Raw genomic sequence first — 57671 nt, forward strand, 5'->3', positions numbered from 1 at the left:
CACAGCCAGACCCACAAGTGCAACACCACTTGCTAAGTGTTCGGCATGAGAAACAGCAGCTTCTAAGCTTTCAGGAATCACAAAACTTGGGATATTTGCAGCCGTCAATAACTTGGCAACGGGTGCTTGCAAGAAGTAACCAATACCTGTTGACAATGCAGCAAGAATCGCAAGCGGACCCCAGTAAGTGACACCATGAATGGCATGTGCATGGGTTTTCTCTTCGCCGAAGAAGACCACCCAGATTAAGCGGAATGTATAAATAGACGTTAAGAATGCGCCCGCAACACCTACCCAGTACAAGGTATTATAAAGTGGAAGGTTAGCAATGGTCGATTGAGCATATACCGCACCCAAGATCGCATCTTTAGAGAAGAAGCCCACGGTTACGATTGGAAGTGCTGCCAATGCGCCACCACCAATGACGAAACACCAGAATACGAATGGGATCTTGTGACGCAAGCCACCCATTTTGAAAATGTTCTGTTCGTGATGACATGCAAGAATCACTGCACCTGAAGAAAGGAACAATAATGCTTTAAAGAAGGCGTGAGCCAGCATGTGGAATAAACCTGCCTGGTACGCTTCAGCACCCACCGCCATAAACATATAACCGAGCTGACTCATGGTTGAGTAAGCCAGAATACGTTTGATATCGGTTTGAACCAATGCGGCAAAACCAGCCACAAGCAAAGTTACTGCACCCGTAATCGAGATGAACTGCATTACTTCTGGTGCCATTTCCATCACAGAGAACATACGGCAGCATAAGTACACACCTGCTGTTACCATGGTCGCAGCGTGGATCAATGCAGATACTGGTGTAGGACCCGCCATCGCATCGGCTAACCAGGTTTGCAATGGGATTTGCGCAGATTTACCTGCTGCACCCAAGAACAACATCAATGCGGTCCAGATCGACAATGATGAGCTTTGCGTCATTACGGTCGCTGCATTTTCAACAATATACTGTGTATTCAAAGTACCAAACTGTTGATAAAGCAAGAACAATGCAATCAGTAAGAAAACGTCACCCACACGTGTTACGGTGAATGCTTTGATTGCTGCCCAGCCATTTGCAGGATTTGAGTAGTAGAAACCAATCAACAGGTATGAACACAGACCTACGCCTTCCCAACCCAGGAATAATAACGCCAGGTTATCACCGAGTACCAACAACAACATGCTGGCAACGAACAGGTTGAAATAAGAGAAGAAACGCGCATAGCCTTCTTCACCACGCATATACCATGATGCGAAGATGTGAATCAGGAAACCAACACCTGTGATCATGCCAGTCATCAATAATGACAAGCCGTCTAAATGTAAGCTAATGCCTGGCTCAAAACCGCCAACACTGAACCAGGTCCATAAGTGCTGAACAAAAACGGTTTGACCGCTGCTGGTAAATGCAAGACCAGCAATTAAAGCAAATAACGCAGATAAACCAACTGAACCGACACCAATAATGGCAGCGACATTTTCAGAAAGTTTGTCACGCCCTGCCGCTAAAAGGATAAAACCAATGAGCGGGAATAAAACGGTTAAATATAATGTACTCATCCGCGCATCTCACTAGCAGCATCCACATCCAGATGATGGAAGCGATGATAAAACTGAAGGACGATCGCAAGACCGATACATGCCTCTGCTGCAGCAAGGGTCAGAATCAGGATGAACATGACCTGTCCATCTGGCTGTGCCCAAACACTACCTGCCAAAACGAATGCCAACGCAGCAGCATTCATCATGATTTCAAGGCTCATTAGCATAAATAATAGGTTGCGTCGCACCATCACACCGTAAAAACCCAGTGCAAAAAGGATGGTTGCAACGATCAAACCATGTTCTAAAGGGATGTGTCCCATTATTCTTTATCCTCTTCTGCACCTGGTTCACGTTTGCCTAAGTGGAATGCTGCAACCAATGCTGCAAGCAATAACATCGCGGCAACTTCTACCAATAATAGATAGTGAGTAAATAGGGCTTGACCGACTGCTTTCGGGCCAACAACTTCTGTACCCATTGGCGCAGAAATTGTGGTGTATTCACCGCCTAGCATCCACACAAGGATTAAGCCCAACAAGAAGCTCATCAGTGCAGGATAGGCCCAGGCATCTGAGGTCAACCATTTGCTTTCCTGTTCAATCGTATCCTGGCCAAGATTCAGCATCATGACAACGAAGACGAACAAGACCATGATGGCACCTGCATACACGATGATCTCAAGCGCACCAGCAAACGGCGCGCCTACGATCATGAAAATGCCTGCAACAGCAAGAAGAGAAACGATCAAACTTAATAATGCATGCACAGGATTGGTGTTGGTTACAACACGTACTGTCGAAACAATGGCCACGAGTGCCATCAAATAAAATGGCCACATCATGGTAATAAGCTCCGTACATCAACTGGTGCACTTTCTTTTTGTGCCTGACCTTTGTCTTTACCGCTCACAGCCATACCGGTAACACGGTAGAAGTTGTAGTCAGGATATTTACCCGGTCCAGAGATGAGTAAGTTTTCTTTCTCATAGACCAAGTCTTGACGTACATATTCACCGAGTTCGAAATCTGGTGTCATCTGAATGGCAGTCGTTGGGCATGCTTCTTCACACATACCGCAGAAAATGCAGCGTGAGAAGTTAATACGGAAAAATTCCGGATACCAACGTCCATCTTCTTTTTCCGCTTTCTGCAATGAAATACAGCCAACCGGGCAAGCAACCGCACAAAGGTTACATGCCACACAACGCTCTTCACCATCCGGGTCACGTGTTAACACGATACGACCACGATAGCGTGGAGGTGCAATTTGTTCACCTGGTACTTCTGGATATAAGATCGTGTCACGTTTACGTGTTACATGGCTGAACACCATCCACAACGAACGTACAATCGATCCGAAGCCAGCTAGAATTTTATACATTTTGTACTCCCTGCTGTCCTAGGCCTGATTCATCAGAATCACAGCACCAGTCACTAACAAGTTGACCAACGCCAATGGCAAACAAACTTTCCAACCAAAGTTCATCACTTGGTCATAACGCGGACGCATTAACGAACCACGTGCCAAGACAAACATCATTACAAAGAATGCTGTTTTGATAATGAACCAGAATAATGGTGGAACAAATGGAATTTCCAGGTTAAATGGTGCAAGCCATCCGCCGAAGAATAAAGTTACGATCAAGGCAGAGATCAAGACCACGTTGACGTATTCCGCAACGAAGAACATCCCCCACTTCATCCCACCGTATTCTACGTGGTAACCTTCGGCCAATTCTTGCTCAGCTTCCGGTTGGTCAAATGGATGACGATGCGTAACCGCAACACCCGCAACCACAAAGATCAGGAAGCCTAAGAATTGCGGAATGATGAACCACATATCACGTTGTGCTTCAACAATCTCACGCATGTTGAATGAGCCTGCAATCGCAACCACACCCATTAACGAGATACCCAAGAACACTTCATAAGAAATGGTTTGAGCAGCAGAACGCAGACCACCGAGTAATGAGTATTTGTTGTTAGATGCCCAACCACCAAATAGCACTGCATAAACTGCGATACCCGCCATTGCCATAAAGAACAACAGGCCGATACTCATGTCCGCAACGCCCAGTGTAGGACTTACTGGAATCACCATGAACGAAAGTACCGCAGTTGCCATCGCAACTGCTGGTGCTAAACGGAAAGTCAGCTTATCCGCAAACTTTGGTGTCCAGTCTTCTTTGAACATGATCTTGAGCATGTCGGCAACGATCTGGAACATACCACCCGGACCAACACGGTTTGGACCATAACGGTCTTGCCATAATGCCAAGAGACGACGCTCAATAAATGACATTAACGCAGCAACCAAAACCACCACCAGCAAGATCACAATGGCTTGAATCACTGAATAAGCGATTGGCCAGTTCTCAGCCCAAAGTGGCGTTTGACGTATAATTTCTTGATTCATGAATTACACTCCTACCGCCACAGACACTGGCTCTGCCAATGAAACTGTTGGTGCCAGACCAATTGGATAACCGATATAACCTGTTGGTAAATATTCAATCACTTGTACAGGTAAGCTGATGCTGGTCTCGCCCGCTTGCACGGTAATACGTTGACCATCCTGAACATTTAAACGGGTCGCATCTTGCTCGCCCACCGCAAACATCGCTTCAGGAATACGAGATTCCATTGCAGGTGTTTTAATGGTGAATTCGCCAGAACCAAAAATATGGTGCATTGGTACAAGACGGAAGCTTTCAGGATTCACAACAACTGCTGATGGCGCCACATAGCTACGTGCAGGACGTTTTGCTAAACGATCGAATAAACGCACACCCGAATCACCACCTTTTAAGTGACCGCCCACTTCATCCTGGTATTTGTTCCAAGCTTGTGGTGAGTTCCAGCCCGCAGACCATGCGAATGGGACCAGTGACGATGCAGTCTGATTCCCCACATAACCTTCCATTGAGAAGGTTAATGCCGAATCAGGATCAGTCGGTTGTTTCGGTTCGTGAACCGATAATGGCGCACGCATTGCAGTACGGCCAGAATAACGACGTGGTTCACGTGCAATTTTCAAACCGTGAATACGATAGCCTGCATCCGGTGCAACATCTTGAATCGCTTCAAGCACAGGAACATTCTTCACGATGTCATCAATCACATCATCAAGAAGTGTCCAGTCTACCGCTTTGCCTTTAAGACCAGTCTCAATGGCATGTAACCAGCGCCAAGATTCTTTGATCGCATATTCAGGCTTGTAGTAGCTTGGGTCATACACTTGATAGAAACGTTGTGCACGGCCTTCTTGACTCACGACAGTACCATCACCCTCAGCAAAGCTTGCTGCTGAAAGTACGATATCTGCAAGTTTCAAGGTTTCAGTTTCGCTATGATCGAGTACGATCACAGTTTCAGCCTTGTCAAATGCAGCTTTCACTTGCGCTACAGGTAAACGACGAGTCAAGTCATTTTCAATCACAACCACTGCATCATAATCTTGTGCAAATGCTTGCTCCAAGCTTAATCCGCCAAACAGTGCCAAGCCCATTGAGTTCACTTCAGGAACGGTCAATGACAAGCCTGCATGTTCACCAAGGTTTTGTGCAACTTGAGCTGCAGCTTCCATGATGGCAGGATCTTGTAAGCTGGTACCCGAGATAATCAATGGCTTTTTCGCTGCTTTCAAGGTATCCGCAATGGTTTGCGCAAATGCTTTGGCATCATCTGCCAAACCAGAAAGCGCTTCGCCTTTAACAGCAGCAGCAACCGCGAAACCTAAACGTGCGATGTCATTTGGAGATGCAACCACTTCACCTGTTGCCACATCCGCTAAACGGGTTTGTGTTGCAGCAAGGATATAGATTGGTGATTTCGCATCTTGACCGATACGTTGAACAGGTTCAGCTAACCAGTCTGGGGTACGTGTTGCAGCAGCCATTTCTTTGGCTTTGTTTTTCGCAGCTTGACGAACCGATAAAGCCATACGTGGCGCAGTTTGGGTTAAGTCTTCACCCAGAATCAACACGGCATCATAGCTTTCAATTTCACGCATGTTCGGGTTATAGATCCCCTGTGTTTGCATGATTGATGCTGCTAACTCCACCAGATTCTGGTCTTTTTGCGACATACCGGTTGAATAGTTATCTTGTCCAACCAATTCACGCAGTGCATAGTTTGATTCCAGGCTTGCGCGTGGTGAACCAATACCTAACACTTTCTTGCCTTGCAATTGGGCAATTACCTGATCCAGTGCCTGATCCACACTCACAGTTGCAACCGTTTCAGCATTACGGAATTGCGGTTGACGTGGACGGTCTGCACGGTTCACATAGCCCACACCGAAACGGCCTTTATCGCAAAGGAAGTATTGGTTAACTGAGCCGTTGAAACGGTTTTCAACACGACGGATTTCGCCATAACGCTCACCCGGAGAGATGTTACAACCTGAAGAACAGCCATGACATACGCTTGGCGCATACTGCATATCCCATTTACGGTTGTAGCGTGCTGAGTGGGTTTTATCGGTGAACACACCGGTTGGACACACTTCAGTCAGGTTACCCGAGAATTCAGATTCTAAAGTGCCTGATTCTGGACGACCGAAATACACACGTGAAGCGTTGGCATAAACACCAAAGTCAGTACCGCCAGCATAGTCTTTGTAGTAACGCACACAACGGTAGCACGCGATACAACGGTTCATCTCATGCGCAATAAACGAACCTAACTCTTGGTTATAGTGGGTACGTTTGGTAAAGCGGTAGCGACGACGGTCGTGCTGGGTCATCACCGTCATATCTTGTAAATGACAGTGTCCACCCTCTTCACAGACTGGACAGTCGTGCGGGTGATTGGTCATCAAGAATTCAACGATCGACGCACGGAAATCCGTTGCTTCTTTGTCTTCAATCGAGATATAGGTATTGTCGGCAGCAGGTGTCATACATGACATCACCAAGCGTCCACGTGTGTCCTCAGGATTTGCATACTGAGTCACCGCACATTGACGACATGAACCAACAGAACCTAAGGATGGGTGCCAACAAAAATACGGGATGTCGATGCCAAGGCTGAGACATGCTTGTAGCAAGTTTTCTGAGCCGTTAACTTCATACGATTTTCCATCGACATGAATTGTAGCCATAGTCGAATTCCTTAAGCTTGTTCTACGTCTAGAGCTGGAGCATGGGTTTTAACCTTTGCTTCAAACTCGCTACGGAAATATTTAAGTGCGCCCATAAGCGGCTCCATCGCACCTGGTGCGTGAGCACAGAAAGTTTTACCGATCCACAATTTACGCGTCAGTTCTTGTAAATGGTCGATATCTTCTTTCTTACCTTCGCCTGTTTCCAGTGCTTTAAGCGCTTTCACTGCCCAAGGTAAACCATCACGGCATGGTGTACAGAAACCACATGATTCACGCGCAAAGAATTCTTCTAAATTACGTGTCGCAGAGACCATACATTGAGTTTCATCCACCACCATCAACAGACAGGTACCTAAACGTGAACCTGCTTTCATAATGCTTTCAGAATCCATTGGTAGATCAATGTGTTCAGCGGCCAGGAAGTCCGTTGATGCACCACCCGGTAACCAGGCTTTCAAGGTCAAACCGTCACGCATACCGCCCGCATGTTCTTCAATCACTTCACGCGCAGTGGTACCGAATGGCAGTTCCCAAAGACCCGGGAATTTGACTTTACCTGATGCACCATAAATCTTGGTGCCTGGATCTTTCGACTTACCTGCTGAAAGGTTGATATACCACTCAGGACCACGCAACATGATGGCTGGCAAGTTATTGTAGGTTTCAACGTTGTTGACAATCGTTGGACGGCCCCATGCTCCTGCAACTTGCGGGAATGGTGGCTTGGTACGCGGATTGGCACGACGGCCTTCAAGCGAGTTAATCAATGCAGTTTCTTCACCGCAAATATAACGACCTGCACCGGTATGAACGTGTAAATCAAAGTTCCAGCCAGTTCCGAGGATATTTTCACCTAGGTAACCTTTAGCACGGATTTGCTCTAATGCTTCATTTAAGTATTGAGCTGCTTCGATATATTCGCCACGGATGAAGATATAACCTTGAGTTGCCTCTAGGGTATAACCTGCAATCAGCATCCCTTCAATCAATTGATGTGGAAGTTTTTCCATCAACAAACGGTCTTTAAAGGTACCCGGTTCCATTTCATCGGCATTACAGATCAAATAACGTGGACCACCATCATTTGGCGCCATCAATGACCATTTAATCCCTGCCGGGAAACCTGCACCACCACGACCTTTAACCGTCGCAGCTTTAATCACTTCAAGTACATCTTTTGGTGGCATACCGAGTGCTTTTTTAAAGCCAGCATAGCCTTCTAGTGTTTCGTACTCGTCAGCATTACGTACTGCATCCTGTTTGCTCAAACGCCAGGTCAGCGGATGAGTTTCTGGATTACCGTCGCCATAAATTGGTTTTGGTTCAGTATTCATACATACTTCTCCAATAACTGTTTAACTGATGACACTTCCACTAAACCGTGAGTATCTTCATCAATCATTAAGGTTGGCCCTTTGTCGCAGTTGCCTAGACAGCAAATCGGGAGCAAGGTAAAACGACCATCTGCTGTGGTTTGTCCATACTGGATACCCAACTCGCGCTGGAACGCTTCTGCCAAAGTTTCCGCACCCATCAAGAAGCATGCAATCGAGTCACACAATAAAATCACGTGACGACCCACAGGTTGACGGTAGATACGGTTATAGAACGTTGCTACGCCTTCCAGATCCGCCACACTCATGCTGAGCAATTGTGCAATCGCATTCATTTGTGCGTCATCTACCCAGCCATTACGGCGCTGTACACACTTCAACGCATCCAGAGAGGCTGCACGTGGGTATGGGTAATGACCAATGTGATGTTCAATTTCATGGATTTCGTCCGCAGTCAAAATCCCTTCAACATTCACACGTGGTTTTTTATCAGTCAAAATCATCATAATCGTTTACCCCTAGCGATCCACGTCAGCCATAACCACGTCAATGGTCGCCAAATAAATGATCAAGTCAGACACCAGACTGCCGTTAATCACCGATGGCATTTGCTGTAAATGCGTGAACGTTGGCGTACGAATACGGGTACGGTAGCTCATGGTTGACTTGTCAGAAGTGAGGTAATAGGTACTCGCACCCTTCACCACTTCAGTCATGAATGAAGACTCGCCTGCCGGCATTACAGGACCCCAAGATACGCTTAGGAAGTGCGTAATCAAGGTTTCAATATCTTGTAATGTCTTGTCTTTTGGTGGTGGAACAGCCAATGGGTGATCCGCTTTATATGGACCAGATGGCATGTTATCCAAGCACTGTTGAATAATTTTCAATGATTCAGTGATTTCACGGAAGTGAACCAAGACACGTGCATATGCATCGCCTTCATATTCCACTGGAATATCAAAGTCGAAGTTTTCATAACCACTGTATGGACGATATTTACGAACGTCAAAATCAATACCTGTCGCACGTAAACCTGTACCGGTCACACCCCAAGCCAACGCAGATTTAGCATCGTATTGCGCAACGTTACGCGTACGACCAATAAATACCGAGTTTTTAAGTGCAGCTGTGTAGTACTCGTTCAGACGCTTCGGCATCCAATCCAGCAAATCTTTCACTAGTTTTTGCCAGTTGTTTGGAAGGTCGTGTGCTGTACCACCGATACGGAACCATGCTGGGTGCATACGGTAACCGGTAATCGCTTCAACGATGTCATAGACTTTTTGACGGTCTGCGAACATATAGAATACTGGTGTCATACCACCGGCATCCTGAATCGCGGTACCACAGAATAACAAGTGGTTATTGATACGGAATAATTCGTTCAACAACACACGAATGACTTGTGCACGCTCAGGAACTTTAATTCCTGCCATTTGCTCAACAGCCATGACGTAAGGCATGTTTTGCGCACAACCACCAAGGTAGTCAACACGATCGGTATACGGAATGAATGAATGCCAAGTTTGACGTTCAGCCATCTTTTCTACACCACGGTGGTGATAACCGATATCCGGCACACAGTCTTTGACTTCTTCACCGTCCAGCTGTAACACCACACGGAACGCACCATGCGCAGATGGATGGTTAGGACCCAAGTTCAGGAACATGAAGTCTTCGTCATCATTACCGCGTTTTAGACCCCAGTCTTCAGGGACAAAGCGTAAGTGTTCTTGTTCGAAATCCTGCTTTGCCTGGTCTTGCATATACGGCGTATATTCTGTCGCACGCGCAGAATATTCTTTACGTAACGGATGACCTTCCCAATAGGTTGGCAACAAGATACGACGAAGCATTGGATGCCCGGCGAAATCGATACCAAACATATCGTAAGCTTCACGCTCGTACCAGTTGGCATTTGGCCAGATATTGGTTGCGGTTGGAATGCTTAAATCATTTTCATTCAAGGCAACTTTGATACGGATGTCACTGTTACGCTCAAGCGATAACAAATGATAGAACACAGTAAAGTCAGATGCAGGCAAACCGTCACGGTGAACACGTAAACGCTCATCTACCGCAGACAAGTCAAACAGCATGACATAAGGACGTTCCACTTTACGGAGGAACATGAGGACTTCTTGCACGCGTGCGCGCTCAACCCAGACTGTTGGAAACTCTTCAAAAGTCGCCTGCACGTAAAAGTTCTCACCAAATTTGGTTTTGAGCTCTTCTACGATTGCAAATGCTGGGCGTGAATCAACTGGCGTTGATTCTGGCATAGCAATGTCAGTTTCAGCCATTGGCTTGGCTTCCTATTTAATACAAATTCTGGAAATTTTTCCGATGACCATACCCATCACGGGACATGTCAAAAACTCATCGTTAAAATTATTTAATTTCATCCATAGAGCGTAAATTTTTCACCGCAATACGTTCAGCATTTTTACGGTCACGTTCTGGCATCATCTTTGGCTTATACACAGGCTGAAGATCATCACCAATAACCGCTGAAAGTGGACGGCGCTCTAGTTGAATTTGGTCTTGAAGTAACATCAATGCTTGGATCAATGCTTCTGGACGAGGCGGACAACCTGGGATGTACACATCAACAGGAATAATTTTGTCTACACCCTGAACCACGGAATAGATGTCGTACATACCACCTGAGTTAGCACAAGCACCCATTGAGATGACCCATTTAGGCTCAAGCATCTGTTCATACAAACGTTGAATGACAGGTGCCATTTTGACAAAGCAGGTTCCTGCAACAATCATCAAGTCTGCCTGACGCGGTGAAGCACGAATTACTTCGGCACCAAAGCGTGACAAGTCATGAACGCCTGTTAATGTAGTTGCATATTCAACGTAGCAGCATGAAGTACCAAAGTTAAATGGCCACAAAGAGTTTTTACGCCCCCAGTTCACTGCGGTATGCAACACATCTTCTAGACGCGTCATCATCACACTTTTATTCACTTCTTCCTCAAGTGGATCAGTGACGATTTGACGATCTTGTAATGGATATTGATCGGCATCCGGATTCGCACGGGTTAAAGTATATTTCATCCCGACTTACTCCTGTTCAGATGTTGAGGTAGTCGGTGTTTTAGATTTAACACGACCAGAAGACTGTGCTGGAATATGACCAGTAGGATCGACAACCAACTCTTCAATGTTATTGAATCGGGTAATGTCAGCAATGTTCATATTTGGCGAACCGATATGGGTTTTGACACCGGCAGCTTTACGGCGATCAGAAGGTGCCCAGTTCAGTGCACCGGTTGAAAGTTCGTAAATCAAACCAATTAATAAAACCAGAATAAACACGGCAGCCGTTGCAAAACCCACCCAACCCACTTCACGAACTGAAGTTGACCAAGCGTAAAGATAGAGGGCTTCCAGATCGAAGACCACAAAGAAAATTGCAACTAAATAGAACTTGGCAGACAAGCGGATACGAGCACCGCCCGCACCAACTACACCTGACTCAAACTGCTCTTGCTTCGCACGTCCCCATGCTTTACCCCCTAGGAGTAAGGGAACAGTGAGCATAAAAACGCAAAGAAATGTAACGCCGATCACGAAGGCAATAATTGCCCAATCGTATGGAGTAATGGCACTCATGCGGGGATAACTCCTGGCAGGCCTATTTTTAACAAAGAATGTATGTATTGGCCTTCAAATACACCAAACACAAAATTAATCCCGCCAATTGTACCTGATTTCTAATTTCTCATGCTAGTTGAAGCGCTTTAGTCTTTCGGATGATTTTGTCCATAAAGTTACGGATATAGACGGGATCATGCTTAATTCACCCCTAGAAATCGAATTATCTAATCAAACACCCTATATTGATCATTTTTTTCTTTATTAACGCATCAAAGACATTCAGCATTTCTGCTCAATGCACAAAAATATGGCAGCATGAACCCTATGATTGCATTGCTGCAAATCTATGTTGAAAATTTAACCGCAAGCTGTATATATCCAGCGACGGATTATTTTTATCTGGCCAGAAAGTAGTATTTTAATGAATCATAATTTCAACTGGCAGATCAGACGATTGATCCAGCCAGATAACAATATCGAAACCGGGTTGCCATTTCGACATAATATGTTGCAATTCAGCTAAATACTTTAATTATCTTTATACACAGCTCTAGCAATAGATCGTTATTCTAATAGAAGCAAAGAAGGAGAAAAACATGCATCTAGAATACACACACGACTCGGATTATTTCTTTTTTTCACAACTACTGATGCGTCATATAGAAAGTTATGTTCGAAAACATCCAGATGCTGATAACGCGATTTTTGATTTAAGAGACATCTACCAGGTTTTTAGAGAGGATTTTGCCGCCACCACCACCAATTTAGACAGTATTCTCAATATTGCCGACAGCTATAAAGTCGAAACCTTAAATGGAGATCAGGCACTGATTCAGGGCTATAAAATCGACATCAAGAACAATTCACTCCTGATTGATTTCAATGCTGATGCATTACAGGCGCTTCGCTCAGGCAAATCCTTGATCGAACCCGACCCTTCGGTACATGAATAAATACAGATAGATGGATCAGTACTGTTCTGATCAATTGAGCCAAGGCATTTAACGCCTTGGCTTTTTTATGGGGCTAAAACAAAAAAAGGAATGGCACTTGCCATTCCTTTCTTAATTATTTCTTCAAGCCTTGCTTATAACGTTTTGCCGGCCAGGTCATGATAAACCGTGCACCGCCCAGATTTGGACTCTGATCCACCTGAATCGTGCCACCAAACCAGTAAGCAATACGACTGACAATCGACAAGCCCAGGCCATAACCACCCGAAGCACGGGTACGGCTATCATCCAGACGCGCAAAGGCTTCAAAGATACGGGCACGCTCTTGCTCAGGAATCCCCGGCCCATCATCTTCAACACAGACATAGGCATTACCATCGGCACGGATACCGCCACTAATGCGCACCTTATGATCACAGTAGCGTACCGCATTTCCGACCAGGTTCTGCACCACACGGTGTAGATAACGACGCTCTGCGTCAACCTGCAAGGCCAATGGCGGTGCAATCAGCTCGATTTCCTTTTGCGTCTTCAACGCTTCGGTTTCCATTGCCACCTGATCCAGAACTTCAACCAGTACAATTTCTTCGAAATCCAGCGAAGGAGTGCCCTGCTCCAGCTTGGCATAGGTCATGATTTCATCAATCAGGGTATTGAGTGCTTCAATATCCTTATCGATCATGTCGACTTGCTGGATACGGTAATTATAGTCATCTTCCTCTGCCAGCATTTCCATACCAAAACGAATCCGCGCGACAGGGGTTCTGAGCTCATGTGATACCGCACGCATCAACTCACGCTGCGCCTCAATCAGACGCTGAATATGATCCGACATGTTGTTATAACTGGAAGCCAGATTGGCCATCTCATCACTTCCCTCAATCGGGACACGCAATGACAAATCACCTGACTTCATCTTGTTCAAGGCATGGCGCACCTGACGGATTTTACGTTCCAGCGGCAGAATCAGACCATAAACGCCCAGACTCAGCAAGAACAGGCTGAACAAGGTAATCCCCGCAGAAAGCTGGAATGGCATCCAGTTAAACATCGGTACCGGACCCAGAATCAGCGCCTGCGCAGGATGGTTTGGCATTGGAGACACAATTGAAATGGTGGTGCCACGAACGGTTGCGCTGTCTTTATATAACAAGATGCTTTGATCCTGACGTAAACGACCAATTTGCTCCGAATCCAGATTGATATCTTTAATATCGGCAATTTCAATCGGGTAATAGAAATGCTTTTTGATTTTCTCTAAGTACTCACGCTCCTGTCCCGGATAAAAAATCAGGTAATCCAGTACAAAAATCGGCAGCGCTTTCATCTGGCGTTCGCCAATTTTATCTTTATCGACTTTAATATAGAGAAAATGTTCAGGATCGTCTTTCAGACCGATAATGATATAGCCAACGCCGTTATTGGCATCGTAACGAACTACTGACTTTTGCTCGGCAATGCGTTTTTTCTCGGTACGGGATAACTCGACCCGTTCTGAATCCACATAGTAGATCGGCAATTCCAGCAAATCAGAAGCATCGGAAATCCAGTCGAGTTTCTGCTGTTTTTCTGGCTGTCGAGATACCCCCTCACTAATGACATAGGAAATGCCATCGGTCAGAGATTCACGATATTCCTGCGCGCGTTGGTAGTTGATAATCTGGACCAGCAAATAACAAAATGCGGCAACCACAACCACCAAAACCACCAAGCCAGCATAAATACGCAAGAATATGCTGTTTTTCAGTACTCGACTTACCATAAGCTAAATAATTCCAAGCTCATTAAAACCCCCCTTGAGCAGCGCTACTACGCAAGTCCTTTGTGGAAAGGAAAAAATCCCCCTGAATGCAGGGGGATTCCAGGGATTTAAATCCCGTTGGTTTCTTTAACGAATAAATAACCTTTACTGCGGACGGTTTTAATACGTTTTGGATTTTCCGGATCATCACCGATTTTTGGACGGATACGGGAAATACGCACATCAATCGAACGGTCCTGACCGTCATATTCAATGCCGCGTAAACGCTCGAAGATATCTTCACGAGACAGGATGCGACCGGCATTTGAAGCAAGTAACCATAACAGGTCATATTCAGCGCTGGTGAAATCAACCAGATCACCATTTAAAGTCACTGAACGACCACCGTTATCAATTACCAGATCATCAAACTCGATACGTTGTGCGACTTCGTCTTCAACCGTTTTATCGGTACGACGTAATAAGGCACGAATACGCGCTAACAGGACGCGTGGCTGAACTGGCTTGGCAACATAATCATCTGCACCCATTTCCAGACCCAGTACCTGATCCATATCTTCGGTACGTGCAGTTAACATCAAGATCGGTTGATGGTAATGCGGACGTACTTCACGACAAACGGTTAAGCCATCTGCACCAGGTAACATCACATCGAGAACCACTAAATCTGGCTGCTCGCTGATAATACGACGAATGGCACGATTACCATCAGTTTCAACACCAACTTCTAAACCGTTACGAATCAAATACTCTTGTGTTAAACGTGCTAAACGCTCGTCATCTTCTACAATCAAAATCTTCGGTAACTTTTCTTCTTGGCTCATTTGTTGCCCCTAAAATCTGAGTGAATCTGTCTATGAAATCTGACAGATACATTGGTTTATGAATTGCAATATACACACGTTTACATTGTAAACAAGTAGCCGTTCACCAAACTGATACACGCTTACCCTGTTTTGTTATCTTTTTATTAAAATTATGAATTTTAATATATTTTTCAGAATTGTAAGCGTTTTTTCTTCAGGATGGATGTTTAGTATAGATTTTGTGCCAATCTTAAACAATTTGTTTCTTTCTTCGCCTATAACAATTTAAGTGTCTGTTTTTTGACTTATCCACAGAGTTATCTATAAGCCTTTTTTAACGGCTTTGTTATGCTATGTCCCTGTGAATTCAGCAGTTAAGACATGAAAAAAAATTTACTAAAATGTCAAGGATTGATCTACTGCTAAAAATCCCGTATCTTGTGTTGAAAATAAACTTTAACCACTAAGTATTGTGTTTATCCCTCAAACATCGTGGCATACTTTTTGCTCGATTCAAACGGTCCATGAACATAAAAATAGATGATAATGGAGCTATGCTGACATGAGCATCATCACTTCTACTCCTGGCCAACTTCAGGTCATTAAGCGCACCGGTGAGATTGCGCCATTTAATGCCGAGAAAATTTCTGTTGCGATTGGGAAAGCATTTCTGGCTGTTGAAGGTCAACAAGGTACCGACTCTAGTCGTATCCATGACCGCATCACCCAATTGACAGAAATGGTTATGAACACATTTAACCGTCGTTTACCTTCGGGTGGCACGATTCATATCGAAGAAATTCAGGATCAGGTTGAACTGGCCCTGATGCGTACTGGCGAGCAAAAAGTTGCCCGTGCCTATGTGATCTATCGTGACCAACGCGCAAGTGCCCGTCAGCAAACTGGTGCGAACCATCACCCTACCCTTCAGATTACCGACAACAATGGCCAGCTCCAGCCATTGGATCTTGATGCGTTGACTGCAACCATCCAGACGGCAAGTGAAGGTCTGGAAGGGATCGATGTTCAGGCGATCGTGGATGAGACCGTAAAGAATCTCTATAACGGCGTAAAAGAAAGCGACATCGCGACCACGATGATGATGGCGACTCGTACCCGTATCGAACAAGAGCCAAACTATACTTATGTGACTGCACGTTTATTATCAAATGAATTGGTCAGCACAGGTCTTGAATTCTTAGGTCTACCTTCAGATACACCAGAAGGCAATGCTTTAGAAACCTTCCTCAAGAAAGGTATTGAGCTTGATCTGCTTTCTGCTGACCTGCTTGACTTTGATCTTGAAAAATTGGCCGCAGCAATCAAGCCTGAGCGCTCAAACCAGTTTACTTATTTAGGTCTACAAACCTTATTTGACCGTTACTTCATTCACTCGAATGGCGTACGTTTCGAATTACCACAATTATTCTTTATGCGTGTGTCGATGGGTCTTGCGCTTAACGAAGAACATAAAGAAGATCGTGCGATCGAATTCTATGACTTATTGTCTAGCTTCGATTACATGGCGTCTACACCGACCCTGTTTAACTCAGGGACATTACGTCCACAGTTATCAAGCTGTTACTTAACCACCATCGGCGATGACCTGTATGACATTTATGGTGCAATGCGTGACAACGCCATGCTATCAAAATGGGCAGGCGGTTTAGGTAATGACTGGACTCCTGTACGTGCCTTGAATTCTTATATCAAAGGCACCAACGGTAAATCTCAAGGTGTTGTGCCATTCCTGAAAGTTGCGAATGATACAGCGGTTGCGGTTAACCAGGGTGGTAAGCGTAAAGGTGCTGTCTGTGCGTACCTCGAAACTTGGCACTTGGATGTTGAAGAATTCCTAGAGCTACGTAAAAACACGGGTGATGACCGTCGTCGTACCCATGACATGAACACTGCAAACTGGGTTCCTGACCTGTTCATGCAACGTGTATTTGAAGATGCGGAATGGACCCTGTTCACCCCTTCTGAAACACCAGACCTGCATGACTTGACCGGTGCTGAATTTGCTGAGCGTTATGCACACTACGAAGCAGTCGCAAAAGAACAAAACATGCTACACAAGAAAGTACGTGCCAAAGACTTATGGCGCAAAATGCTTTCGATGTTGTTCGAAACAGGTCATCCGTGGATCACGTTCAAAGATGTATGTAACTTACGTTCACCACAACAACACGTGGGCGTGGTGCATTCATCGAACTTGTGTACAGAAATCACCTTAAACACCAACCAAGACGAAATCGCGGTATGTAACCTCGGTTCGATCAACCTTGTACAACACGTTCAAGGTGGTGTGTTAGACCGTGAGAAGCTTGCTCGTACCATCAAAACAGCAGTACGTATGCTCGATAACGTCATCGACATTAACTACTACGCGGTACCACAAGCGAAAAACTCAAACATGAAACACCGCCCAGTGGGTATGGGGATCATGGGCTTCCAAGATGCATTGTATGAAATGAATCTTGCTTACGGTTCTGACGCAGCAGTTGATTTTGCTGACGAATCAATGGAAGTAATCAGCTACTACGCAATTCAAACGTCAAGCGACCTTGCAATCGAACGTGGTGCTTACTCAACATTCAAAGGTTCATTGTGGGATCAAGGGATTCTGCCAATCGACTCTTTGGAAATCGTTGCCAAATCACGTCCGGAACGCATGTTCGAAGTGGATCGTACCCAACGTTTAGACTGGGACACATTACGTGCCAAAGTTCAAAAAGACGGTATGCGTAACTCGAATGTGATGGCGATTGCACCGACTGCAACCATTTCAAACATTTGTGGCGTGTCTCAATCGATTGAGCCGACTTTCCAGAACTTGTATGTGAAGTCGAACCTATCTGGTGAATTCACCGTGATCAACCCTTACCTGGTTCGTGCATTAAAAGAGCGCGGTCTTTGGGATAGCGTGATGGTGAATGACCTGAAACACTTTGAAGGTTCGGTGCAGAAGATTGCACGTATTCCTGAGGAATTAAAAGCCATCTTCGCAACTGCATTCGAAGTGGATACCCGCTGGATCGTTGATGCTGCTTCACGTCGTCAAAAATGGATCGACCAGGCGCAGTCATTGAACCTGTACATCGCTGGCGCGAACGGTAAGAAACTTGACATCACCTATAAGATGGCATGGTTACGTGGTCTTAAAACCACTTATTACCTTCGAGCTTTAGGTGCAACCTCTGCCGAGAAATCAACCATCAATACCGGTGCACTGAATGCAGTAAAACCGGCATCGGTTGAAGCTCCGGTTGTTGCAGCAGCACCTGCGGCCGTTGCAGAGAAAAAACCAGAAACTCCAGTAGAAGAAGATGGTTTTACGACAGCAGCACCAGTGCCAATGGCTTGTTCGATCGACAACCCAGACTGTGAAGCTTGTCAGTAATTAAATCCGCATACGCCCTTCTCACTCTGGAAGGGCCTTGCAAGATTTAAATCTATAGAGGCATAGATCATGTTCCATCTCAGTCATAATTATCAATTTGGTGTGATAGTGCTGATTTGTGCCTTTCTAGTGTTTTATATCCCCCTCGTTTACGCGTTTTTTAAAATACGTAGACAACAGCGTAATCAAAATAAGTCTTAGGGATTGCGAGTGACGACTGGTCACTTTTAAAAAATCAATCAATAAAACTTAATTTTGCTTACACAAATTGAGCGTATAGTAAGGACATCTTCTTGATTGAGATGTCTTCATAAAAGATATAAAGCAACGAAGAGAGAATTGATATGTCTATCCTTAGTTGGGACGATTTTGAAGATGATTCGCAAAAACCGACTGCACCTGAACACAAGTCTGCGCCCATCGACACGCAAAAAACGGTTAATACGCAAGTGGTATCTGATTCAGAGCAATCATCGCCGCGCGTGGCAGCTGCACAATCCGCTGGAACCAGTACCGTGCGATCAACAGATTCAGCCGATTCGCTGGCTCGAGCATCTGCAGCCCTAGAACACCTAGACGTTGCCCCTGGCCTGGAAGAACTTGAAATGGGCGCTCAGCGCGTTCAGGTTGATGATAAAGCCATGATCAACTGTCGTGCAGACTTGAACCAGCTGGTACCATTCAAATACGAGTGGGCTTGGCAGAAGTACCTTGACGGGTGTGCAAACCACTGGATGCCGCAAGAAGTCAACATGAACCATGACATCGCGCTTTGGAAGTCTGAAAATGGCTTAACCGAAGATGAGCGTACCATCATCATGCGTTCTTTAGGTTTCTTCTCGACTGCAGACTCATTGGTTGCAAACAACCTGGTATTGGCGATTTACCGTCACATTACCAACCCTGAATGCCGCCAGTACATCTTGCGTCAGGCATTTGAAGAAGCAATTCACACCCATGCTTACCAGTACTGTATCGAATCTTTGGGTATGGACGAAGGCGAAGTCTTCAACATGTACCGCGAGATTCCATCTGTTGCGCGTAAAGCATCTTGGGGCTTGAAGTATACGCAATCTTTAAGCGATCCGACGTTCCACACTGGCACACCTGAAAACGACCAGCGTTTACTGCGTAACCTGATTGCATTCTACTGTGTGCTTGAAGGGATCTTCTTCTACTGTGGCTTTACTCAAATCCTGAGTATGGGTCGTCGTAACAAGATGAACGGTGTTGCCGAGCAATTCCAGTATATCTTGCGTGATGAGTCGATGCACCTGAACTTCGGTATCGACATGATCAACCAGATCAAGATCGAGAACCCGCACTTGTGGACGGCCGAGTTCCAGGAAGAAGTGATTCAAATGATTCTTGAAGGCACCATGCTTGAGATCGAATATGCGCGTGACACTATGCCACGTGGTGTACTCGGTATGAATGCAAGCATGATGGAAGAGTACCTGAAGTTCATCTGTAACCGTCGTTTAGCGCAGCTTGGTTTACCAGAGCAGTTTGCCGGTGTAACCAACCCGTTTGGCTGGATGTCTGAGATGATGGACTTGCGTAAAGAGAAAAACTTCTTTGAAACGCGTGTAACGGATTACCAAACTGGTGGTGCGTTAAGCTGGTAAGTTGAATTATGCCACGTTGTTATAAAATAATAGCGTGGCATAACACTATAATAAGCGGGTTTGTAAATCTTTTATCTTGCATATCATCATTGCCATAGCAAAAATATTTTTAAATTTTAATATCCATTTACCTGACGCTTAGATTATCAATAACAAATAACGAGCTTTTGAATCCAATGTCTTACTTTCGCCTTAAATGGTTTGTTATCCTCTTAATTCTTATAATACTAGGGTTTTATCTTACGATAATAACCGCAGCAAAATACGAGTGGTTTGGTGAAAAACCCCAAAAACAAATATTTGCCAGCGTAGACACTCCTTTTCAAAGAGAAATGCAACAGTTTTGTACTGGCATAAAAGTAACACCTAGCGGTACATGGTTAGTTGCCCGAGATGATTCTCCAAATTTAAGTGATGATGAAACGAGTAAATCTTTCAATCTGAGCACACTACTCCCTGCTAAAGAAGCTGATGAGTATAGTAATTTTATGGGAATGAATCGGGAAGAACCCATTACTTACGTCTCAAAACTCAATAATCAAGGACATTTTGAAGAAGTTGCACGCCTTCAAGGTATTGGATGCTTGGTTCCGATATTAAATAGCGTCCTACTCTTAACAGATGTAAATCAAGGTCAACAGGGTTATTCAAAACAGACTGCCGTATTCCGTAGCGATGATCAAGGTCGTCATTGGAAAATTCAAAATGAGGGCTTTTTTGCCCCAGTTCAACAACAAGCATGGACAATCCGCCCTACAGCATACAAAGACAATGCTCTTTGGGCATGGAAAGACTTTCCTTTTGAACAACCAACAGAGGGACTGGCAGCCAATCAGCCAAGTGGACTTTATTTTTCTAAAGACCAAGGTAAAAGTATAGAAACCATTATGGCTTCGGCTCCTCTTTTATTAGATATCACTTCTCTTCCAGATAAAGCCACTTTAAACCCTGACTGGAAGGCCGATGATCTTGGAGAAATAAAAGCCTTTATTACTCAGACACATGATGATCATGCAATCTTATGGGTTACACAGATTTTCAGTCAGGCTCTGACCACAGGCCCATTTCAAGTGACTACCCGAGCCAAGCTTGATCGAGTCAATGGCAATTGGGTCATGGGGGAAGTTAAACGTATTCAGGGTTTAGCAATCAAGAAGTTAGCACAGAATACTCAGGGTAAAATTATTACCATTCAGAACCAAATGAATCAAGATCAGGATGTAATTGCAGAGTTAGTCCCAGAAAATTTAAGTTGGAAAATACATGGAACTTTACCCCACCCTTTTTCACCTTTTAACGGTTCTTCATATGTTTATGATATCTGGATAACCGATGATGCACTTTTGATTACTACAATGAGTGAACACATTGCAGCGCGTATTTTGCAGCCAAGTACCTGGCGTAAACCAGCAGGCTCTGGCGGAACAGTTTCTGCAACTGCGGTCTTTTACTCAAAAGACTGGGGAACATCTTGGCAAAAATTAGCAATTCAGGGTTATCTCAAAGTATTGGGCGTTGAAGCAAACTCTGACCAAGTTTTTTGGGTAGAAGGTTCAGTGTATGAAAATAAAAAAGACACCCATATTTATAGTCATCAACTAAAATAAACAGGATTTGTTGGATTTAAGGCAGTCACGGAACTGCCTATCTAACATTTATGAAATAATATTTTTAGAGATTTCTCGGCTTGAGAACTCTCTCATATTCAGAATTGATAAATTCACCTCCCCAACCCTACCAAAAACCCTTCAATCAACCGCTCTGGATCGTCCACCCCATTCCTGCCGCCCAAAAGCAAAATCATTGCCCCATCGACCACAAATAAAAACATATGCGCATCCTTTTTAGAGGCATGTGCCGAATTGGCTGAAAGCAGCTTAAAAATTTCATTAATCAGCCATTTCCGATAATTCACTACAATCTGATAAGCCGCCGGATAACGCTTTTCAATCTCAAAAATCGCTTTAAACGGCAAATGATAAGGCCCGTCCAGATGCGCATGTAAAAAGAATATCCGTTTCAGTTTTTCATGTAGCGTAAGCTGTTTTTGCCGATAAATCAGCGCAAATACGTCTTCTTTAAGTGCTTCGGTTTGAAACCCCAGACTCATTTCAATCAGCTGTTCTTTGGATTGAAAATATTTATAAAAGGTTACTTTGGCGATTTGAGATGACTCAATAATCAGATCAACCCCGACGCCATGAAAACCATGAGCATTAAACAACTTTCGGGAAGTCTCCAGCACCTTTAAAGCGCGAAATGAAATTTCTAAATGCGACATATAGTGTCCCTATAATTTTATTGTTCTCACTGTACCCGCCAACGTGTTAGCGGCAAAAAAGGCATACAAAAGCCCGAAAAGACGGCTCAAGCACATCTCTGATTTTATTGTTGATTTGGATTTTTAAGTCATGACGACCTAATGCCTAAATACCTAAAAGCATTTAAACGCAATCAAGCATTATTTAGGATAAATAAGAATACGATACATGGCCAACTCCTACAAAATTCGGAACGCTGCCAAGGCATAAAGATTATGGTGGCAGGGTGAAAGAGGGTTAGCAGACTGAACCTAAGAATCAGCACGCCCGGAGGCGTCCCCCTTTCGCCCTACCGCTACAAAAGGGGGACGAACGAGTCTACATCAAAAAAACAAGTTTTTTCAATGTACTTAGGATACGGTCTGCTAAAACCGGCTGGCGATGTAGGCCAGCACTTAAAGAATAATCAGGGTATGTAGAGGTGTCAATTTACACTTTAGGCCAAAATAATTTTATTATTAATTTTCAAAAAGTTATGAGTTTATTATTTTTTAATTATTATATAAGATTATTTTAATAATAAGTTTTTTTACTCTCATATCCACACCTTAAGCTCGTTGACTATCTATTTCACTTAGGGCCATGATACTTAAACAGCAAACAACCTACATCAAAAACTGCTTTTTAGGGCAGTTTTTGATACTTATTCAAACCATAGATTTATTTCTTTATCAACTCATTTAATTTGGGGTTATAAGTTGTATAGATCAGTCTCCAAGTTTTTCCTTTATCCTCAGAAACTTTAACAAGCGCATAATCATTCCATGCATAAGTACTTAGCAATATTCCTGAATTAAGTACTGTTATAGAAGCAGGTGCCATGACATCAGGGTAATATTCCCAGGTCTTGCCATGATCATGACTAACGGCTAACTTTGTAGAACGTAAAAAACCACCATTCACAGCATATATATCTCCCTGTATGGAAAGTTTTGGAGCGGCATAATTAGTTGGGAATGGCATTTCAAGTTTTTCCCATGTAGTTCCATGATCTTTGGTAAGATAAGGTTGATCCCCCATCCCAAGTAACATGCTAAGTGTCTGGTCAGGACTAGAAGCTAACTGGGTAATAATCTTATTATCCGGCGTTTTCGTCTTATACCATTTGTTCACTCGATAATCATAATAGTTGATCTCCCCATTCATATTGGCATAACCAAATCCGGACTTATCTTCCCAAGTCCAAAATATCCTAAAATAATCAGGCATTCCATTAATAACGGTTTGTCTTTTTTCGACTGGCTTCCAATCCCCTTTTTCTAGCCGGTCACTATGGTAAATTGTTGTATTAATACCAACAAAATGCTCAATAAACCATCCCGATGTCTCATTTCCAGAAACAGAAACAATCACACCTATAGGTAAATTGCCCGTATCAACAGGACTCAGCACATCACTACCTTTTTGATGCTTATATAAACTGTTCATCTCTCCATAAGCGAGAAAATCAAAACTGCTATTTTGTTTTATGGTTAAACATTCAAAAGCCAATCCATCTTTACTATGCAGTATTTTCGCTTTTTCTTTCTTATCCTTAATGTCATCGGTTAAGGAAAAAGAAAAAATAGCTCCTGTTTTACTTGCTGCAACAACCCTATTTTCTGAAGTTTCTTTAAAACACTGCATACCATAAGGTAATAATTTACTTTCATTACCAAAATGTTTCTCTATCGCAGTGATGGGCCGAGTCCATCCTGTTAGAACTTTATCTTTGTAGATTGCCTGAAGATATTTATCTCCAAATTTGGCAACAAGCTCTTTATTAGAAGGATAATTCTCAGATCTTGAAAAAATATAGGCATCATTTACATGAGTTAAAAACATACGACCAAGATCAGTCGTCGTATCTTCAGCCACTTTAAAGGTACCGATATAATCGGCTTTGTTCTGTTCGTCCAGTTTAATAAATTTTGAAGCTCCTCTAACCATGGTAGGGTTTGAACTTGATACCGAGTTACTTAGCTCAACAATACGATATTCACCGACCGGTAATTTTCCACTATAAATCAGGGTAGAACGTGAAACACCGGGATTAATCATACCCATTCTATAGGTTTTATTATTTTTCTGGATTAAGGTCTTTTCAGAAAGGCTTTCTATCACCAAGGTCTGAAAATTCATTCCAGTATTAAATCCAATACTGATAACCACTGGATAGAGCTTTTCCTCCTGCTTCTCAGGTGCAAGCACATTTTTCGCCCAAGCATTTATCACTCTTGGCTGCGGTGTTGTCGCACATGCTTGTAGCAACAAACAGAATAATAATGTCGCCCCACTTTTTAATATTAACTTTAGTTTATTCATTGATGTCATCTTTTGATTTTCAGGAATATGAAATATAGCAGGAGAGATTAACCTCCCCTTAGCCAAGGCAGTAAATATTGAAAAATTGCCCTTTGTGACAATTTTTACTGACTCAAGGTAGCGAATTATTTTTTAACTGCAACCCCTGGTTTTTTCTCTAACTCCTGTAATTTAGAGTTAAAGGTTGAATAGACCGATATCCATGTTTTGCCTTTATCTTTAGAAGCATCAACAACAGCAAAATTAGGTGAGAAATAACTATTTAAAATCGTGCCAGAACCCAGCACCGTGATATAACTCTGCGGTATTATTTTACGTTTTTCCCAGATTGATGATCCCTGCTCCTTAACAGCCAACTCCCCCCAACTGAATGGCCCCGAGGCAATATACATATCGCCTTGCGTTGAAACTTGCGCAGGCCAAATATTGACCTTAAATGGACTCTCAATTTTTTGCCAAGTTGCACCATGATCTTTTGAATTGAATTGTTTCGCAAACACGCCCGCAAAACCACCTTTTGAAGTAATCAAACTAAATGATTGATCTGGGTTCACAAACAACTGTGTAATATTGGCGTTATCAGGTACTTTATGTTGACTCCACTGTTTAGTGGCATAGTCATACCGATTAATATTTCCATATATATCAGCATAATCGAAGCCGTGCTCATCCTCCCACATCCAGAAGCCATTGAGTCCTAACCAGGCATCAAATATTTTTTTTGTTAAAAGTGGCTTCCAATCACCTTTTTCTAAACGATCACTCCGGTAAATTGTAAGATTAGCGCCTACAATATGCGCTAAATACCAGCCCTGTTGGTCATTACCCACAATATAGGCAATAATTCCGATCGGTAAATTTCCGGTATCAACAGGAATCAGCCCATCACTGCCTTTTTGATGCTTATAAACATTATTCATCTCCCCATAAGCGAGAAAATCAAAACTGCTATTCTGTTTGGTAGTCAAACAATCAAAAGCCAGTCCATTTTTACTTTGCGGTATTTTTGCTTTTTCATTTTTATCCTTGATGTCATTGTCTAATGAAAAGGAAAAAATGGCGCCGATCTTACTTGCCGCAACCACTCTGTTGTCTTGTGTTTCCTTAAAACATTGCATCCCAAAGGGTAATAACTTATTTACATTACCAAAATGTTTTTCTATCGCGGTGATGGGCTGAGTCCAGCCCGGTAGAACTTTATCTTTATAAATTGCCTGAAGATATTTATCTCCAAATTTGGTAATAAGCTCTTTATTAGAAGGATAATTTTCAGATCTTGAAAAAATATAGGCGTCATTTGCATGCGTCAAAAACATACGACCAAGATCAGTCGTCGTATTTTCAACTACATTAAAGGTACCTATATAGTTGGCTTTATTCTGGTAATCCAGTTTAATAAATTTTGTCTTCCCGACAAGCATCGGATTGGCACTGGGAACAAAAGTATTTAGCTCAACAATACGATATTCACCCGCAGGTAATTTCCCACTATAAATCAGGGTAGAACGGGCAACATCCGTATTAATAACATTAATTTTATACGTTTTATTATTCTTCCTGATCATGGTTTTTTCTGAAAGGCTTTCTACCAACAAGTAGGGGAAATTCATTCCACCATTAAATCCAACACTCAAGATCACGGGATAGAGTTTCTCTTCCTGTTCCACGGGTTCAAATACATCTTTCGCCAATGCATTCATTTCTCTGGATTGCGGTGTTGTCGCACATGCTTGTAGCAACATACAGAATAATAATGTTGCTCCACTTTTTAATATTAACTCTAGTTTATGCATTGATATCGTCTTTTGATTTTTCAAGAATATGAAATACAACAGGAGAGATTGATCTTTCCGTACCCAATAAAGTGGAACATTACTAGAATTATTAACAATAAACCATCTTAAAAATAATCATAATCAACTTGATTCGTACACTTTGAAACATTTATTAACTAAAACACTGTCTAATTTAAAGTAAAATTTACGACCAAACTCTCTTTAACGTCAGTGACAAGGTCATCCCTTAACTGATGTGCCTTTATTGCGTCTGTATCATCATTTAAATTCTTTCTCTCTATATGCTCTGTCATATAGAGCGTCATTTAATTTTTAAGGTAAATTGAATGAAAAAATTTTGGAAATATTTATTAGTACTGCTCGTGGTACTAATTATTATTGCAATTGCCTTTCTTTTTAGACCAGTTGCGTCTAAGGCAATTAAAACAGCAAATGACGAACCGACTGTCGATGTTGTACTCATCGGCGGCGGGATCATGAGTGCCACCTTGGGGACTTACCTCAACGAATTACAACCCGACTGGAATATCCGCATGTATGAGCGTCTTGATGCAGTAGCACAAGAAAGTTCAAACGGTTTCAACAATGCGGGTACAGGTCACTCTGGCTTTATGGAAATGAACTATACCGAAGAAAAAGACGGTAAAATGGACATTTCTAAAGCCATCAACGTGGCAAGCCAGTTCGAAATTGCAAAGCAGTTCTGGGCTTACCAAGTGAAGCAAGGTGTGCTTGAAACACCAAATACCTTCATTAACCCGGTGCCGCATATTGCATTTGTCTGGGGCGATAATGTGAACTTTATGGAAAAGCGTTATGCTGCCATGGTTCAAAACCCGTTATTCGCTGGCATGAAAATGAGTGAAGACAAAGCTGAAATTCAACAATGGGCACCATTGGTGATGGACGGTCGTGATCCTCAACAGAAAGTTGCTGCAACCCGTATGGACGTTGGTTCTGACGTGAACTACGGTGCAATCACCAAGCAGTTGATTGGCAACCTTGAAAAGAGTCCAAACTTCAAACTCAGCACGTCAACTGAAGTGACGGGCATCAGCAAAAACGATGACAACACTTGGTCTGTGGCTTTTAAAGATGTAAAATCTGGCAAAGTTGATCATGTGAAAACGCGTTTTGTGTTTATTGGTGCGGGCGGTGCTGCAATCAAACTCTTGCAAATGACTGGCTTACCAGAAGCGCAACAATATGCTGGCTTCCCGGTAGGTGGTGAGTTCCTTGTCACTGACAATCCGGCGATTACTGCTAAACATACCGCTAAAGTCTATGGCCGTGCTGATCTTGGTGCGCCACCAATGTCTGTGCCACATATTGATACCCGTTATATCGACGGTAAAAAATATGTACTGTTTGGCCCATTTGCAACCTATTCAAACAAGTTCCTGAAAAATGGTTCTCAGCTTGATTTGCTTGCATCAACCAACAAAAACAATGTGTTGCCTATGGCTGCAATTGGTCTACAAAATGCTGATCTGGTTCAGTACCTTGTAAGTCAGGTATTGATGTCGGATGCTGACCGTTTCAACGAGTTGAAAAAATACTACCCTGAAGCTGATCCAAAAGACTGGCATCTACAACAAGGTGGTCAACGTGTTCAGATCATCAAGAAAGAGCCGGGTAAACCAGCTAAATTGCAATTCGGTACAGAAATCTTTGCTTCTAAAGATAAATCTGTAACTGCATTACTTGGTGCTTCACCAGGTGCATCGACCTCACCTTACATCATGCTTAACTTGCTTGAAAAAGCATTCCCAGAGCAAACCAAAGGTGTATGGAATGACAAGTTGCATGAGATTGTCCGTTCTTATGGTCAAGACCTTGCCAATGATCCAGCCCTGCTTGATCAAATCCGTCATTATTCAAGCTCAACACTTGGCTTGAACTATACGACACCAGCCAACATGGTCCCTGCAAAAAAAGCGGTAAAAGCTGAAGCTGTTGCTCAGTAATTCCGTGTAAGAACATGTTAAAAGGGAGGAGTTTCGGCTCTTCCCTTTTTTTATTTTTTCGCTGTTTTTTATTTTCTCTCTGTCTTTTTAAATCTATGTCTTCTGCTACAAGCCTATCTGCTTTTGCCGCATTTGCCTGTCGTGACTTCAAGTTATTGACCATCAATCAATGCTGCCTAACTTTCGCGGTGCTGATTCAGGAAGTGCTGATTGCCTTTCATCTGTATCAGATCACCAAGAATCCGCTGCTATTGGGGCTGGTCGGAATCATGGATTTTTTGCCTTTTCTGGCGCTTTCTTTGTGGGGCGGTTATATTGCCGACCGTTTTAACCGGCAGCGTATTTTACAGATCAGCTTCAGTATTGCCATTCCCCTTTCCATCGCTTTATGGCTGTGCTTTGACCTGTTTCAATCTGAAAAAATCACCACTACGGTGTTAGTAATTTCCAGCTTTAGCATTTTATTTTTATTTGGCTGCATTCGCGGTATTTATAGCCCGTGCTTTAACTCGTTACGACCTTTTGTGGTACCCGAACATCTTTATACCAATGCCGCAACATGGACCAGTATGTGCTGGCAGGCCAGTGGTATCCTTGCCCCTGTGCTCGGTGGCTTTTTGCTGGCGCATTTTAATCTGGATATTAGCTTTGGCGTTATTGTCGGATTATTTGCTGCCGGCAGTATTGCGTTATGGAACTTACAAACACGAGAGTTTCCACAACTCCAGACTGAATCGATTTCCCAGAGCCTGCAACAGGCACTACAATTTATTTTTAAAACCAAAATTATTTTTTGGGCCATGTTTCTCGATCTGGGCTCGGTCTTTTTTGGCGGCATAATTGCCCTACTTCCCATTTTTGCGCAGGATGTGTTACATATCGGTGCCGACGGTTTCGGTCTATTGCGTGCTGCGCCTGCGTTTGGCGGCCTGATCATGATGATGATTCTAGTTCGTTATCCTCCCAAACATAAACCTTGGCAGATCATGTTAATGGCCGTTGCAGGATTTGGTTGTTGCACATTGTTATTTGCTGTTACCAGACACCTCTATTTTTCTGTCGCAGTTCTCATTATCATGGGGGCTTGTGACAGTATCAACATTGTCATCCGTCAAACCATACTGCAACTTATCCCTCCCAAGGACATGCTTGGACGTATTGCGGCCATTAATGGCATCTTTGTCACGTCTAGTAATGAGCTAGGCGCCTTGCAGTCCAGTGTGATGACACGCTTTTTCAGCGTGGTTCCAGCAATGTTGATCGGCGGCACACTTTCTTTGCTCTGCGTGGCTTTAACCAGCGTCAGAAGCAAAGCGTTATTTAAATTCCGTTTTTAAATTCTTTTATATCGCTGTTTAGAAAAATCAATGTAAGTCATATGAAACACACTTTGCCCGCATCCTCTGGTGCATCTAGGTTTATTCTTGTTTCCATTTTTGTATGGCTGGTACTTTTGTGCCTTCAATCCATCTATATCGTGATTATTGGCGGCAGCGCTTATCTTTTCTGGACCTCTTTTGGCTTACTGATCTTAAATGTACTCAGCCTTCGTCCAACCATTTTAAAAAACCTAATTGCCACCGTTGTGACGGCAGCCTTATTGATTTATCTGGTGCTTAACTCACTGTTTTGCACTTATCTGATTGTCGCATTCTATTGTATTTTCCATTTATATTCCGATGAGTATAAGAATAAACGTCTGATTAAACTAGTGGGTTTATTCCTGATCATGATTATTTTTGCGCTCTATCAAAGCCAGTCCCTACATGAACTAAAACAAAAATATGCGCCTTATGAAACAGGTGAAACTTGGCAACAACACGGCGCTTTATAAAAACTATCCAATAAAAAAACCTCACATGACGTGAGGTTTTTTTATTGCGAGTACTAATCTTGCGAATCAGGATACAAAGGACGGTTTCCGGGACTAATGCGGTTGATATGCAAGAAAGTCATGTGACGTTCATACTTATCCAGAATGTCATTAATCACCTGTTCTTTGGTGTATCCCACCAAGTCATTGTCCTGCGACCCTTCATACAGGAAGGTTTCTAAACGGTAGTAATGTTGCTTACCACGTTTACCGCGCTCACTGAAGGTCGGCGCGATATAGCGCACAGGCCAGATCTGATACACGAAGTTATGCTCTTCTTCAATGTAAATGGTCAGATCAAGATGATACAGCGTATCGCTGTCTTCTACCTCACCTTGCGTGACTTCAACACTCATACCACGCTTGACCAATTCATCTGCCACAGTCTGCACCGCAGGTTTACACACACTGTCGAGCATGCGCTGGGTCTCGCTACTGCCGGGATGGTGCATCACACGCGATAAACGTTGCTTCCAGTTCAGGATATCCACGTTACCCACTACAGGTGCAGCATTCAGGCTGCGACTGGCTTTACGATAATCTTCCAGTCGTAAGGACTTATACAGCCCCGCCATGACCAGCAACATGACAAAACTAAATGGCAAGCCCATGATGACAGTGGCACTTTGCAAGGCGGTAATGCCGTTTGCCATCAACATGGCAACCGTCAACAAGCCAATCGCCGTGGCCCAGAATATCCGTAGCCAGCGCGGCGCATCATTATCGACATTGGAGAATTTAGTGGTGAAGTTACCCAGTACCAAAGCACCAGAATCCGCCGAAGTCACATAGAACAATAAACCCGTAATGGTGGCAATACCCGCAATAAAGGCAAAGCCCGGATATTGAGCCAGCAAGTCATAGAAACCATGCGCAGGATCGGTCAATACCGTTTGTGCCAGTGCGGTATTTCCATCAAAGATCACGCTATGTAAGGCACTATTCCCAAAAATAGATAACCAGGTAATGGTGAACAATAATGGAATGATCAAGGTACCGCAGACAAATTCACGGATGGTACGACCACGCGAAATTCGCGCCAGGAACAGGCCCACAAATGGCGACCACGCCACCCACCATGCCCAGAAGAACAAGGTCCAGCTATTCATCCAGTCTTTTGGACGGTCAAAGGCAAAGCTTTCTAGCGCCAGACTCGGGAATCGGCTAATGTAATCGCCAAAGTTTTGTACCAGTGCATTGAGCAGGAATTCGGTATTGCCAAGGAACAACACAAACAGCATCAGGCCAATGGCAGCATAGATATTGATTTCAGATAAAATCTTGATGCCTTTATTGACCCCTGCTGTGACTGAAATAATGGTGACGATTACCGCAAGGCCAATCAGGGCGATCTGAATCCACAGATTCTCAGGCAGGCCAAATAGTACATGCAGACCATAATTGATCTGTACCACCGCAATACCACAGGTCGTCGCGATACCGAAAATGGTACCGATTACAGCGGCAGTATCGACGGTATGACCAATCGGACCATCAATTTTATTCCCGAAAATCGGGTACAAGGCTGAACGGATGGTCAGTGGCAGGTTATAGCGATAACTAAAGTAACCTAACGCCATCCCGACCAGTGCATACATGCCCCAACCGGTTAAACCGTAATGGAACAGTGTCCACACCATTCCTTGACGCGCCGCCTCAAAGGTCTGACCTTCGCCCACAGGCGGATTCATATAATGGGAGAGCGGCTCTGCAACCGAGAAGAACATCAAGTCTGTGCCGATCCCGGCCGCAAACAGCATGGCCGACCAGCTCAGTAGACTAAACTCAGGTTTGGAATGTTTTGGGCCGAGCTTGATATCGCCATAACGCGAACAGGCAATAAACACCACAAATACCAGATAAAGTGTCGCTGCTAACAGGTAGTACCAGCTAAATTTATCACTGACCCAGGCCAGTACCACATTCAATAAGTGGTTGGAGAAGTCGTTAAAAAAAATCGTAACCAGTGCAAATGTTAAAATAAGTAGAGCTGAAACATAAAAGACCACACGATTCAAATGATCTTTATTCGCTAATGTAGAATCATCAACTGCTCTTGGATTATCTGTTGCCATACAATCCTCAGGGAGTTAGAGAACAAAAAGAAAATATTCAACCTCGTCTTTCCATTGCATTTTCAATGAAAAGACAGATCTGAATAAAAAATGAAAAATAAAAGTCATTACCCAAATTACAATGTTTCTGATTTTTCAGTTGCAAAATGTGATGGTGGCGTTACTGGCGCTATTGCTTGCGGTGGTTGAGGTCGAAAAGCATCCTGCTTCAGGGCTTTGGCTAACCCAAACATATACAGCAAAATAATAACGGAAAATGGCAAACCACAGAGTACCACTGCGCTTTGCATGGAGTGAAAACTCCCTGCCAAAAGCAGTCCGATACTGACAATGGTAATCACCACCGACCAGAAAACTCTTAACCAAATTGGCGAATCACTTTCATTGCTACCCCCTTTCGAGGACAGATTTGCGATCATCAGTGTACCAGAACCCACCGGGGTCAAAAACAATACGAAACAAATCACCACAACAATGCCAGCAATATAGGGGTTGAATGGTAAATATTCGAGAAGCTTGAATAGCGATAAAGCGGCATCGGTCAGTACCATATCGCCGAGCGCCTGCTGCTTCTGGTTCAAAATCAGGTCAATTGCGGTATTTCCAAAAATCGAGATCCAGGCCAGCGTAAAGCCCAGCGGCACCAGACACACGCCCAGCACCACTTCACGAATGGTACGGCCCTTAGAAATACGCGCGATAAACATGCCGACAAATGGCGCCCAGGCAATCCACCATGCCCAGTAAAACACCGTCCATGCACCCTGCCACTCACTTGCCTTGCCATTGTAGAGATACATATCAAAACTCTTGGCAATGAAATGATCGAGGTAATCCCCGGTGTTCTGCACCAGACCATTGAGTAAATGATTGGTTGGGCCAGTGAGGAAGACGAATAACAATAAGGCATATAGCAAACGCAGATTGATACGAGACAGCCAAGCCAGACCTTTTTCAATACCGACCACCGTGGTAATGGTCGCCACAAACATCATCAATAACACCACAGCAATCAATGTTGTATTGTTATTGGGAAGATCAGGCAGCAGATAATGCAGCCCTGATACCAGCACCAAGGCACCAATGCCGAGGTTGGTGACCAGGGAAATGACAGTCGCCAATATGCCAAAACCATCGACAAAATCACCGACCAGTCCATAAATACGCTCACCAAATATCGGATACAGCGCAGAACGTAATGCCAGCGGCAAATCCAGACGGAAGGCAAAATAACCCAGCGTTACACCGAGCAAGGCATATAGCACCCAGCCATGTATGCCCCAATGCAGGAAGCTATACATCATGGCATCGCGTGCTGCCTGTACTGTACCGCCGGTCCCTTCTGGGGGGCGCAAAAAGTGGTCCACTGGTTCAGCCACACCGTAATACAGCAAGACAATCCCGATTCCGGCTGAAAACAGCATCGACACCCAGGCTAGATAACCGAACTCGGGTTTGTCGTCATCGCGTCCTAATGGAATCTGTCCGACCCGCGAAAATGCCAGCCAGGCCACAAAACCGAGACACAGAATAATGACCAGCATGTAATACCAGCCAAATAGCTGGTTGGCCTGTCCTTGGACATAGGTCAGCCAGAACTGGCTTTGCTCAGGAAACAACACAAACAACAGGCCAAAAATGCCAATACTGATTGCAGAGCTCCAAAAAACAAACAAATTTAAACGTATCGGTTCGGATGCGGATCCTTCATTACTTTTTGACACCATGTTCTTGCTCCTTGCAATTGGTGTACCTTCTTAAAAAATAACAAGATAAGTTCTATTGAACCCTTACCTGCTTATCCATAAGAAGCCTTCATTTATTACTTTAGTTCTATTCTTGCCTAGCAAAAATTCATTGATTTTTACAGATTATACTTTTTATTGATTGAACGTTCAATCAATAAAAAGTATGATAAAAAAATGTTATGATGCTCTACATTGAGAAATGTTGAATAAAAAGCACCTTGGCAGGGCTTTAAATGGATAAGCATGACAAAGCGTAGAGTAAAACCGGAACATGTGCGACGTGAAGAAATCATTAACGCCGCATTTTATGTGATTTCTGAAGTGGGGTTATCCAATACCACCATTGCACAGATTGCAAAAAAGGCCGAGCTATCAACCGGTATTGTGAGTCACTATTTTGGTGACAAACAGGGATTAATTAATACCTGTATGCAGGAAATGCTCAACGTTTTGCGTCAGAAAACTGACCAATATAAAACCGAAGCAGATCCACATCCAGAAAGCCAGATCAAGGCAATTATTGATTCCAACTTTGATATCAGTCAGGTCAACAAACAAGCCATGCGGGTCTGGTTAGATTTCTGGTCTGCCAGTATGCACCTTCCCGAACTTGGACGTTTACAACGAATTAATGATCAACGCCTGTATTCCAACCTGAAACATTATTTCCTCATGTTGGTCGATGATAAACAACAGGCAAGCATTGCCGCCCGAGGATTGGCGGCTTTGATTGACGGATTATGGTTACGTGGCAGTTTAAGCAGTCATGATGAGTTTGACAGCCAGCTGGCCCGTTCCATTGCTTACGATTATGTAAAAACGCAATTGCAATTTGCGAACAAGCCTTTGCAGGAGAAACAGAATGAGTGATGCACAAGTTCATCAATTGTATATCCACGGACGTTATGTCGCAGCGACCAGTGGTAAAACATTTACCAGTATTAACCCTGCCAACGGTGAAGTGATCGCAACACTTCAACAAGCCTCACAACAAGACATTGAAGCGGCTGTTCAAAGCGCACAACAAGGCCAGAAAGTCTGGGCTGCCATGACCGCAATGGAGCGTTCTCGTATCCTGCGTCGTGCAGTTGATATCTTACGTGAACGTAATGATGAGCTTGCCCAGCTCGAAACCCTCGATACAGGTAAAGCCTACAGCGAAACATCAACTGTCGATATCGTGACCGGTGCCGATGTACTTGAATACTATGCTGGCCTTGCGACTGCCATTCAGGGCGAACAGGTTCCCCTGCGTGAATCAAGCTTCTTCTATACCCGTCGCGAACCCCTCGGTGTCGTGGCTGGGATCGGCGCATGGAACTATCCAATTCAAATCGCCATGTGGAAATCTGCCCCTGCCCTGGCTGCAGGAAATGCCATGATTTTCAAACCAAGCGAAACCACACCGCTGACTGCATTTAAACTTGCTGAAATCTATACTGAAGCGGGTGTGCCGGACGGTGTATTTAACGTGGTGCAAGGTGCGGGTCGTGACATTGGTCAATGGCTGACTGAACATCCGGTGATTGAAAAAATCTCGTTCACGGGCGGCGTCGAAACCGGCAAGAAAGTCATGGCCAGCGCTGCGGGTTCAACCTTGAAAGAAGTGACCATGGAGCTTGGCGGTAAATCTCCGCTGGTTATTTGTGATGATGCCAACCTTGACCGCGCTGCGGATATTGCAGTGATGGCCAACTTCTTTAGTTCAGGTCAGGTGTGTACCAACGGCACGCGCGTATTTGTACCAAAAGCCATGCTGGCTGATTTTGAAGCAGCGATTGTGGAGCGTGTAAAACGTATCCGTATTGGTGATCCAATGGCTGAGCAAACCAATTTTGGTCCACTCACCAGCTTCCCGCATATGGAAAAAGTATTGTCATTCATCGAGTCTGGCAAACAGCAAGGTGCGAAAGTTCTGATCGGTGGTGGCCGTGCTACTGAAGGTGATCTAGCCAAAGGCGCCTATGTATTACCAACCGTTTTCAGTGATTGCCGAGATGATATGGCGATTGTGCAGGAAGAAATCTTTGGCCCAGTGATGAGCATTCTCAGCTATGAAACTGAGGAAGAAGTGATTCGTCGTGCCAATGCCACAGATTTCGGTCTGGCAGCAGGTGTGGTGACTCAAGACATTACTAAGGCACATCGCATTATTCACCAGCTTGAAGCCGGCATCTGCTGGATCAATACCTGGGGTGAATCCCCTGCGGAAATGCCGGTCGGTGGCTATAAGCAATCAGGCGTGGGCCGTGAAAATGGCTTAACCACATTGGGTCATTACACCCGTATCAAATCGATTCAAGTTGAGTTAGGTGAATATCAAAGCATTTTCTAATGCGTTCACCCTTCCCCCTCAAGATTAATCCTATGTGCCCTGCCATCAGCTGATGGCACTGGCACTCTCCAGAATACAAAAGGGATAACGATGAATACTCAAGCATATGACTACATTATCATTGGCGCAGGATCTGCCGGAAATGTACTTGCAACACGTCTGACTGAAGACAAAGATGTGTCTGTTTTACTGTTGGAAGCCGGTGGCCCAGACTACCGTTTAGATTTCCGTACTCAAATGCCAGCTGCTTTGGCCTTTCCTTTACAAGGCCGTCGCTATAACTGGGCTTATGAAACCGATCCTGAACCACACATGAACAATCGTCGTATGGAATGTGGTCGTGGTAAAGGTTTAGGCGGTTCTTCCCTGATTAACGGGATGTGCTACATCCGTGGTAATGCCATGGATCTGGATCAGTGGGCAAGCATGAAAGGTCTGGAAGACTGGACTTATGCAGACTGCTTACCGTATTACAGAAAAGCTGAAACTCGCGATATTGGTGCCAATGATTATCACGGCGGTGATGGTCCTGTTTCAGTGGCAACACCTAAAAATGGCAACAACGTACTGTTCCATGCCATGGTTGAAGCTGGCGTACAGGCGGGTTATCCACGTACCGATGACTTAAATGGTTATCAACAGGAAGGCTTCGGTCCAATGGACCGTACCGTGACCCCAAATGGTCGTCGTTCAAGTACAGCACGCGGTTATCTGGATATGGCCAAGGGTCGTCCAAACCTGACCATCGTCACGCATGCCACCACCAACCGCATCCTGTTTAATCAAAAGCAGGCTGTAGGCGTGGAATATATTATTGGTGCAGATCAAGCCAATATGAAACAGGCACAGGCCAAGCGTGAAGTCTTGCTTTGCGCAGGTGCGATTGCTTCGCCACAAATCCTGCAACGTTCAGGCGTAGGCGAAAGCACTTTCCTGAAATCGATGGACATTGATGTGATACATGATCTACCGGGTGTCGGTGAAAACCTGCAAGACCATCTGGAAATGTATTTGCAATACCAATGTAAGCAACCGGTTTCACTTTACCCTGCCCTACAATGGTATAACCAGCCTATGATTGGTGCCGAATGGTTATTCAACGGTACCGGCGTTGGCGCGAGTAACCAGTTCGAAGCGGGTGGTTTTATCCGTAGTTCGGAAGAATTTGACTGGCCGAATATCCAGTACCACTTCTTGCCTGTGGCGATTAACTACAACGGTAGTAATGCAGTGAAAGAACACGGCTTCCAGGCGCATGTTGGTTCAATGCGTTCACCTTCGCGTGGTCGGGTCAAATTGAAATCAAAAGATCCGTTTGAGCATCCAAGTATCCTGTTCAACTATATGTCAACCGAACAGGACTGGCGCGAGTTCCGTGATGCGATCCGTATCACCCGTGAAATCATGGCGCAACCAGCGCTTGATCCATATCGCGGTGAAGAAATCAGCCCGGGTAAACATATCCAGACTGATGCCGAGCTGGATGAGTTCGTGCGTACCCATGCCGAAACCGCGTTCCATCCATCATGTAGCTGTAAAATGGGTGAAGATGAGATGGCGGTGGTCGATGGTCAAGGTCGCGTTCACGGCGTACAAGGCTTACGTGTGGTCGATGCGTCCATCATGCCATTGATCATTACCGGTAACCTGAATGCCACCACCATCATGATCGCAGAAAAAATTGCCGATCAGATCCGTGGCAAAAAACTGCCGCGTTCAGAGGCGGGTTATTACAAAGCGGGTACAACCCCGGCACGCCAAGCACCGTTACGTCCAATACAATAAAAAGGAAATTCCTCTAGGGAATACCCGGGGCTTCGGCTTCGGGTTTCACTTCATTCAGGGAGAAATGATGAAAAAAACGTTGTTTGTAATTGCACCCTTGGCTTTTTATTTTCAAAGCACCCACGCCACTGAACCCACCTCACCTTACTCTGCCAATCTCACGGCTGCCAGCCAATACGTCTCACGTGGTTTCCAGCAAACCTGGGGTAAAGCTGCCTTGCAAGGTGGACTGGACTACAACCATGACAGCGGTTTTTATGCAGGCACCTGGGCATCGACGGTAAGTGATCATTTTATTCGAGATGCATCAGTTGAATGGGATGTGTATACCGGTTATAGCCGTACGATCGGGGATTTTACTGTCGGCACTAAAGTCGCCTATTACTATTATCCAGGCGCAAAAACCACGGCTGACACAGGCAACACCCGCTTTGACTATGGAGAAATCATTCCTGAAATCAGTTATGGTCCGTTAAGCGTTAAATATGCGATTACCTATACACAGGACTATTTTGGCAATAATTCAGATACCTTAGGCATCGGCAATAATAAGCACTCACGTGGCTCAGGTTATCTGGATGTAAACTGGTATCAACCGATTACTCAAGGCTGGTCGGTCAATGCCCATTACGGCAATCAGCGCATCAAAAACTTTTCTGCAGCCAACTTTCAGGATGCCAGTTTTGCAGTGAACAAAGAATTGCCATATAACCTTTCCGGCAGCCTGATCTATAGCAAAGCCTGGGATAAAGACGGTTTTTATCAGCAATATAGCAATGGCAATCCCAATGCCAAGGTCTCGAATCCGATTGATTCCACCGTGACATTCTCACTGACCAAAACCTTTTAATCAGGCAGTATCAATCAAAGCTCAATCAAAAAGCCGCTACATTGACAGCGGCTTTTCTCATTTCCACGGTTAAGACTTGATCAGTTCAATGCCTGAACCCGCCCGTTTGGGATCGATCAGGATCTTGGCATGTTGCTCTGGATCACGTAAGGCTTCAAAGGCATGACTCACCCCTTCCAGTCCTACGACACCGGTGATCAACGGTGAACAATCAACCTTACCTTCCGCAATCATATGCAGGGTGTCACGGAATTCCAGCGGGGTATAGCCCAGCACATACTGGATTTCCAGTTCCTTATTAATCGCCAATGCAGGTTCAATCTTGTCGCTTTGCATGCAGACACCCACCCCGACAATCCGTGAGAATAACGGTGCGCCCTCCAGAATCTGCTGCATAATCCCTGCCACGCCGACACATTCAAAAATCACCGGACGTTTCGGTAATACGCCGAGTTTATCGCCGACGCGCATGGCATTGACCCAAGGTAGTGAGTAAGTCTGAACCTTGTCAAAAATCCCCATGCCCATATTAATCGCTTCTGAAACATTGCCTAATAAGCCAAGCTCTTTCCAGTTACTAAATGGCGATTGCTGTTGAGGATCAATCAATATATCTGCACCACATTGTTCAGCCAGACGACGACGATTTGGTGAAAAATCACTGGCAATCACGGTTTTAACACCTGCCGCTTTCAGCATAATAATCACGCCCAAACCCACAGGACCACAACCGATCACGATAGCAGGTTCATTTTTCTTGATTCGGCTGCGACGTACCGCATGTAAGGCAACCGCCATCGGCTCAGTCAGCGCGGCACGATCCGCATCTAAACCATTAGGTACTTCAAACATTAAACTGGATTGTACCAAGACTTGTTCTGCATAACCGCCAGAAGCACTTGGTGACAGCCCGGTCGGCACATAACCTTGCGGATCGACATTTAATAAAGGCATGGCACACACCAGCGTATCTGCTTTTAATTTACGTCGTGTTTTGGGGCCGTAATCCAAGACCTTGCCACAGAACTCATGACCAAACACCAGTTTATCCGAGGACTTTGCTACCCCATTAAAACCGACGCGCGCAGCCAGATCATGCATGTGATCACAGTGATGCTGCATGTGTAAATCAGAACCACAAATCCCGCAGCGGACCACTTCAAGTAAAACTTGCCCCTTTGCAGGAACCAATTGAAGACTGTCTTCCAGTTTTAACTCAGCGTTATGACAAATCAGAGATTTCATCGGATGCTTTCCTTTTTTGTTTTATTCACCTTGTTTACCTTGAGCACTTTGACCTGTTGCAATGCCAAGCAAACAACACACATCAATCCTGACAAGGATAATTGTCAAAAACCATGACCTAAATATCAATATCTCGCAGCAACAAAGTCAGCTTCTTGGTGATCGCCAACGCATTAAAAAAAGTTTAAAAAATATTCTCTTTTAACTTCAAATAGATGAATCGATATTTTTAAACAATGTGTCTGTTTTGATTAAAACGATCAAATTTAAGCCTTGCATTTAATAGTGTCATTATGCCAATATATATTTACTGGCTTTAAGCCACTATAAAAGAGAAGCTAAAAATGGCGATTCAACTTATGACAGCTCAAGCGAATGTTCCCATCGAGTTTTTGCAGTTTTCAGGTGGTGAACGTCATATTCAACTACAAGCTGAGTTATTAAACCAATTACAGGCCAATACCCAGATCAAAGCCTCTCTACAGAACAGCGCAGATGTGATGGATTATCTATTACTAGAAAATGTGTTGCTGCAACAAGGTACTCGCCTTTCCGTAGAAATCCCTTATTTTCCTTATGCACGTCAAGACCGGATCTGTGCACAAGGTCAGGCCTTCTCACTGGATTTAATGACCAGATTATTGAATAGCAACAGCGAAAAATTTGCAGGGCAACGTCAGAAAATTGTGGTGTGGGATTGTCATAGCCCAGTGACCCTTGAACTATTACGCAAAAATACCTGCTTTCAAGAAGTGATCAACGTCGAGCCAATCGAGATCATCCAGCAAAGCCCTGCCTTGATGCAGATTTTAAACTCTGACAATAGCGTGTTGGTTTGTCCCGATGCTGGTGCAATACAACGCACTCAAGCCATTGCAAACGGTATCAATCCGCAACGCCAACAGGCTATCGAAGTGATTCACTGTGAAAAGAAACGCGATCCAAGCACTGGAAAAATTACAACAACGGCGGTGGATAGCCCTGATTTGACAGGAAAAACAGCCGTGATCACCGATGATATTTGTGACGGCGGTGCCACTTTTATCGGGATTGCCAAGCAACTCCGCAGCCTAAATTGTCAAAACATTATTTTGTATGTCACGCATGGCATTTTTAGCAAAGGTCTCGCGGTATTTGATGGCTTGGTCGATCAGGTCTTTACCAGCAATAGCCTGCCACAAGCAGAAGCAAGCAAACTCAACATCATCAATTTTCAAAATTAAGATTTAAAGCAAGAGGCCAATAAAAATGAGTATTAAAATTAACCCACTCAATGCAATTGATTTCTATAAAGCAGATCACCGTCGTCAGTATCCAGTGGGAACTGAATACGTTTATGCCAACTTTACTCCGCGTTCATCACGTCTAGCCAAAATGCTGCCTGATTTTGATGACAAGATTGTATTTTTTGGTCTGCAAGGCTTTATCAAACACTTTCTGATTGAAACCTGGAATGAAGGCTTCTTCAATCAACCTAAAGCCAAAGTGGTGGCAGCCTATCAACGCCGTATGGATAATGCCTTAGGTGAAGGTGCGGTGCCGGTCGAGCACATCGAGGCCTTGCACGATCTCGGCTATTTACCATTAAAAATTAAAGCCTTGCCAGAAGGCAGCCGGGTCAATATCAAGGTGCCGGTATTGACTATTATCAATACGGACCCGAATTTCTTTTGGTTAACCAACTATATTGAAACTGTGCTCAGTGCCGAGCTATGGAAAAGCTGTACCACCGCCAGCATTGCCTATGAATACAAACGCTTGTTGACCCAATATGCAGAAAAGACGGGTGCTCCTTTAGACTTTGTTCCGGTTCAAGGCCATGATTTTAGTAGCCGTGGCATGAGTGGGATCTATGATGCAGCCCAGTCAGGCGTGGGTCACTTGACCAGTTTTATCGGGACAGATTCTGTCGCTTCGATTGACTATGCCGAAGAGTACTACAATGCCACAGGTATCGTAGGCGTTTCAGTACCTGCCACAGAACACAGTGTGATGTGTATGGGCAGTGAAGAAAGTGAAATCGAGACCTTTAGACGTCTGATCTGTGAACTCTATCCTGCCGGTGTAGTCAGTATCGTGTCTGATACTTGGGATTTCTGGCGTGTCATCACTGAATTTAGCGTGGCATTAAAAACAGAGATTTTAAAACGTCAACCGAATGCGCTCGGACTTGCCAAAGTGGTGTTCCGTCCAGACTCAGGTGATCCTGTGAAAATTATCTGCGGTGATCCTGAGGCAGAGCAAGATAGTCCTGCTTATAAAGGTGCAGTGCAATGTCTATGGGAAATTTTTGGCGGTACCGAAACAGCGCAAGGCTATAAAGTCCTTAACGAACGTGTTGGCTTAATCTATGGTGACTCAATTACCCTGAAGCGTGCCCAAAATATCCTAAAAGGTTTGCAAGCCAAAGGCTTTGCTTCAAATAATCTGGTGTTTGGGATCGGGAGCTACACCTATAACTATTTGACTCGCGATAGCTTTGGTTTTGCCGTCAAAGCCACTTGGGGTCAGGTTAACGGTGTCGGTCGTGAACTATTCAAAGACCCAGTAACCGACTCTGGTGTTAAAAAATCAGCCAAGGGCTTATTGCGGGTTGAACAGACTGAGAATGGTTTTGAGCTCTTTGATCAACAAAACTTTGAACAGGAGAACATGGGTGCACTGCAAACGGTATTTGAAAATGGTCAATTGTTAAAAGAATGCTCGCTTGATCAGATTCGGGAAAGATTAATGTGAAAAATCTCTTTCAATGCAGCCATATTGCTACATCAAGATTGATGACATATCTATCGGTCAAACAGGCATCTATTAGCTTTTGAAAAAAGGAGAATAGAGTACCAAGCCAATAAAAAATCTTGCGCAGCTTAACTCGTTACTCACGGGCTGACGGTACCTGCTTGTTACCGCAGCCCAACAGGGAGATAACCTACCAGTGGCACTTTCGAGTTTTACATCTTAACTTACAGCTTGATACCTACATCACAGAAGCAAACATCTCACGCCATCTAAAATCATTTATACTCAATCTCAGATCAAATGCCCGAGATGTTTAAACCGTGACCCACGCCTCCGAACAAGAATACCTTGCCCACTATCAAAAAACCGACTATGACACCCCGCTGTTTACGGTCGATATGGCAATTTTTTCTGTGGCAAAAGGTCAGTTACAGGTATTAATGATCCAGCGCTCCAACTTTCCTGAAAAAGGCAAATGGGCCCTTCCCGGTGGTTTTGTTGATTTAAAAACCGATCCGGATTTAATGGCAACAGCACATCGTAAACTACTGGAAAAAACAGGCATTCAATCGCCCTATCTGGAACAGGTTGAAACCATTGGCAATCAACATCGTGATCCACGCGGCTGGTCCATCACTGCTTTATATTTCGCTCTGATTGATTTTGAAAAATTTGCAATTCAAGCCACCAGCACTGCAGAACACAGTCAATGGCTTTCAATCGATCAGGCATTACAACTGGATTTGGCCTTTGATCACAAACAGTTACTGCAGCTGGCATTTGAGCGCCTTTGCAATAAAACCCGATATACCACGCTGCCGGTCAGCTTGATGCCAGAAGTATTTACCTTGACCGAATTACAGAATATTTATGAAATTATTCTAGGGCATACTTTAGAAAAAAAATCCTTTAGACGGCGCATGCAAGAAGCGGGTGCAGTTGAAGAAACAGGACAGCAAAAAATTGTCGGTAAGCGCCCTGCTCAACTGTTCCGCTATGCACTCGAGCATTATCATTTTACGTTTCCACGGATGCTGGAAACACCACGCAACCCAACTGAACATGAAAAGAGCTAAGGCAGAACCTTAGCTCTAAACGTTTACTTCCAGGTCTGGCGAATCATATCCACCGCTTTTTCAGCAATCATCACGGTCGGTGCATTAGTATTGCCATTGACCACGGTTGGCATGATCGAGGCATCGATTACACGTAGCCCTTCAACGCCATACACTTTAAGTTCAGGATCAACCACCGCCATCTCATCCACACCCATTTTACAACTGCCGACCGGATGATAAACCGTATCGACACGCTGACGTAAAACCTCACGGATCTCATCATCGGTTTTTACATTGGCAGTAAACATATCTTCTTTGATTTTGTCTTGTAAAGCAGGCGCCTGCATCAACTTTTGCGTGACTTTATAACCATCGACCAAATCCTGAAGATCCTGTTCATCCTCAAGGAATTTAAAGTCGATCAGCAATGGATCATCTACATGCTTACCGCTGAGTTTGACCGAACCGCGCGCCCGTGGATTTAACAAACAGACGTGACAGGAAATCCCGTGCCCCATATGCATGGTTCGGGCATGATTATCCACTACGGCGATCACAAAGTGTAATTGCAGGTTCGGTTTGTCTAACTCAGGACGACTCTTTAAGAAACCACCACATTCTGCATAGTTGGTTGTGAGCAGACCGCGACGTTCTTTACGATAACGTCCCACCTGCTTGAATAGATCCAGACTGCCCCCCATCGAAACTCCAAAGGTACCATCCATCAGCTTGGTTTTATAGGCAAAGATAAAATCTGGATGGTCATGTAGGTTTTCACCCACTCCTGCAAGCTCTTTCACCACTGGAATGCCGTGCTTTTCTAGCTCCTGACGTGGACCAATACCAGAAAGCATCAGGATATGCGGTGACTGGAAGGCCCCCGCTGATAGTAAGACTTCTTTATCGGCCTTAATCGTGGTGGTCTGGCCTTTATGCTTATACTCAACGCCTACCGCACGGCCATTTTCAATCACAATGCGTGAAACTTTGGCTTGAGTGACTACATGCAGATTCGGACGTTTTCCAATATACGGGAATAAGTAGCCACGTGCCGCACTCCAGCGCTCGCCTTTCTTCTGGGTGACTTGATAGACACCCAAACCCTCTTGTTCCGCACCATTAAAATCATCATTCAGTGGATAACCGACCTGTTTTGCTGCTTCGATGAAGGTTTGCTGATAAGGATTATCTGAATGTAAGTCACTGACGTTTAAGGGGCCATGTTGACCATGATAGTCATTATGGATACGTTCGTTATGTTCTGATTTTCTAAAATATGGCAGCACGTCTTGATATGACCAGCCCGTATTACCCAAGGCTGCCCAGTGATCATAGTCACTACGATGTCCACGGATATAAACCATGGCATTAACAGCCGAACATCCACCTAAACATTTACCGCGCGGCTGATAGCCTCGACGACCATTGAGGCCTTTTTGCGGAATGGTTTCAAATGCCCAGTTATTAATTTTCGTGGGAATGCTGATGACTGCAGCGGCAGGTGTATTCACCAGCCAGCTATTACCCTCTCCACCGGCTTCTAATAAACATACCGAAATATTCGGGTTCTCGGTTAATCGTCCAGCCAGCACCGAACCTGCCGAACCACCACCTATAATTACAAAATCAAAAGCTGTTTGTGTCATCTCAATACTCTGTTTTTTCTTTTTAAAAAGCGGCAATAGTATGCCGAACATGGCATTTCAATACTGTTGTATTTATCTAACCATTTTACTTCATCAAAATTAACTTAACTGGAACGCAATCAAACTACAAGCGCCAAATCTTTCAGTGGATATGCAATAAATCGCAAGTATGCAGAATCACGAAACAGAGTCTTTCTCCAGTTTTTTCTGTTTTAAATATTCAACATGCTGTCGGTCTGTTTTCTAAGACGGCTCCAGTACTTCTTTTTCTATACGATAACGAACTCTTTTTTGCTTCATTGGACTAATCACTTCTTGATTAAAACCTTTTATATAGTTTAACCAGGATTTACCACGGCATACATTTTCAGGCATTACTGCTTTAAATTCACTCCGCGCGGTAAATACAATAACTGAATGGATATATTCAGGCACCAAAACATCATTTAAAACCATTTCCAGCGCTTTGCTATATTTATAGTTCTGATGTAAAGGATTTTTGAAACTTATATTTTTTGTCCACTGTTTTTTGTCTTGCATTGCATTGTTTTGAGCTCAATACTCAAAAAAAATAAAAACATATCATTAATATTATTCCTAAATTTATTTTTATAAAAATATTTTTATACCGAATCAAGCATTTATCTTCCTATATTCGTTATAAATTAAGATTAAGCCTCCTATAAATATAAAGAATAGCCCACACAACTTTAATCCATCTATTTTTCTAATCTCTACTCCTAAAAATCCAGTACCATCAACCACCGTTGCAAAAACCATTTGTCCCAAGAATACCCATAATAATGTATTTGTTACTCCTATTTTAGGTGCAGCAACAAACATACATAAGATATAAAGAGATCCAAGAAATCCTGGGAGCCACATCCACCAAGAAGCTTGCTGATATAATGGTGGTTTGATACCTCCATCAAGAATGAATGCAATAATCAGTGATACGATTGCTCCCCCCATATAAAGTACAAAAGTTGATTGGATTTGAGAAGCACCACTTGAATTTCGAAAAGCACTTATCATTGCGAGCTGTAAGGGAACAATTATCCCGCCCAATAAGCTGATAAAGACATAACTAATGTTGTGCATAGTAATTTTCTCTTTTTTTATTTCTAGTTTAATCATAGTTTAAATTTGATACCCAACCCATCATTTCAGCTCTCTATTTTTAATAGAACAGGCCAACATATACACTTTGCTTAACTTTAAATTGACAAATATATCAAATAAAAAATTAAATAATTTTATTAAAACAAACTTTTTAAATAGCTCAATATAATTTACTGGATGAAAAATGAAGGCTCTCATTACCAAAGGTTGTCATACAGACCACGGTGGCATAGTACAAGAATCAGAAAATTCATTTTTAGTTGAAGGTATACCCGTACATATTGAAGGTATGAAACATTTTTGTCCTCAATGCCAAGCAATGGTTTCTGCACAATCATCAGGGCGAGGCTTCTTACAGGCTGCTGGTAGAACAATTATCATGGCTGGTGATAAAGCTACCTGTGGAGCCACATATAAGCCAAACCAAAACCTTGTTTTAAGGGAAGTAGGTTCTAGCTCTGGATCATCTGTAAGTGAAACTGCCGTGAGCAATTTCATCAATTCAGGAACAACCAAAATTTTTGATGAACAAGTTGCAGCACAGTTCAGTTTCGCAGAAGGTATGCCCTATTTTATAGAAACAAATGACGGGAGAACGTATCAAGGTACCATCGGAGCTGATGGACGATTACCACGTATTGAAGATGTAGAACAAGGCTCATATTCACTATATCTGGGCGAGGAAGCACTTGAACGGAGTTCGACCTAATGCCAGTAAATCAGACAGTAACAGTCAAAACGAATCCTAAACGTGGCTCAGTCGCTTCTTGTAGTATGGTTGGAATCGTCCCGATTACCTTTAAAGAGCTCTGGGATAATTTTTATGATGATAAGACCCCACCTTATACAATCAATGGGGAAATTCCAGATGATTTTGAAAATCAATGTGCCATTCGTTTAAGCGTTACATTTCATCGTGTTGGAATAAAAATGACAACATTCTCTGAAAAATACATAAAGCCAGAAAATAATGAAGCAACTATCGGTCGCTTACTCTTAAATGGACTACCCACTTCAACGAGAGCTAATGAATTTGCACAATGGCTACAAACACGCCCAGTATGTGGTATTGGCCCAGCAGAAAATATTACTGGTAAAGATTGGCAAAAAAAAATTAAAGGAAGAACAGGAATAGTATTCTTTGGTGAGTTTTGGCAAAGAGATGGGCTTGAAGAAATAAGAGACATTGCCTCTGGTGGACATATAGATTTATGGAATACATTTAAATTAACCAGTAACTGGACAACAATTCCTAGATTCTTTTTCGGTATAAATAGCATGAATATGCCTGGGTTTATATATACTGATTACGCAAAAGCTAAACGAATATTATTTTTCGAGGTTAAATGATGCGTAAAATTTTATACGTAATTTTGGGTGTTGTACTGACAATATTATTGATATACACCATACCCAATTTGTATTTAACTATTATTGATCGAAACACTTGTGCCGAAGGCTGTAGCTTAGCATATATCAATTTCAGTAGATGGTCTCTTCTAGTCTCCGTTATTATTGGAGGTATTCTTGGATACTTAAAAAGTTCCAATAAATTATCTCATGCAAATCTTCTTACTATCATAATACTTCTTTCGATAATATGGATTGCGATAACTTGGTACGGCCTAGATTATGGTTATGGAAAAAACCTAAGTTATTAATTGGTATTCAGGGCATATGCTGACCAACTAATTTTAATTAATGCCTTTATAAAAAAGCCCTCAACATTGAGGGTTTTTTTATATTGATTAGAAAAAGTACAAATAAATTAATACGACAATTTTGTCGCAATAATTATTGTTAATGCGACATTTATGTCGTATAATAGCGTTATCGTTTAAACAAGTTGGAGTTTATGAGCTACAACGAATTTAAACGGTGGCTTCTAGCTCAAGGTGTAATATTTTTACGTAAGGGTAAGGGTTCTCACATGATTATTGAATACAACGGAAAAAAGACGGTTTTCCCAAGTCATGGAAAAAAAGAGATACCAGAAGGCACTCGTTTGAAGATTAAAAAGGACTTGGGGCTTTAGCCCCTTGATCCATGTAGTTTATAAACACTTTTCTCGAACTGTTAGTCGAGGTACACAGAATATGAAATATGCGTTAATGCTTACCCAAGAGGGCAATAATTTCTTGGTTAGCTCTCGTGATATACCAGAGTTAAACAGTGTGGGTGAATCTTTAGAAGATGCACTAAAAGAAGCGCGGGACGGAATTGAAACAGCTTTTATAATTTATATGGAAGATCGGGTTCCAATTCCATTACCATCTGCTCCGGAGGAAGGTGAACATTTAGTTGCCCTTCCTATTTTAGTCGCAGCAAAGGTTTATTTATATAATGAGATGTTAGCTCAAAACGTGACGAAGGCAGAACTTGCTCGACGTCTCGATTGGCAACAAAAACAAGCTGATCGATTATTATCTTTGAAGCATGCAACAAAGATCGAATCGATTGAAAATGCGTTTCACGCTATGGGTAAAGAATTAGACGTCCAAATCGCCTAAACTGAAACCTATAACCATCAAAGCCGGCAAATGCTGGCTTTTTTGTTGCCTACAGGAAAATGAGAGTGATTCTCATCTAAATACCCCCCAGCCATCACCGCGCGCAGTTGCCCCACCCCACCTGCGGTAACTAAATGTGGCTGGTTTACTGCAAGGCCAGCCAATCACGCAACAGGGCGCAACACGTGCCGTTATTAGGGAGTTTTACTGCTTAGGCTATATTTTCGATACTGCATTTCACTGCAAAAGGTACAAAGCAGCACAGAGCGATATACAGCGAACATTTAAAAAGGCGAGAAGCAAGAAAAGGAATGTTTATTTGTTCTTTGTCTGGGTCACATGCACAACAGAGGTAATAAAGTAATAAGTTTTCATAAGTTACTGTTTTGTAAGAAAAATACATATTACAAATAAGAGTAATTTTTTGTAATATTAAAAGTAATATTTTATAAGATACTGATTTATAAAAGAATAAAAATATAGAAATATGACAAATATATACAGTAATAAATTACTTATACCTTACTTAATTATTACTTTCATCTTACCTGTTATCTTATTGAATTAATTAAACTAAAATAAATTTATTACTTTATTACTTCAAAATTTCGCTACCCCCGCTCTTTTTTCAAAAGGCAGAATATAGCCATTTCGTGTGGTTTTTAAACGAAATAAGAAAAATTTACGGGATTAAAATGGGAATGAAATGATGCTTGGGATGGTCTTTCACACATGCTATTAAAGGGTAATAAATAGGCTTTGATCGTGTGATTAGATTTGCTTGGGAAGCTAACTCAGGAAAGAAATTCCTTTGTTTTCAAGAATATGGTCGGAGCAGTAGGATTCGAACCTACGACCCCCTGGTCCCAAACCAGGTGCACTACCAGGCTGTGCTATGCTCCGAAATTGGGGTGAATGACGGGATTCGAACCCGCGACAACTGGAATCACAATCCAGGGCTCTACCAACTGAGCTACATCCACCATCAAAATTTAGTTCTATGTACCAAGCGACCAAATGGCGCGCCTGACAGGATTCGAACCTGTGACCATCCGCTTAGAAGGCGGATGCTCTATCCAACTGAGCTACAGGCGCATAACGATGATAATAATATCAAGCGATACTTCGCCGATCTTAAAATAATGTTTTACAACATTATTTTAAATGGTCGGAGCAGTAGGATTCGAACCTACGACCCCCTGGTCCCAAACCAGGTGCACTACCAGGCTGTGCTATGCTCCGATTTCTCAGCTTTTAGTGTATCGCACATCGTGCGGTACGGTGTGCATTCTAGGCGCGACGCTCTGGAACGTCAACACCTATTTTTCAAAAATATTAAAAATCCTTACCAAATGTATATTTAACAAGCATCTTGATGCTTTTTAACGCTTTAATGAGGCACTAAAGTTCAACATTCGATCTAAAGGTAATTTAGCGCGTTCTGCCAAAGCTGGGTCAACGTGTATTTCTTGATCGGCATGCTGCAAGACATGCAAAATTCCATCCAGTTCATTCATTGCCATCCACGGACAATGCGCACATGAACGGCAAGTTGCCCCCTCACCTGCAGTTGGTGCTTCAAATAATTCTTTATCAGGCACTGCTTGCTGCATTTTATAGAAAATACCCCGATCGGTTGCCACGATCATTTGCTGATGCGGTAAAGTCTGGGCAGCTTTGATCAGTTGCGAGGTACTTCCCACGGCATCGGCAATATCGACCACCGATTCAGGTGACTCTGGGTGCACCAATACCGCTGCCTCTGGATAAAGCGCTTTCATTTGAGCAATGCCGCGGGCACGGAATTCTTCATGCACGATACAGGCACCATCCCACAACAACATGTCAGCGCCGGTTTTCTTCTGAATATAGCGGCCTAAATGCTGATCTGGTGCCCAAATAATTTTTTCACCCAAACTGTCCAGATGCTCAATGATCTCAACCGCACAACTTGAAGTCACCACCCAGTCCGCACGTGCTTTAACCGCTGCTGAAGTATTGGCATACACCACCACGGTATGATCAGGATGCTGATCACAGAATGCCGCGAACTCATCCACAGGACAACCCAGATCCAGTGAGCAGGTTGCTTCCAGTGTCGGCATCAATACCGTTTTTTCAGGGGATAAGATTTTGGAAGTTTCTCCCATAAACTTTACCCCTGCTACCACCAGCGTCGTTGCAGGATGATCGCGACCAAAACGCGCCATTTCCAATGAGTCAGAAACACAGCCACCCGTCAGTTCTGCAAGCTCTTGCACTTCCGGATCACAGTAATAGTGCGCCACAAGCACAGCATTACGTTTTTTAAGCTCTGCTGCGATTTGAGCGAACTTTTCTTGTTTCACTTCTGGGCTGAGGCTATTGTCCTTTGGCTCGCCCAAACGATCTAAATGCGCCTGCACAATATTTTTGGCTTCGTTCGCAATTAAATTCGCATCATTCATAAAACGTCTTCTCTATCCTGCGTGCTTGCATCATTGCAAAGCTATAACGTGGGTGTCGGGGTGATCATTTGTTGAGAATCACACTGTCCACAAACCAGCTTATAAAAAAAGCCCCACTGTGGAGGCTTCATTATAACGCAAATTTATGAGCGATAATCGGCATTAATTTTCACATAGTCGTAAGAAAAGTCACAGGTATAAACCGTGTCTTTTGCCGTACCACGACCGAGATCAATCCGGATGGTAATTTCTTTTTCAGCCATCACCGCAGCACCTGCTTCTTCGGTATAGTCCGGGTTTGCACCACCATCCAGGCAAATTTGCACGTCACCCAACCAGACTTGAACCTTGCTACTGTCGAGATTTGGTACGCCCGCCTTACCAATCGCCATCACAATACGGCCCCAGTTTGGATCTGACGCAAATAATGCAGTTTTAATGAGTGGTGACTCGGCAACGCTATACGCCACATCACAACATTCTTGCGTATTTGCGCCGCCCTCAACCTGAACGGTAATGAACTTGGTTGCCCCTTCACCATCACGTACGATTAATTGCGCCAAACGATCCATAATACGGGCAAGCACATCGAGCACGTGTTGATAACGTGCATCGTCTTGGTTCTGGATTTCTGCACCACCTGCCAAACCGGTTGCCACAAAGATACAGGAATCATTGGTCGAGGTATCACCATCAATGGTAATGCGGTTAAAGGAATGCTCAACCGTGGTTTGCAATAAGCGCTGTACCAGTTCTTGGCTAATCGGCGCATCGGTTGCAACGAAGCTGAGCATGGTCGCCATATTCGGACGGATCATACCTGCACCTTTACTGATTCCCGTCATGGTATAGGTCACCCCATCCAGTTCGAACTGTTCGGATGCACCTTTCGGCGTAGTGTCAGTGGTCATAATGCCAGATGCCGCTTCAGCCCAACGATCTGCATTTAACTCATTTAATGCAGGCTGAATGCCTTGTAGTAAACGCTCAATCGGGAGCTGCTCACCAATCACACCGGTTGAAAACGGTAAAATTTGGTTGGTCTGTACACCGGTTAACTCAGCTAGTTTGGCACAAGTCGCTTCTGCATTTTGATAGCCGACTGTTCCTGTTGCAGCATTGGCATTACCCGTGTTGATAATCAGGTAACGTGGGATATTTTCTGTTAAATGCTTTTTACTCAATTGAACAGGCGCAGCCGCAAAAGCGCTTTGGGTAAATACCCCAGCGACCTTTGACCCTTCAGCAAATTCAAAAATGACTAAATCTCGTCGATTTGGATAACGTACATACGCCTCAGTTGAGCCAATTTTTACACCCTGCACCACATGCATAAGTGGCATAGTTACGTCACCAACAGCCATTTTTAAACTTCCATTAATTAAGCTTTAAAGATATTAGTTTGATATTTGATTAGGAGTTTTTTTCTCATCGGAGTCTTATTGAACTTTCATCCCATTTCTGGGTAAGCCTTCGGCTCGACCTACTTTTCTTTCGGGAAAAGTAGGCAAAACCATTTGTCACCCGCAAAACCTGTTCATTTCTTGCATTTATCTAATTTCAATCATAAATACAATATCTGCATCTTCTTTAAACCACGCAGGTTGCGGGTGACGTTTCCGCGTATCAAAAATCTACTAAGGTTTATATATCAGACCTTGCCTTAAAAGCTTATGCTAAATAACCAGAAAAATCGAGTATTAACACTACGGATTATGGAATTTGGCTTTGCTCTAAACTGAGTAAAATCTGCTTCTTATCCAAACCACCCGCAAAACCCACCAACGCCCCACTCGAACCAATCACCCGATGACACGACGCAATAATCGAAATCGGATTCTTGCCATTGGCAGCGCCCACCGCACGTACCGCTTTCTCGTTCCCTAGCTGTACTGCAATCTCTTTATAACTGCGCGTTTCCCCATAAGGAATACTCAATAATGCTTGCCAGACCTGTTGCTGAAAAGCCGTTCCCTGAAAATCCAGAGGTAGGTCAAATTGCTGACGCTGCCCTGCAAAATACTCTTCTAATTGTTGTTTCACTTTATGCAACATTGGATGCTGGCGATCTTCAACCAGCTCGGCTAAACGAACCCGTTTATGGTCTTCGTTATCCCACATCACCGCAACCAGTGCCTGATCATGTGCAACCAGTTTTAATGCACCTACAGGCGAATCCATATACATATAAACCAGTTGCATCATGTTCTCCTTAAGTGGTTAATTTGATGACAGTTTCATCAACATCAAACCCGATACGATCAAGACTGCTGCAATCATTCGCATCGCGGTCATCGGTTCGTTTAATACCATGATCCCGACAATAAAAGATCCAATTGCACCAATCCCGGTCCAGATGGTATATGCCGTTCCCAGCGGAAGGGTGCGCATTGACATCGACAGCAACACCACACTTAAAACCATGAAAACGATGGTCACGATACTTGGCGTTAATTTGGTAAATCCTTCAGACAACTTCATTGAGTATGCCCAGATGACTTCAAAAATACCTGCCAAAATTAAAATTGCCCACGCCATTTTATTACGCTCAACTTTATCAAGGGTTGGGTCGTCCCAACGTGATTCTTTCGAGAGAGGTCGTCCTCCTAAGCCCAGCAGTGTACTGTAAAATAGACCATGATGTGATCTGTTATGTTTCAACTCGGTTGAAAATTTCAGTAATGAACAGTGACTGCCCCTATTTCTTTCGTAAGGTTTTTAACCATTGTGCGAAACGTGCAAGAAACTTGGACAAGAACTGTTGTAGCTGGTTTAACGTATTGTTTTCTGATGGGTTCAATTGACCAGTAGCTGTCTTTTTCTTGGCAGTTGCAAGCACTGAAGGCTCATAATGTGGCATGGTTTGCTGTAGCTCAGCCCCTAGATTGAGGCGCTGTAAAGCCACAGTGACAGTCTCAATCGGGTCTTGATGATAAAGCGCCAGATGTCGGGCATCTACATCAATACAGTGTTCAAGTAACAGTGCTGAAAAAGGAATGAGGGCCTGTCTTACCCGCTGTTCATGTGCAGCGCTGCACATTGCCGGAATATGATAAAAACTGACATACATGCTACCCTCAGAGAGAATGCGTTCAGATTGAGAAGTAGAGACGTGCTGAGGCTTTTCGCCCGACGGAGTAGCGTGAGTATTTTTATCTGTTATTGGATTGTGTTGTTGTTCGAAAGCCATTTATGCACCATGAATGACTCAAAAAAGATACTGTTAGTATAAACCAACAGTATCCCGAAAAAATGACATTTTAAACAAAATATCAAAACTTTAGCGTAAGACCTGCACCATAGATCCAACCTGTTTTAGAATCCGTAGCTTCTTGCCAGTCAGTCGCCTTGCGTCCCTTGTTATAGCCATAAGCCACATCAATAAACGGCATCACACGGTTCTTCACAATTTCATAGCGGGTTTTAATCCCGACTTCCGCATCGGCAAGCCCGGTTTTGGCTGCATATTTGGATTGATCTCGTAGCACCCATTCCATTTCCAGATAAGGCTGCATAATCAACTTTTGTGTGAGCAAGAAATCACGTTCAGTTTCTAGCACAAAGCGCCATTGCTGATCCTGTCCCGCATACAGATGAGCATCGGTTTCAAAGAAATATTGCGCCATGCCGTGCACACCCACAACACCTTCAAACTGTTCCTTATCGACTTGATGCTCAGCGTTATAACGATAATTTACGCCAGCTTGAACATCCCAAAAATCTGAAATATTACGGCTATACAGGGCCGCAATACGTTGCTCCGATTTTTCAGACTCGGCCTTGGCATAATCGGCGTTGATAAACAGTTTATTTTCATCGCTGCCCACCCAGGTTTTTAACTTAGATTTAACCCTACCCTTGCCATCTTCATCCAGCAACCATGCGCTATCTAACTGAGTCGATTGATAGATTTGCCCACCATGTTCACGCGTATGGTCGTGCTGTCCATGTTCTGTTTCAGGTCCTTGCTGAACTGTTGGCTGGTGTTGGTGCTGTGAATGATCCATTGGAGATGCAGCAGCCACTGGCATATTCTGCTGTGCGGGCATCTCCATTTGCATCATCTGATCATGTCCTTCATGCGCATAGGCAAATGCACTGAACGAAGAAACCATGCCTCCGATTGCCAACAATTGTGTATATCGCTTCATTTTGCAAACTTGCTTAGTGATGTGCATGGCTCGCTCCTTGAGATGATTGAACAGGGGCTTGAACTGGCATTTTTGAATCGTCTACATTGGCAACAATCAGCTTGCTCATCATGCCTGCACTCATGTGATATAACAGGTGACAATGGATTGCCCACTCCCCTAATTCATCCGCAGTCAACAAAGCTGTTACTGTCTTGCCAGGCGGCACAATCACGGTATGTTTATTCGGCATATCTTGCGGTGCCTGCCCATTTTCCAGTTGCATAAACATGCCATGTAAATGCATCGGATGCGCCATCATGCTGTCATTGACGAATTTCAGGCGGATACGCTCACCATAACGCACCGTTAAAGGCTTAAAGTCAGGATCACTAAACTTCTTGCCATCAATGGTCCAGATATAACGCTCCATGGTTCCACCCAGATGAATAACCACTTCACGCTCTGCTGGACGGCGATACTTTTCTGGCTGGGGTTGCAAAGATTGTAGATCGGCATACGCTAAGGCTTTCTGACCTGCTGGGGTTGCCGCATTGGCCCAGCCCTGCACAGTATCCCTGCCTTCTTGTGCAGAAGAGTCTGCCATTTGATGCTGACCATGCTCCATCTCTTTCATGCTCATCTGTGCATGGGCACTATGATCCATTTGCGACATGTCCATATTTTCTTGTGAACCATGATCCATACCGACATGTTGTTTAGGAGCATCAGCCTGTTTGTCCTGAGCAATCTGATGCTGGCTATGATCCATCTTGCTCATATTCATTTCAGCATGTGCACTATGATCCATGGCAGGTTGTGAGGATGTTGCAGCGTTCAGCTGTTGCTGTGGCATCTGGTGCTGACTATGGTTCATTTCGCCCATTTTCATTTGACCATGCGAGCCATGATCCATGCCCATGTCTTCCATGGTCAATAAGGCACGCGGACGTGCTTTTGGAATCTGGACACTGGTCGGACGGGTCAGCATTTCATTCTGCAATGAGCCGATGGCAAAACCAGAACGATCGATCGACTCTGCTTCAATTTGATAATGTGCCTGTTTTGGCTCGACCAGCACATCATAAGTTTCTGCGGTGCCAATACGGAACTCATCTACAGGAACAGGTTTTACTGGCTGACCATCGGCACTGACCACGGTCATTTTCAGGTTAGGAATACGTACATCAAAAAATGACATCGCCGATGCATTGATAAACCGTAAACGGACCTTTTCTCCCGCCTTAAAAGCACCGGTCCAGTTTTGTTGCGGGGTCTGACCATTCACTAGAAAGGTATAACCCGTAACATCGGACAAGTCCGTTTTTAGCATGCGCATCTGGTTCCACATCGAACGATCTTGCCAGGTTGCTTTCAACCCTTGTTGCTTGAACTGTTTCCAGATGTCACCGACTGTTTCACGCTGGTTCTGATAATACTCGGCTGATTTCTTCAGATTTGCCATGATCTTGTCGCTTTCGGTGTCATGGAAATCAGACAACATCACCACATAATCACGCTCCGCTTGTTCATGGGCCGCGACAGGCTGTTTTCCTTTGGGATAAATC

Annotated in this window: 47 protein-coding genes, 4 tRNA genes and 1 pseudogene (2 of these 52 cut by a window edge); 19 read left to right on the forward strand and 33 right to left on the reverse strand. The window is 43.7% G+C overall.

The window, feature by feature from the left end; translation table 11 throughout:
- The 11 genes from nuoL to ACINWC323_RS08980 form a co-directional block, all read right to left on the reverse strand.
- Window positions 1–1563 carry the 5' portion of an NADH-quinone oxidoreductase subunit L gene (nuoL, locus tag ACINWC323_RS09030; protein WP_005228927.1) on the reverse strand. 333 nt of this gene lie to the left of the window's left edge, so the window shows 1563 of its 1896 coding nt (coding positions 1–1563); the start codon lies at window positions 1561–1563; the stop codon falls past the left edge of the window.
- Entirely contained in the window at window positions 1560–1868 is a 309-nt protein-coding gene (gene nuoK / locus ACINWC323_RS09025) for an NADH-quinone oxidoreductase subunit NuoK (RefSeq protein ID WP_004770776.1), read from the reverse strand. The genes nuoL and nuoK overlap by 4 nt, the downstream gene beginning before the upstream one ends.
- Complete coding sequence (nuoJ, locus tag ACINWC323_RS09020; protein ID WP_171062196.1) at window positions 1868–2386, reverse strand: NADH-quinone oxidoreductase subunit J; 519 nt, start codon at window positions 2384–2386, stop codon at window positions 1868–1870. Before nuoJ ends, nuoK begins: the two co-directional genes overlap by 1 nt.
- Complete coding sequence (gene nuoI, locus ACINWC323_RS09015) at window positions 2386–2928, reverse strand: NADH-quinone oxidoreductase subunit NuoI (protein WP_005228926.1); 543 nt, start codon at window positions 2926–2928, stop codon at window positions 2386–2388. The genes nuoJ and nuoI overlap by 1 nt, the downstream gene beginning before the upstream one ends.
- 18 nt (window positions 2929–2946) lie before the next feature.
- Window positions 2947–3963 carry an NADH-quinone oxidoreductase subunit NuoH gene (gene nuoH, locus ACINWC323_RS09010; RefSeq protein WP_004770773.1) on the reverse strand — a complete coding sequence of 339 codons (1017 nt, stop codon included), beginning with the start codon at window positions 3961–3963 and terminating at the stop codon, window positions 2947–2949.
- Between the two features lie 3 nt (window positions 3964–3966).
- Window positions 3967–6651 (reverse strand): NADH-quinone oxidoreductase subunit NuoG, encoded by a 2685-nt coding sequence (gene nuoG / locus ACINWC323_RS09005; protein WP_032868076.1) that lies wholly within the window; start codon window positions 6649–6651, stop codon window positions 3967–3969.
- A gap of 11 nt (window positions 6652–6662) precedes the next feature.
- Window positions 6663–7988, reverse strand: coding sequence for an NADH-quinone oxidoreductase subunit NuoF (gene nuoF, locus ACINWC323_RS09000; RefSeq protein WP_005283655.1), 1326 nt, complete (start codon window positions 7986–7988; stop codon window positions 6663–6665).
- Window positions 7985–8494 (reverse strand): NADH-quinone oxidoreductase subunit NuoE, encoded by a 510-nt coding sequence (gene nuoE, locus ACINWC323_RS08995; protein ID WP_005283652.1) that lies wholly within the window; start codon window positions 8492–8494, stop codon window positions 7985–7987. The genes nuoF and nuoE overlap by 4 nt, the downstream gene beginning before the upstream one ends.
- A gap of 12 nt (window positions 8495–8506) precedes the next feature.
- A complete protein-coding gene (gene nuoC / locus ACINWC323_RS08990) occupies window positions 8507–10294 on the reverse strand; it encodes an NADH-quinone oxidoreductase subunit C/D (protein ID WP_005228923.1) in 1788 nt (595 codons plus the stop codon).
- An 88-nt stretch (window positions 10295–10382) separates the two neighbouring features.
- The gene (locus ACINWC323_RS08985; protein WP_004638049.1) at window positions 10383–11060 is read right to left on the reverse strand and encodes a NuoB/complex I 20 kDa subunit family protein; all 678 of its coding nucleotides are present in this window, start codon (window positions 11058–11060) and stop codon (window positions 10383–10385) included.
- 6 nt (window positions 11061–11066) lie between these two features.
- Window positions 11067–11618, reverse strand: coding sequence for an NADH-quinone oxidoreductase subunit A (locus ACINWC323_RS08980; protein ID WP_005228915.1), 552 nt, complete (start codon window positions 11616–11618; stop codon window positions 11067–11069).
- A 581-nt stretch (window positions 11619–12199) separates the two neighbouring features.
- Here ACINWC323_RS08980 and ACINWC323_RS08975 point away from each other — a divergent pair.
- Window positions 12200–12556 (forward strand): hypothetical protein, encoded by a 357-nt coding sequence (locus ACINWC323_RS08975; RefSeq protein WP_005228913.1) that lies wholly within the window; start codon window positions 12200–12202, stop codon window positions 12554–12556.
- A 115-nt stretch (window positions 12557–12671) separates the two neighbouring features.
- Here ACINWC323_RS08975 and bfmS read toward each other — a convergent pair whose 3' ends face one another.
- On the reverse strand, window positions 12672–14318 hold the full coding sequence (gene bfmS, locus ACINWC323_RS08970; RefSeq protein WP_009512306.1) for a sensor histidine kinase BfmS: 1647 nt from the start codon (window positions 14316–14318) through the stop codon (window positions 12672–12674).
- Window positions 14319–14425: 107 nt separating this feature from the next.
- On the reverse strand, window positions 14426–15142 hold the full coding sequence (gene bfmR / locus ACINWC323_RS08965) for a response regulator transcription factor BfmR (protein ID WP_004770762.1): 717 nt from the start codon (window positions 15140–15142) through the stop codon (window positions 14426–14428).
- A 544-nt stretch (window positions 15143–15686) separates the two neighbouring features.
- On the opposite strand from bfmR, the gene ACINWC323_RS08960 reads away from it, so the two are divergent.
- The 4 genes from ACINWC323_RS08960 (at window position 15687) to ACINWC323_RS08950 (ending at window position 21762) form a co-directional block, all read left to right on the forward strand.
- Entirely contained in the window at window positions 15687–18527 is a 2841-nt protein-coding gene (locus ACINWC323_RS08960; protein WP_005283648.1) for a ribonucleoside-diphosphate reductase subunit alpha, read from the forward strand.
- Between the two features lie 69 nt (window positions 18528–18596).
- Complete coding sequence (locus ACINWC323_RS19770) at window positions 18597–18728, forward strand: hypothetical protein (protein ID WP_004655460.1); 132 nt, start codon at window positions 18597–18599, stop codon at window positions 18726–18728.
- Window positions 18729–18871: 143 nt separating this feature from the next.
- Window positions 18872–20155 carry a ribonucleotide-diphosphate reductase subunit beta gene (locus ACINWC323_RS08955; protein WP_005228906.1) on the forward strand — a complete coding sequence of 428 codons (1284 nt, stop codon included), beginning with the start codon at window positions 18872–18874 and terminating at the stop codon, window positions 20153–20155.
- 176 nt (window positions 20156–20331) lie between these two features.
- Window positions 20332–21762, forward strand: coding sequence for a hypothetical protein (locus ACINWC323_RS08950; protein ID WP_032881505.1), 1431 nt, complete (start codon window positions 20332–20334; stop codon window positions 21760–21762).
- 113 nt (window positions 21763–21875) lie between these two features.
- Here the strand turns inward: ACINWC323_RS08950 and ACINWC323_RS08945 are convergent, their stop codons facing one another.
- From ACINWC323_RS08945 to ACINWC323_RS08935, 3 genes are all read right to left on the reverse strand, one after another.
- The gene (locus ACINWC323_RS08945) at window positions 21876–22436 is read right to left on the reverse strand and encodes a TetR/AcrR family transcriptional regulator (RefSeq protein ID WP_009512330.1); all 561 of its coding nucleotides are present in this window, start codon (window positions 22434–22436) and stop codon (window positions 21876–21878) included.
- A gap of 700 nt (window positions 22437–23136) precedes the next feature.
- A complete protein-coding gene (locus tag ACINWC323_RS08940) occupies window positions 23137–24780 on the reverse strand; it encodes a sialidase family protein (RefSeq protein ID WP_009512290.1) in 1644 nt (547 codons plus the stop codon).
- Between the two features lie 125 nt (window positions 24781–24905).
- A complete protein-coding gene (locus ACINWC323_RS08935) occupies window positions 24906–26573 on the reverse strand; it encodes a sialidase family protein (protein WP_009512340.1) in 1668 nt (555 codons plus the stop codon).
- Window positions 26574–26902: 329 nt separating this feature from the next.
- Between ACINWC323_RS08935 and mqo the strand changes: the two genes are divergently transcribed.
- From mqo to ACINWC323_RS08920, 3 genes are all read left to right on the forward strand, one after another.
- On the forward strand, window positions 26903–28543 hold the full coding sequence (gene mqo, locus ACINWC323_RS08930; RefSeq protein ID WP_009512352.1) for a malate dehydrogenase (quinone): 1641 nt from the start codon (window positions 26903–26905) through the stop codon (window positions 28541–28543).
- Between the two features lie 95 nt (window positions 28544–28638).
- Entirely contained in the window at window positions 28639–29880 is a 1242-nt protein-coding gene (locus tag ACINWC323_RS08925; RefSeq protein ID WP_009512360.1) for an MFS transporter, read from the forward strand.
- A gap of 41 nt (window positions 29881–29921) precedes the next feature.
- Complete coding sequence (locus ACINWC323_RS08920) at window positions 29922–30377, forward strand: hypothetical protein (RefSeq protein WP_009512339.1); 456 nt, start codon at window positions 29922–29924, stop codon at window positions 30375–30377.
- A gap of 53 nt (window positions 30378–30430) precedes the next feature.
- Here the strand turns inward: ACINWC323_RS08920 and ACINWC323_RS08915 are convergent, their stop codons facing one another.
- Both ACINWC323_RS08915 and ACINWC323_RS08910 read right to left on the reverse strand, forming a co-directional pair.
- Entirely contained in the window at window positions 30431–32491 is a 2061-nt protein-coding gene (locus ACINWC323_RS08915; RefSeq protein ID WP_005228888.1) for a choline transporter, read from the reverse strand.
- A 116-nt stretch (window positions 32492–32607) separates the two neighbouring features.
- Window positions 32608–34218, reverse strand: coding sequence for a BCCT family transporter (locus ACINWC323_RS08910; RefSeq protein WP_032881507.1), 1611 nt, complete (start codon window positions 34216–34218; stop codon window positions 32608–32610).
- Between the two features lie 264 nt (window positions 34219–34482).
- On the opposite strand from ACINWC323_RS08910, the gene betI reads away from it, so the two are divergent.
- The 4 genes from betI to ACINWC323_RS08890 all read left to right on the forward strand — a co-directional run bounded on the left by betI (window position 34483) and on the right by ACINWC323_RS08890 (window position 39209).
- On the forward strand, window positions 34483–35109 hold the full coding sequence (gene betI, locus ACINWC323_RS08905) for a transcriptional regulator BetI (protein WP_005228886.1): 627 nt from the start codon (window positions 34483–34485) through the stop codon (window positions 35107–35109).
- Window positions 35102–36574 (forward strand): betaine-aldehyde dehydrogenase, encoded by a 1473-nt coding sequence (gene betB / locus ACINWC323_RS08900; RefSeq protein WP_009512342.1) that lies wholly within the window; start codon window positions 35102–35104, stop codon window positions 36572–36574. The genes betI and betB overlap by 8 nt, the downstream gene beginning before the upstream one ends.
- A 90-nt stretch (window positions 36575–36664) precedes the next feature.
- Window positions 36665–38359 carry a choline dehydrogenase gene (betA, locus tag ACINWC323_RS08895; protein WP_009512386.1) on the forward strand — a complete coding sequence of 565 codons (1695 nt, stop codon included), beginning with the start codon at window positions 36665–36667 and terminating at the stop codon, window positions 38357–38359.
- Window positions 38360–38426: 67 nt separating this feature from the next.
- Entirely contained in the window at window positions 38427–39209 is a 783-nt protein-coding gene (locus ACINWC323_RS08890) for a TorF family putative porin (RefSeq protein WP_009512450.1), read from the forward strand.
- Window positions 39210–39278: 69 nt separating this feature from the next.
- Here ACINWC323_RS08890 and ACINWC323_RS08885 read toward each other — a convergent pair whose 3' ends face one another.
- Window positions 39279–40454, reverse strand: a complete 1176-nt coding sequence (locus tag ACINWC323_RS08885; protein ID WP_009512255.1) for a zinc-binding dehydrogenase — start codon at window positions 40452–40454, stop codon at window positions 39279–39281.
- A gap of 344 nt (window positions 40455–40798) precedes the next feature.
- Here ACINWC323_RS08885 and prs point away from each other — a divergent pair, with 344 nt between their 5' ends.
- The 3 genes from prs to ntrR all read left to right on the forward strand — a co-directional run bounded on the left by prs (window position 40799) and on the right by ntrR (window position 44266).
- Window positions 40799–41677: a ribose-phosphate diphosphokinase gene (prs, locus tag ACINWC323_RS08880; protein WP_009512348.1), complete on the forward strand. Its 879-nt coding sequence runs from the start codon at window positions 40799–40801 to the stop codon at window positions 41675–41677.
- A 25-nt stretch (window positions 41678–41702) separates the two neighbouring features.
- The gene (locus ACINWC323_RS08875) at window positions 41703–43190 is read left to right on the forward strand and encodes a nicotinate phosphoribosyltransferase (protein WP_009512428.1); all 1488 of its coding nucleotides are present in this window, start codon (window positions 41703–41705) and stop codon (window positions 43188–43190) included.
- A 320-nt stretch (window positions 43191–43510) separates the two neighbouring features.
- On the forward strand, window positions 43511–44266 hold the full coding sequence (gene ntrR, locus ACINWC323_RS08870) for an ADPR responsive transcriptional repressor NtrR (protein ID WP_009512354.1): 756 nt from the start codon (window positions 43511–43513) through the stop codon (window positions 44264–44266).
- A 23-nt stretch (window positions 44267–44289) separates the two neighbouring features.
- Here ntrR and ACINWC323_RS08865 read toward each other — a convergent pair whose 3' ends face one another.
- The 3 genes and pseudogenes from ACINWC323_RS08865 to ACINWC323_RS08860 form a co-directional block, all read right to left on the reverse strand.
- Window positions 44290–45894, reverse strand: coding sequence for a GMC family oxidoreductase (locus ACINWC323_RS08865; RefSeq protein WP_032881525.1), 1605 nt, complete (start codon window positions 45892–45894; stop codon window positions 44290–44292).
- A 177-nt stretch (window positions 45895–46071) separates the two neighbouring features.
- Window positions 46072–46425: pseudogene (locus ACINWC323_RS0119060) on the reverse strand (nuclease-related domain-containing protein); the annotation flags it as partial.
- A 102-nt stretch (window positions 46426–46527) separates the two neighbouring features.
- Window positions 46528–46995, reverse strand: a complete 468-nt coding sequence (locus ACINWC323_RS08860; RefSeq protein WP_009512308.1) for a DMT family transporter — start codon at window positions 46993–46995, stop codon at window positions 46528–46530.
- 205 nt (window positions 46996–47200) lie between these two features.
- Between ACINWC323_RS08860 and ACINWC323_RS08855 the strand changes: the two genes are divergently transcribed.
- The 4 genes from ACINWC323_RS08855 to ACINWC323_RS08845 all read left to right on the forward strand — a co-directional run bounded on the left by ACINWC323_RS08855 (window position 47201) and on the right by ACINWC323_RS08845 (window position 49526).
- Window positions 47201–47725 (forward strand): PAAR domain-containing protein, encoded by a 525-nt coding sequence (locus tag ACINWC323_RS08855; RefSeq protein WP_009512405.1) that lies wholly within the window; start codon window positions 47201–47203, stop codon window positions 47723–47725.
- Window positions 47725–48366, forward strand: a complete 642-nt coding sequence (locus ACINWC323_RS08850) for a T6SS effector amidase Tae4 family protein (protein ID WP_009512300.1) — start codon at window positions 47725–47727, stop codon at window positions 48364–48366. The genes ACINWC323_RS08855 and ACINWC323_RS08850 overlap by 1 nt, the downstream gene beginning before the upstream one ends.
- Before the next feature lie 505 nt (window positions 48367–48871).
- Window positions 48872–49051 (forward strand): type II toxin-antitoxin system HicA family toxin, encoded by a 180-nt coding sequence (locus tag ACINWC323_RS0119065; protein ID WP_032881509.1) that lies wholly within the window; start codon window positions 48872–48874, stop codon window positions 49049–49051.
- A 61-nt stretch (window positions 49052–49112) separates the two neighbouring features.
- Window positions 49113–49526 carry a type II toxin-antitoxin system HicB family antitoxin gene (locus tag ACINWC323_RS08845; protein ID WP_009512310.1) on the forward strand — a complete coding sequence of 138 codons (414 nt, stop codon included), beginning with the start codon at window positions 49113–49115 and terminating at the stop codon, window positions 49524–49526.
- A gap of 826 nt (window positions 49527–50352) precedes the next feature.
- Here the strand turns inward: ACINWC323_RS08845 and ACINWC323_RS08840 are convergent.
- The 11 genes from ACINWC323_RS08840 to ACINWC323_RS08795 form a co-directional block, all read right to left on the reverse strand.
- A tRNA-Pro gene (locus ACINWC323_RS08840) sits at window positions 50353–50429 on the reverse strand.
- Between the two features lie 4 nt (window positions 50430–50433).
- Window positions 50434–50509: transfer RNA gene (locus ACINWC323_RS08835), tRNA-His, on the reverse strand.
- A gap of 35 nt (window positions 50510–50544) precedes the next feature.
- Window positions 50545–50621 (reverse strand) — tRNA-Arg (locus ACINWC323_RS08830).
- Between the two features lie 70 nt (window positions 50622–50691).
- Window positions 50692–50768 (reverse strand) — tRNA-Pro (locus ACINWC323_RS08825).
- 140 nt (window positions 50769–50908) lie between these two features.
- Window positions 50909–51973, reverse strand: coding sequence for a quinolinate synthase NadA (nadA, locus tag ACINWC323_RS08820; protein WP_009512426.1), 1065 nt, complete (start codon window positions 51971–51973; stop codon window positions 50909–50911).
- 143 nt (window positions 51974–52116) lie between these two features.
- Window positions 52117–53337 (reverse strand): bifunctional glutamate N-acetyltransferase/amino-acid acetyltransferase ArgJ, encoded by a 1221-nt coding sequence (gene argJ / locus ACINWC323_RS08815; protein WP_032881511.1) that lies wholly within the window; start codon window positions 53335–53337, stop codon window positions 52117–52119.
- Between the two features lie 349 nt (window positions 53338–53686).
- A complete protein-coding gene (locus tag ACINWC323_RS08810) occupies window positions 53687–54175 on the reverse strand; it encodes a methylated-DNA--[protein]-cysteine S-methyltransferase (RefSeq protein ID WP_009512401.1) in 489 nt (162 codons plus the stop codon).
- An 18-nt stretch (window positions 54176–54193) separates the two neighbouring features.
- Entirely contained in the window at window positions 54194–54511 is a 318-nt protein-coding gene (locus ACINWC323_RS08805) for a DMT family transporter (RefSeq protein ID WP_005228866.1), read from the reverse strand.
- Window positions 54512–54671: 160 nt separating this feature from the next.
- Entirely contained in the window at window positions 54672–55163 is a 492-nt protein-coding gene (locus ACINWC323_RS0119070; RefSeq protein WP_032881513.1) for a hypothetical protein, read from the reverse strand.
- An 82-nt stretch (window positions 55164–55245) separates the two neighbouring features.
- Window positions 55246–56151, reverse strand: coding sequence for a copper resistance protein B (locus tag ACINWC323_RS08800; protein ID WP_032881515.1), 906 nt, complete (start codon window positions 56149–56151; stop codon window positions 55246–55248).
- Window positions 56138–57671, reverse strand: partial view of a copper resistance system multicopper oxidase gene (locus ACINWC323_RS08795; protein WP_009512271.1) — the 3' portion only. The gene runs 422 nt beyond the window's last position; the window shows 1534 of its 1956 coding nt (coding positions 423–1956); its start codon lies beyond the right edge, outside the window; it ends in the stop codon at window positions 56138–56140. The genes ACINWC323_RS08800 and ACINWC323_RS08795 overlap by 14 nt, the downstream gene beginning before the upstream one ends.

This window comes from Acinetobacter sp. WC-323 (genome assembly GCF_000314615.1).
Classification (GTDB): Bacteria; Pseudomonadota; Gammaproteobacteria; order Pseudomonadales; family Moraxellaceae; genus Acinetobacter; species Acinetobacter courvalinii.

What these genes read in the sequence shown, in the direction of transcription:
- nuoK (WP_004770776.1), bottom strand. Translation starts at nt 1,868, where the DNA reads ATGGGACACATCCCTTTAGAACATGGTTTGATCGTTGCAACCATCCTT.
- nuoJ (WP_171062196.1), bottom strand. Translation starts at nt 2,386, where the DNA reads ATGTGGCCATTTTATTTGATGGCACTCGTGGCCATTGTTTCGACAGTA.
- nuoI (WP_005228926.1), bottom strand. Translation starts at nt 2,928, where the DNA reads ATGTATAAAATTCTAGCTGGCTTCGGATCGATTGTACGTTCGTTGTGG.
- nuoH (WP_004770773.1), bottom strand. Translation starts at nt 3,963, where the DNA reads ATGAATCAAGAAATTATACGTCAAACGCCACTTTGGGCTGAGAACTGG.
- nuoG (WP_032868076.1), bottom strand. Translation starts at nt 6,651, where the DNA reads ATGGCTACAATTCATGTCGATGGAAAATCGTATGAAGTTAACGGCTCA.
- nuoF (WP_005283655.1), bottom strand. Translation starts at nt 7,988, where the DNA reads ATGAATACTGAACCAAAACCAATTTATGGCGACGGTAATCCAGAAACT.
- nuoE (WP_005283652.1), bottom strand. Translation starts at nt 8,494, where the DNA reads ATGATGATTTTGACTGATAAAAAACCACGTGTGAATGTTGAAGGGATT.
- nuoC (WP_005228923.1), bottom strand. Translation starts at nt 10,294, where the DNA reads ATGGCTGAAACTGACATTGCTATGCCAGAATCAACGCCAGTTGATTCA.
- ACINWC323_RS08985 (WP_004638049.1), bottom strand. Translation starts at nt 11,060, where the DNA reads ATGAAATATACTTTAACCCGTGCGAATCCGGATGCCGATCAATATCCA.
- ACINWC323_RS08980 (WP_005228915.1), bottom strand. Translation starts at nt 11,618, where the DNA reads ATGAGTGCCATTACTCCATACGATTGGGCAATTATTGCCTTCGTGATC.
- ACINWC323_RS08975 (WP_005228913.1), top strand. Translation starts at nt 12,200, where the DNA reads ATGCATCTAGAATACACACACGACTCGGATTATTTCTTTTTTTCACAA.
- bfmS (WP_009512306.1), bottom strand. Translation starts at nt 14,318, where the DNA reads ATGGTAAGTCGAGTACTGAAAAACAGCATATTCTTGCGTATTTATGCT.
- bfmR (WP_004770762.1), bottom strand. Translation starts at nt 15,142, where the DNA reads ATGAGCCAAGAAGAAAAGTTACCGAAGATTTTGATTGTAGAAGATGAC.
- ACINWC323_RS08960 (WP_005283648.1), top strand. Translation starts at nt 15,687, where the DNA reads ATGAGCATCATCACTTCTACTCCTGGCCAACTTCAGGTCATTAAGCGC.
- ACINWC323_RS19770 (WP_004655460.1), top strand. Translation starts at nt 18,597, where the DNA reads ATGTTCCATCTCAGTCATAATTATCAATTTGGTGTGATAGTGCTGATT.
- ACINWC323_RS08955 (WP_005228906.1), top strand. Translation starts at nt 18,872, where the DNA reads ATGTCTATCCTTAGTTGGGACGATTTTGAAGATGATTCGCAAAAACCG.
- ACINWC323_RS08950 (WP_032881505.1), top strand. Translation starts at nt 20,332, where the DNA reads ATGTCTTACTTTCGCCTTAAATGGTTTGTTATCCTCTTAATTCTTATA.
- ACINWC323_RS08945 (WP_009512330.1), bottom strand. Translation starts at nt 22,436, where the DNA reads ATGTCGCATTTAGAAATTTCATTTCGCGCTTTAAAGGTGCTGGAGACT.
- ACINWC323_RS08940 (WP_009512290.1), bottom strand. Translation starts at nt 24,780, where the DNA reads ATGAATAAACTAAAGTTAATATTAAAAAGTGGGGCGACATTATTATTC.
- ACINWC323_RS08935 (WP_009512340.1), bottom strand. Translation starts at nt 26,573, where the DNA reads ATGCATAAACTAGAGTTAATATTAAAAAGTGGAGCAACATTATTATTC.
- mqo (WP_009512352.1), top strand. Translation starts at nt 26,903, where the DNA reads ATGAAAAAATTTTGGAAATATTTATTAGTACTGCTCGTGGTACTAATT.
- ACINWC323_RS08925 (WP_009512360.1), top strand. Translation starts at nt 28,639, where the DNA reads ATGTCTTCTGCTACAAGCCTATCTGCTTTTGCCGCATTTGCCTGTCGT.
- ACINWC323_RS08920 (WP_009512339.1), top strand. Translation starts at nt 29,922, where the DNA reads ATGAAACACACTTTGCCCGCATCCTCTGGTGCATCTAGGTTTATTCTT.
- ACINWC323_RS08915 (WP_005228888.1), bottom strand. Translation starts at nt 32,491, where the DNA reads ATGGCAACAGATAATCCAAGAGCAGTTGATGATTCTACATTAGCGAAT.
- ACINWC323_RS08910 (WP_032881507.1), bottom strand. Translation starts at nt 34,218, where the DNA reads ATGGTGTCAAAAAGTAATGAAGGATCCGCATCCGAACCGATACGTTTA.
- betI (WP_005228886.1), top strand. Translation starts at nt 34,483, where the DNA reads ATGACAAAGCGTAGAGTAAAACCGGAACATGTGCGACGTGAAGAAATC.
- betB (WP_009512342.1), top strand. Translation starts at nt 35,102, where the DNA reads ATGAGTGATGCACAAGTTCATCAATTGTATATCCACGGACGTTATGTC.
- betA (WP_009512386.1), top strand. Translation starts at nt 36,665, where the DNA reads ATGAATACTCAAGCATATGACTACATTATCATTGGCGCAGGATCTGCC.
- ACINWC323_RS08890 (WP_009512450.1), top strand. Translation starts at nt 38,427, where the DNA reads ATGAAAAAAACGTTGTTTGTAATTGCACCCTTGGCTTTTTATTTTCAA.
- ACINWC323_RS08885 (WP_009512255.1), bottom strand. Translation starts at nt 40,454, where the DNA reads ATGAAATCTCTGATTTGTCATAACGCTGAGTTAAAACTGGAAGACAGT.
- prs (WP_009512348.1), top strand. Translation starts at nt 40,799, where the DNA reads ATGGCGATTCAACTTATGACAGCTCAAGCGAATGTTCCCATCGAGTTT.
- ACINWC323_RS08875 (WP_009512428.1), top strand. Translation starts at nt 41,703, where the DNA reads ATGAGTATTAAAATTAACCCACTCAATGCAATTGATTTCTATAAAGCA.
- ACINWC323_RS08865 (WP_032881525.1), bottom strand. Translation starts at nt 45,894, where the DNA reads ATGACACAAACAGCTTTTGATTTTGTAATTATAGGTGGTGGTTCGGCA.
- ACINWC323_RS08860 (WP_009512308.1), bottom strand. Translation starts at nt 46,995, where the DNA reads ATGCACAACATTAGTTATGTCTTTATCAGCTTATTGGGCGGGATAATT.
- ACINWC323_RS08855 (WP_009512405.1), top strand. Translation starts at nt 47,201, where the DNA reads ATGAAGGCTCTCATTACCAAAGGTTGTCATACAGACCACGGTGGCATA.
- ACINWC323_RS08850 (WP_009512300.1), top strand. Translation starts at nt 47,725, where the DNA reads ATGCCAGTAAATCAGACAGTAACAGTCAAAACGAATCCTAAACGTGGC.
- ACINWC323_RS0119065 (WP_032881509.1), top strand. Translation starts at nt 48,872, where the DNA reads ATGAGCTACAACGAATTTAAACGGTGGCTTCTAGCTCAAGGTGTAATA.
- ACINWC323_RS08845 (WP_009512310.1), top strand. Translation starts at nt 49,113, where the DNA reads ATGAAATATGCGTTAATGCTTACCCAAGAGGGCAATAATTTCTTGGTT.
- nadA (WP_009512426.1), bottom strand. Translation starts at nt 51,973, where the DNA reads ATGAATGATGCGAATTTAATTGCGAACGAAGCCAAAAATATTGTGCAG.
- argJ (WP_032881511.1), bottom strand. Translation starts at nt 53,337, where the DNA reads ATGGCTGTTGGTGACGTAACTATGCCACTTATGCATGTGGTGCAGGGT.
- ACINWC323_RS08810 (WP_009512401.1), bottom strand. Translation starts at nt 54,175, where the DNA reads ATGCAACTGGTTTATATGTATATGGATTCGCCTGTAGGTGCATTAAAA.
- ACINWC323_RS08805 (WP_005228866.1), bottom strand. Translation starts at nt 54,511, where the DNA reads ATGGCGTGGGCAATTTTAATTTTGGCAGGTATTTTTGAAGTCATCTGG.
- ACINWC323_RS0119070 (WP_032881513.1), bottom strand. Translation starts at nt 55,163, where the DNA reads ATGGCTTTCGAACAACAACACAATCCAATAACAGATAAAAATACTCAC.
- ACINWC323_RS08800 (WP_032881515.1), bottom strand. Translation starts at nt 56,151, where the DNA reads ATGCACATCACTAAGCAAGTTTGCAAAATGAAGCGATATACACAATTG.